The organism is Megasphaera vaginalis (ex Srinivasan et al. 2021) (assembly GCF_000478965.1).
Classification (GTDB): Bacteria; Bacillota; Negativicutes; order Veillonellales; family Megasphaeraceae; genus Megasphaera; species Megasphaera vaginalis.
In genome coordinates this window covers 57555-106107 of the sequence record NZ_AWXA01000051.1, presented here as the reverse complement: position 1 = coordinate 106107, position 48553 = coordinate 57555, and the positions used below count along the sequence as shown (strand labels likewise).

At 52.0% G+C, this 48553-nt stretch carries 50 protein-coding genes and 1 tRNA gene; 47 read left to right on the top strand and 4 right to left on the bottom strand.

Going from position 1 to position 48553, the window contains the following annotated elements:
* Positions 1-9: 9 nt before the first annotated feature.
* Positions 10-1347, bottom strand: a complete 1338-nt coding sequence (gene potE, locus HMPREF1250_RS09150) for a putrescine-ornithine antiporter (RefSeq protein ID WP_023054342.1) — start codon at positions 1345-1347, stop codon at positions 10-12.
* Between the two features lie 745 nt (positions 1348-2092).
* Between potE and HMPREF1250_RS09145 the strand changes: the two genes are divergently transcribed.
* From HMPREF1250_RS09145 to HMPREF1250_RS09005, 29 genes are all read left to right on the top strand, one after another.
* Positions 2093-2965, top strand: a complete 873-nt coding sequence (locus HMPREF1250_RS09145; protein WP_023054325.1) for a DMT family transporter — start codon at positions 2093-2095, stop codon at positions 2963-2965.
* A 39-nt stretch (positions 2966-3004) separates the two neighbouring features.
* Positions 3005-3280 (top strand): glutaredoxin family protein, encoded by a 276-nt coding sequence (locus HMPREF1250_RS09140; RefSeq protein ID WP_023054303.1) that lies wholly within the window; start codon positions 3005-3007, stop codon positions 3278-3280.
* 37 nt (positions 3281-3317) lie between these two features.
* Positions 3318-4316 carry a hypothetical protein gene (locus HMPREF1250_RS09135; RefSeq protein ID WP_023054322.1) on the top strand — a complete coding sequence of 333 codons (999 nt, stop codon included), beginning with the start codon at positions 3318-3320 and terminating at the stop codon, positions 4314-4316.
* A 99-nt stretch (positions 4317-4415) separates the two neighbouring features.
* Entirely contained in the window at positions 4416-5027 is a 612-nt protein-coding gene (locus HMPREF1250_RS09130; RefSeq protein WP_023054370.1) for a hypothetical protein, read from the top strand.
* 13 nt (positions 5028-5040) lie between these two features.
* Positions 5041-5799, top strand: a complete 759-nt coding sequence (locus HMPREF1250_RS09125; protein ID WP_023054356.1) for a YdcF family protein — start codon at positions 5041-5043, stop codon at positions 5797-5799.
* Between the two features lie 144 nt (positions 5800-5943).
* On the top strand, positions 5944-6972 hold the full coding sequence (gene gap / locus HMPREF1250_RS09120) for a type I glyceraldehyde-3-phosphate dehydrogenase (RefSeq protein WP_036243155.1): 1029 nt from the start codon (positions 5944-5946) through the stop codon (positions 6970-6972).
* Between the two features lie 125 nt (positions 6973-7097).
* Entirely contained in the window at positions 7098-8621 is a 1524-nt protein-coding gene (gpmI, locus tag HMPREF1250_RS09115; RefSeq protein ID WP_023054362.1) for a 2,3-bisphosphoglycerate-independent phosphoglycerate mutase, read from the top strand.
* Between the two features lie 215 nt (positions 8622-8836).
* Positions 8837-9850, top strand: a complete 1014-nt coding sequence (gap, locus tag HMPREF1250_RS09110; RefSeq protein WP_023054312.1) for a type I glyceraldehyde-3-phosphate dehydrogenase — start codon at positions 8837-8839, stop codon at positions 9848-9850.
* Between the two features lie 46 nt (positions 9851-9896).
* Entirely contained in the window at positions 9897-10919 is a 1023-nt protein-coding gene (locus HMPREF1250_RS09105) for a sugar-binding transcriptional regulator (protein ID WP_023054282.1), read from the top strand.
* A gap of 21 nt (positions 10920-10940) precedes the next feature.
* Positions 10941-11963: a type I glyceraldehyde-3-phosphate dehydrogenase gene (gene gap / locus HMPREF1250_RS09100; RefSeq protein ID WP_036243152.1), complete on the top strand. Its 1023-nt coding sequence runs from the start codon at positions 10941-10943 to the stop codon at positions 11961-11963.
* A gap of 60 nt (positions 11964-12023) precedes the next feature.
* Positions 12024-13205, top strand: a complete 1182-nt coding sequence (locus HMPREF1250_RS09095; protein WP_023054377.1) for a phosphoglycerate kinase — start codon at positions 12024-12026, stop codon at positions 13203-13205.
* Positions 13206-13237: 32 nt separating this feature from the next.
* Positions 13238-13999 (top strand): triose-phosphate isomerase, encoded by a 762-nt coding sequence (gene tpiA, locus HMPREF1250_RS09090; RefSeq protein ID WP_023054295.1) that lies wholly within the window; start codon positions 13238-13240, stop codon positions 13997-13999.
* Between the two features lie 247 nt (positions 14000-14246).
* Positions 14247-14876 carry a DUF47 domain-containing protein gene (locus tag HMPREF1250_RS09085; protein WP_023054331.1) on the top strand — a complete coding sequence of 210 codons (630 nt, stop codon included), beginning with the start codon at positions 14247-14249 and terminating at the stop codon, positions 14874-14876.
* Positions 14869-15864: an inorganic phosphate transporter gene (locus tag HMPREF1250_RS09080; protein ID WP_023054373.1), complete on the top strand. Its 996-nt coding sequence runs from the start codon at positions 14869-14871 to the stop codon at positions 15862-15864. Before HMPREF1250_RS09085 ends, HMPREF1250_RS09080 begins: the two co-directional genes overlap by 8 nt.
* Before the next feature lie 103 nt (positions 15865-15967).
* Positions 15968-16426: an RrF2 family transcriptional regulator gene (locus HMPREF1250_RS09075; protein ID WP_023054354.1), complete on the top strand. Its 459-nt coding sequence runs from the start codon at positions 15968-15970 to the stop codon at positions 16424-16426.
* Between the two features lie 144 nt (positions 16427-16570).
* On the top strand, positions 16571-17389 hold the full coding sequence (gene cdaA / locus HMPREF1250_RS09070; RefSeq protein WP_036243175.1) for a diadenylate cyclase CdaA: 819 nt from the start codon (positions 16571-16573) through the stop codon (positions 17387-17389).
* Positions 17386-18309, top strand: coding sequence for a YbbR-like domain-containing protein (locus tag HMPREF1250_RS09065; RefSeq protein ID WP_023054318.1), 924 nt, complete (start codon positions 17386-17388; stop codon positions 18307-18309). Before cdaA ends, HMPREF1250_RS09065 begins: the two co-directional genes overlap by 4 nt.
* Before the next feature lie 13 nt (positions 18310-18322).
* Positions 18323-19927, top strand: a complete 1605-nt coding sequence (locus HMPREF1250_RS09060) for an NAD(P)/FAD-dependent oxidoreductase (RefSeq protein WP_023054319.1) — start codon at positions 18323-18325, stop codon at positions 19925-19927.
* Complete coding sequence (glmM, locus tag HMPREF1250_RS09055) at positions 19928-21286, top strand: phosphoglucosamine mutase (protein WP_023054351.1); 1359 nt, start codon at positions 19928-19930, stop codon at positions 21284-21286. It begins immediately after the preceding gene.
* 89 nt (positions 21287-21375) lie between these two features.
* On the top strand, positions 21376-22548 hold the full coding sequence (locus HMPREF1250_RS09050) for an MFS transporter (protein WP_023054337.1): 1173 nt from the start codon (positions 21376-21378) through the stop codon (positions 22546-22548).
* Between the two features lie 101 nt (positions 22549-22649).
* Positions 22650-22726: transfer RNA gene (locus HMPREF1250_RS09045), tRNA-Ile, on the top strand.
* Positions 22727-22831: 105 nt separating this feature from the next.
* Entirely contained in the window at positions 22832-23485 is a 654-nt protein-coding gene (gene deoC / locus HMPREF1250_RS09040; RefSeq protein WP_023054310.1) for a deoxyribose-phosphate aldolase, read from the top strand.
* Complete coding sequence (locus HMPREF1250_RS09035; protein WP_023054320.1) at positions 23478-24413, top strand: MBL fold metallo-hydrolase; 936 nt, start codon at positions 23478-23480, stop codon at positions 24411-24413. Before deoC ends, HMPREF1250_RS09035 begins: the two co-directional genes overlap by 8 nt.
* Positions 24400-25515 carry a S1C family serine protease gene (locus HMPREF1250_RS09030; RefSeq protein ID WP_036243149.1) on the top strand — a complete coding sequence of 372 codons (1116 nt, stop codon included), beginning with the start codon at positions 24400-24402 and terminating at the stop codon, positions 25513-25515. Before HMPREF1250_RS09035 ends, HMPREF1250_RS09030 begins: the two co-directional genes overlap by 14 nt.
* A complete protein-coding gene (rlmH, locus tag HMPREF1250_RS09025; RefSeq protein WP_023054321.1) occupies positions 25515-25994 on the top strand; it encodes a 23S rRNA (pseudouridine(1915)-N(3))-methyltransferase RlmH in 480 nt (159 codons plus the stop codon). The genes HMPREF1250_RS09030 and rlmH overlap by 1 nt, the downstream gene beginning before the upstream one ends.
* A gap of 98 nt (positions 25995-26092) precedes the next feature.
* A complete protein-coding gene (locus HMPREF1250_RS09020) occupies positions 26093-26572 on the top strand; it encodes a CBS domain-containing protein (RefSeq protein WP_023054278.1) in 480 nt (159 codons plus the stop codon).
* 70 nt (positions 26573-26642) lie between these two features.
* Complete coding sequence (locus HMPREF1250_RS09015) at positions 26643-27629, top strand: asparaginase (protein ID WP_023054311.1); 987 nt, start codon at positions 26643-26645, stop codon at positions 27627-27629.
* 93 nt (positions 27630-27722) lie between these two features.
* The gene (locus HMPREF1250_RS09010; protein ID WP_036243146.1) at positions 27723-28754 is read left to right on the top strand and encodes an S-layer homology domain-containing protein; all 1032 of its coding nucleotides are present in this window, start codon (positions 27723-27725) and stop codon (positions 28752-28754) included.
* Positions 28755-28768: 14 nt separating this feature from the next.
* On the top strand, positions 28769-29941 hold the full coding sequence (locus HMPREF1250_RS09005; RefSeq protein ID WP_023054293.1) for an S-layer homology domain-containing protein: 1173 nt from the start codon (positions 28769-28771) through the stop codon (positions 29939-29941).
* 42 nt (positions 29942-29983) lie between these two features.
* Here HMPREF1250_RS09005 and HMPREF1250_RS09000 read toward each other — a convergent pair whose 3' ends face one another.
* Entirely contained in the window at positions 29984-30646 is a 663-nt protein-coding gene (locus tag HMPREF1250_RS09000; protein WP_023054336.1) for an HAD family hydrolase, read from the bottom strand.
* A 265-nt stretch (positions 30647-30911) separates the two neighbouring features.
* Between HMPREF1250_RS09000 and HMPREF1250_RS08995 the strand changes: the two genes are divergently transcribed.
* The 8 genes from HMPREF1250_RS08995 to HMPREF1250_RS08960 all read left to right on the top strand — a co-directional run bounded on the left by HMPREF1250_RS08995 (position 30912) and on the right by HMPREF1250_RS08960 (position 38151).
* Positions 30912-32648 (top strand): LPO_1073/Vpar_1526 family protein, encoded by a 1737-nt coding sequence (locus HMPREF1250_RS08995; RefSeq protein WP_023054363.1) that lies wholly within the window; start codon positions 30912-30914, stop codon positions 32646-32648.
* 25 nt (positions 32649-32673) lie between these two features.
* Entirely contained in the window at positions 32674-33543 is an 870-nt protein-coding gene (galU, locus tag HMPREF1250_RS08990; RefSeq protein WP_023054333.1) for a UTP--glucose-1-phosphate uridylyltransferase GalU, read from the top strand.
* A gap of 205 nt (positions 33544-33748) precedes the next feature.
* Entirely contained in the window at positions 33749-33964 is a 216-nt protein-coding gene (locus tag HMPREF1250_RS08985) for a hypothetical protein (protein ID WP_036243144.1), read from the top strand.
* A gap of 83 nt (positions 33965-34047) precedes the next feature.
* A complete protein-coding gene (locus HMPREF1250_RS08980) occupies positions 34048-34329 on the top strand; it encodes an HMA2 domain-containing protein (protein ID WP_023054307.1) in 282 nt (93 codons plus the stop codon).
* Positions 34330-34331: 2 nt separating this feature from the next.
* Entirely contained in the window at positions 34332-34946 is a 615-nt protein-coding gene (locus tag HMPREF1250_RS08975; RefSeq protein ID WP_023054328.1) for an HMA2 domain-containing protein, read from the top strand.
* 4 nt (positions 34947-34950) lie between these two features.
* Positions 34951-37035, top strand: coding sequence for a heavy metal translocating P-type ATPase (locus tag HMPREF1250_RS08970; protein WP_023054292.1), 2085 nt, complete (start codon positions 34951-34953; stop codon positions 37033-37035).
* 132 nt (positions 37036-37167) lie between these two features.
* Positions 37168-37626, top strand: a complete 459-nt coding sequence (locus HMPREF1250_RS08965; protein ID WP_023054290.1) for a SoxR reducing system RseC family protein — start codon at positions 37168-37170, stop codon at positions 37624-37626.
* 105 nt (positions 37627-37731) lie between these two features.
* The gene (locus HMPREF1250_RS08960) at positions 37732-38151 is read left to right on the top strand and encodes a SoxR reducing system RseC family protein (protein WP_023054364.1); all 420 of its coding nucleotides are present in this window, start codon (positions 37732-37734) and stop codon (positions 38149-38151) included.
* A gap of 192 nt (positions 38152-38343) precedes the next feature.
* On the opposite strand, the gene HMPREF1250_RS08955 is transcribed toward HMPREF1250_RS08960, so the two are convergent.
* Together HMPREF1250_RS08955 and HMPREF1250_RS08950 are read right to left on the bottom strand one after the other, a co-directional pair.
* The gene (locus HMPREF1250_RS08955; RefSeq protein WP_023054323.1) at positions 38344-38907 is read right to left on the bottom strand and encodes a TMEM165/GDT1 family protein; all 564 of its coding nucleotides are present in this window, start codon (positions 38905-38907) and stop codon (positions 38344-38346) included.
* A 28-nt stretch (positions 38908-38935) separates the two neighbouring features.
* Positions 38936-39985 carry a hypothetical protein gene (locus tag HMPREF1250_RS08950; protein ID WP_023054316.1) on the bottom strand — a complete coding sequence of 350 codons (1050 nt, stop codon included), beginning with the start codon at positions 39983-39985 and terminating at the stop codon, positions 38936-38938.
* Positions 39986-40131: 146 nt separating this feature from the next.
* On the opposite strand from HMPREF1250_RS08950, the gene HMPREF1250_RS08945 reads away from it, so the two are divergent.
* The 10 genes from HMPREF1250_RS08945 to tgt all read left to right on the top strand — a co-directional run bounded on the left by HMPREF1250_RS08945 (position 40132) and on the right by tgt (position 48549).
* A complete protein-coding gene (locus HMPREF1250_RS08945) occupies positions 40132-41772 on the top strand; it encodes a nucleoside kinase (RefSeq protein ID WP_023054380.1) in 1641 nt (546 codons plus the stop codon).
* A gap of 161 nt (positions 41773-41933) precedes the next feature.
* The gene (locus tag HMPREF1250_RS08940) at positions 41934-42434 is read left to right on the top strand and encodes a YceD family protein (RefSeq protein WP_023054381.1); all 501 of its coding nucleotides are present in this window, start codon (positions 41934-41936) and stop codon (positions 42432-42434) included.
* 36 nt (positions 42435-42470) lie between these two features.
* A complete protein-coding gene (rpmF, locus tag HMPREF1250_RS08935) occupies positions 42471-42656 on the top strand; it encodes a 50S ribosomal protein L32 (protein WP_036243141.1) in 186 nt (61 codons plus the stop codon).
* Positions 42657-42783: 127 nt separating this feature from the next.
* A complete protein-coding gene (gene ruvC / locus HMPREF1250_RS08930) occupies positions 42784-43284 on the top strand; it encodes a crossover junction endodeoxyribonuclease RuvC (RefSeq protein WP_023054379.1) in 501 nt (166 codons plus the stop codon).
* Positions 43281-43883: a Holliday junction branch migration protein RuvA gene (ruvA, locus tag HMPREF1250_RS08925; protein WP_023054347.1), complete on the top strand. Its 603-nt coding sequence runs from the start codon at positions 43281-43283 to the stop codon at positions 43881-43883. The genes ruvC and ruvA overlap by 4 nt, the downstream gene beginning before the upstream one ends.
* Before the next feature lie 2 nt (positions 43884-43885).
* Entirely contained in the window at positions 43886-44908 is a 1023-nt protein-coding gene (gene ruvB / locus HMPREF1250_RS08920; RefSeq protein WP_023054299.1) for a Holliday junction branch migration DNA helicase RuvB, read from the top strand.
* Between the two features lie 10 nt (positions 44909-44918).
* The gene (locus HMPREF1250_RS08915) at positions 44919-45134 is read left to right on the top strand and encodes a DUF2905 domain-containing protein (RefSeq protein ID WP_023054287.1); all 216 of its coding nucleotides are present in this window, start codon (positions 44919-44921) and stop codon (positions 45132-45134) included.
* A 19-nt stretch (positions 45135-45153) separates the two neighbouring features.
* Entirely contained in the window at positions 45154-46395 is a 1242-nt protein-coding gene (locus HMPREF1250_RS08910) for a SpoIID/LytB domain-containing protein (RefSeq protein WP_023054344.1), read from the top strand.
* A gap of 15 nt (positions 46396-46410) precedes the next feature.
* Complete coding sequence (gene queA, locus HMPREF1250_RS08905) at positions 46411-47430, top strand: tRNA preQ1(34) S-adenosylmethionine ribosyltransferase-isomerase QueA (RefSeq protein WP_023054285.1); 1020 nt, start codon at positions 46411-46413, stop codon at positions 47428-47430.
* Positions 47431-47442: 12 nt separating this feature from the next.
* On the top strand, positions 47443-48549 hold the full coding sequence (tgt, locus tag HMPREF1250_RS08900; RefSeq protein ID WP_023054284.1) for a tRNA guanosine(34) transglycosylase Tgt: 1107 nt from the start codon (positions 47443-47445) through the stop codon (positions 48547-48549).
* The last annotated feature ends 4 nt before the right edge of the window (positions 48550-48553 follow it).

Genomic DNA, 48553 nt, shown 5'->3' with positions numbered 1-48553 from the left:
TTTTTTTCGTTATTTGATTATCTGCTGCTCGACAATGATTGTTTGTTTCAGGAGATTGAACCGGACCATGTAGATAATCCAGCCGATAAATGTCGCGAAACAACCGCTGAAAAAGGTGATGCCGTCTGTTGTCGTCAGCGCATAAAAACAGTAAATAATGGAAGCGCCGGCGAGAAAATACGAAGTATTCCGATTACATACGGCGTTATCAATATGTTCTTTTTCCAAAATCGTCTTCAGCGCGGCAGCACAGAAGATATACGGGATGACATTGGTAACGACGGCAAGATTGGCGAGTAATTCGAACTGCTGCGCCAATGTCGGACTGATCGTCATAAAGGCCAGACAGGTCTGCATGCAGAGAATGAGGAACATGCCTTTTAGCGGCACATCGGCGTTGGTAACCTTGGCGAATATTTTCGGGAAAAGCCCTCGTTGAGCGCTGGTTTTGAATACGCGGGCCAAGGTAAACTGCCAGGAAAGGAGCGAGCCGGCACAGGAGAAAACCATCAATCCCATGACGACTTTACCTGCCGTGGAGCCCAGCATGGCGGAAAAAGCCAAGCCGAAAGGAGCGCTGGAAGCCAGGATGTCCCCGTTGGGAAGGATGCCGGCAATGGCATTGGTCGAAGCGACGTAGATCACAGCGACACCGAGGGTGCTGACAAAGGTCGCAATCGGTACGGAACGCTGCGGGTTTTCAACGGCGTCCATGTTGACGGCAGCCGATTCGAGACCGAGGAAAGACCACAATGTCAGGGCAATGGAATTGCCGACGGCGTCGCTCAGGCCGAAGCCGTTCGGATTCCACGAACTGAGCCAGGTCGCCGGATCAAACCAGAACCAGCCGATGATGGAGATGCCCAGAACGGGAATGATGGCGCCCCAGATCGTTACGGTACTCAATTTACCGGAATAACGGGAACCGCTGAAGTTCAGCGCGGCAGCCGTCCAAAGCAAGGCAATTGTATAAAGACACGTCTGTACAGGCGAGAATTCGGTTTCGAGGAAACCGGCGCCGTAACCGACGGCGGAAATGGCAATAGCTACATTTGCAATGACGATTGAAACTGCATAGGCGTAGTTTGCCATAAAATGTCCTATTCGTCCGAACGCGTATTCGGTGTAACCGCCCATACCGCCGGGCTTGGTTGAAAACATGCCGCATCTGGCAAAAGTCATGGCCAGCGCAAGCGAACCGAAGGCTGTAATAAGCCAGGAGATGATCGAAATAGTCCCTACTTCGGCAAGTTTTGTCGGCAACATGATAATACCTGCTCCCAACATATTGGCGGCAGTGATGAACGTCAGCTGCACCAAAGACATTTTACGGCGTGAATTTTTCATTATCAGTCCTTCTTTCATAAGCAGCCATACAATCTGCTTCAAATTTAAAAATCAACTTATTCTATCATTTATCTTCTCAAATGCAAATACTTTTTTTGTAAAAAAAATTCGGGGAAACCTTGTGTTTCTGCGGATTTAGACGGCGTTTTCGTAGGAGGTTGAAGCAGATGGCTGAAAAATGGCTTTATACCGCATAGTTTGAAAATTTTCTGCCGGCGGGACCGAACGGGAAGCGTATTACCGTTGGTGTTTTGATATGATACAAGTAGCCGATATTACATATAGGAATATATAAACGGAAGGTAAATAGAGCGTGTTGGCATAATATGTTATTATAGGTATCCTGATTGCCGGCCTTTCGCGAAGGAGCCGGTACTTCTGCAGGCGACAGCGGCAGACCGATGCTTGACGGCGCGCGGTTGCGACCGGTAAATAGCCGAACGCCATCGGCATGGCGGGCACTTTTGCGGCAATTCGGGCCGTGGCGGCAGGAAAAAGAGAGGGCAGTTTGTCGGGGTCAATTGCGTTCAGCCCGAAGATGGAGTACAATTGCTCCAACAGAGGTAATTAACGACGCGCTTCTGTCGGCGATCTGTCCCGAACAGCGATGAAGCGGCAGTGCGGCGGTGCGGCACCAGGAGGGAAGCGCCCGGCTTATCCGTTACGGCCGTCGCCGCCGGTTGCTGCGGAGTTGACAGGTGTTTCTGTCAGCGGTGGAGCGTCGTTTAGGGGGAGAGGGCAATAGATGGGGGAAGAAAATAAGGTATCCAAATATTTGTTTTTGGTGAGTATGGTCATTTTCGGCACAATCGGTATCTTTCGCCGCCTGCTGCCTATCGATTCAGTTATGCTGGTCTTCCTGCGCGGCGCCGGAGGTGCTTTGGTTCTGACGTTATTTCTGTTGATTTGCAGGCGCCATCCCGATTTCGACGGTATTCGGAGAAATTTGGCAAAGCTGACCGTTTCCGGTATCTTTCTGGGACTTAACTGGATTTTTCTTTTTGAATCGTATACGTATACGACAGTTGCTACGGCGACCCTTTGTTACTACATGTCTCCTGTTTTTCTTATTATCGCTTCGGTATTTTTCTTGCATGAGACCATGAGTTTGCCGAAGGGGTTCTGTGTTTTGCTTGCGATTATCGGCATGGTGTTTGTTTCCGGCGTTCCTGAAAGCGGTATTCCCCAAGCCGCCGAACTGCGCGGCGTCGTTTGCGGGCTGGCTGCCGCCGTCTTTTACACGGCGATGATCATGACCAACAAAATGATTCACCACATCGGCGCCTATGACAAGACGATCGTTCAGTTGGCGGTGGCCGCAGTTGCGCTGATACCGTATTTGACGGTTACGCAAGGCTGGTCATCTTTCCAACTGACGGGACTGACGTTGGTTTTGCTGGCCGTCGTTATCATTGTCCATACAGGCATTGCCTGCGCCATCTACTTCAGCACGATGGAATCGTTGAAGGCGCAAACGATCGCCGTGTTCAGTTACGTCGATCCGATTACGGCGATCTTGCTGTCGGCGCTGCTTCTGCATGAACCGATGAGTCTTCTTAACGGGATCGGCGCCGTCATGGTCTTGGGAGCGGCTGTTCTTTGTGACAAGTGCTCATGACATATAGTTTCTGTTTGTGTTGCGAAAGGAGTCTGGCCTATGAAAACGATTATGGCATTTTACTTAAACGGTTGTCCTTATTGTGCCAATGCAAAGAAAGCGGTTGAAGAATTGACGCGGGAAAATGCGGCATATCAATCGATTGATCTGACCTGGTATGAAGAAACGGAACATGCCGACCTGTTGCCGGCGCACCCCTATACATATGTACCCAATATGTTCGTTGACGATGAAAAACGGTATGAAGCGCATCCCGGGGAAATGTACGACGAAACGAAGGCAAAGATCAAGGCTGTTTTTGACAGTGTACTTTAAAAGAGCGCTATTGCGTGCAGAGAGGTGGTGCGGCTGTATGGTCAAGGGCAAGACGTATCTCCTGGCAGGCTTTGCCGGATTGCTTTTGCTTCAAGGAACGACGGCTGCCGATGTTGCCGGCTGGGAACAACGTGCCGTCACTTCCGGCCTTGCCGGTATGTCGGCCATGCCGGCGGAAACCCGAGCCGTAGGCGGCAGCGAAGCGTTGCGGGACGCCTTGGGATTTGCGCCGTTGGCGCTGCCGGCGGAGGATCAATTTGCGGCAATTGATTATCGGGTCATTTCCGGGGTACTGGCGCAGATCAGCTATACGAATCGGACCGGTGTGCAGGAGATCATTGTCCGCAAGGAGGCGCTGCGCAACGTAGGACCGTTGCCGAACATCAGCGGTCTTACCGCGGCTGACTGGCAGTATCAGATTTACGGCGGCAGTGTCGTATCCGTCGCTGCAGACGCTTTGACGGAAAGCTATGCCGCTGCTTGGCATGACCGCACTTTCGCTTACGCAGTCATGACGAGAGGGGTGACGGAGGCAACGTTTAAGGCTGTTGTCTCCGCTTTGATCGGCAAGACGCAGGGCGATGTCCCGGCGGTGCCGAATCCTGTCGTCGTTTACGGCAATCTGGAAGAGGTCGCGTCCGCCGTCGGCTTTCGGCCGCTGACACTGCCTGCCGGCAGTCATTACCGACTTGTCGGCTGCAGCGTCATTTCCGGCGTGACGGCACAGGCGGCATATAAGGATTATACGATTAAGAATAATGACGAATTTTTTGTCCGCAAAGCGCGGTATCGTGATGTTCGAATGAAGGATATCAGCGGACTGGCGGCCGATTGCTGGCAGAAGAGGAAAATCGGCCGCCAGCAGGTCGTCGTCGGTTCATACCGTGTAGGGCCAAACGGTACGGGTACCTATGCCGCTTATTGGCGGGACGGCGATTACGTTTACGCCGCTTTTTCCCGGGAAACGACGGCAGAGCAGTTCGTTGCCGACGTGGCGGACTTGGTGGAAGCGGAAAGCGCTGCTGCAGGCAGGTGAGCACGCAGGTAATGCCGGAAACGGCGTGTTCAGGTGCAGGAGAACGCCGTCTTCCGCGGCTGCAGAACGGTTGCGGTCAGGCATTAAGGGGGTTATGCCATGATGAAAGAATTGGAATTGTTTAAAGTGGAAAACTATTACGGTTTCGACCAGTCGCTGTTTTCTGACAGATGGATGAATATCGGCGGTTGCGGTGCCGTTGTCGCCTGTGACATCAGCATTTATCTGGCCCGGCGTTTCGGGTTGGATCACGTATATCCTTTTTCCAAGGATACGATTACGGCGTCGGAGTATATTCGGTTCTCCCAGATCATGAAGCCGTATTTGCGGCCGCGTATGACGGGAATTAATACGCTTGAGGTCTGGATGTACGGATACCGTAATTATTTGAAGAGCGTCGGGGAAACGCGTATTTCCATGAAAGGACTGAACAGCGACTGTTCCTTCGAAACGATGCGCGAAGCGTTGAAAAGGCAGATTGACAGTTCCATGGCAGTGCCGTATCTTAATTTGCAGCACCATAATCCGAACTTTACCAATTATGTCTGGCACTGGTTTTGGCTGGCAGGGTATGAAGAATTTGAAGATTCTTTTATGGTTAAGGCCGTGACATACGGCACGTATCACTGGTTCTCTTTTCCCGATTTGTGGAACAGCGGTTATACGAAAAAGGGCGGTATGATTTTGATCAATCTGCCGTGGGACAGATAACGGAGGCGTACGGATGCTGTATCTTATTAAATGGCTTTACGCCTGGTTCATGCCTTTAGGATTCGTTGTCGCGGCGTTCGTCGTCGCGTCTGCGCGTTTAATCAAAAATCAAGAAAAAGGTCACAGCGCCATTGCGCTCCTGACCTTTTTTTTATATCTGTCTTCGTTGGAGCCTATCGGAAATATGCTTATTTCCTCTTTGGAGGATCGATATATTCAGCCGGCTGTGCCTCTTCAGGCTGAGGCCATCGTCGTACTCGGCGGCGGTTCGTATGGCGGCGTTGCCGACCTGAACGGTTCCGGTCAGGTCGGCGATATAGCGGCCAATCGGCTTTTGACGGCATTGCGTCTGCAACGACAGATGCAGATGCCGATCGTCTTATCCGGCGGCGTCGTTTTTGCTGAAGACGGGAACGAAAGCGCTATCGAGAAGCGGGTGCTGATAGAGGCCGGCGTGCCGGAAACGATGATTTATACCGAAGACAACAGCAGAAATACGGCGGAAAATGCGGCGTATACGATGCAGCTGTGCAGAGAGCACGGCTGGAAAAGCATTATTCTGCTTACGAGTGCCTTCCATATGCCGCGGGCAATGGGATTTTTTTCTCAGAAAGAAACGGTCGTCCGCCCGTATCCTTGCGATTACCAGGCAAGCCGGCCGCTGACGATTACCCCTTTTTCCCTGATTCCCAATGTGCAGGGGTTGTATAATACGACATTGGCTGTAAAAGAATATGCCGGTATGGGGGCGCATTACCTGGGATTTCAGTAAAAAGAAAGTAAGAAACGTAAAAAAATGGGACGTATTTCGTCCATACAGTTGCAAAAATGATCCCGATATGTCATAATAAACACAACAAATAGTTTTGATGACAGTTGAGTGTATGTTTGGTCATAAATGAAGGAGTGTTTCATGATGATTAAAGTCGGGATTAACGGGTTCGGTCGTATCGGTCGTTTTGTTTTCCGTGCGGCACAGACTCGGAATGATATGGAGATTGTCGGGATCAATGATTTGTGCCCTGTCGACTATATGGCGTATATGCTTAAATACGACACGATGCACGGCCGGTTTGACGGCACTGTCGAAGCCGATATGGAACGCAGTGAATTGATTGTTAACGGCAAACGCATTCGGGTTACTGCTGAAATGGATCCTGCCGATTTGAAGTGGGATGCCGTCGGGGCGGAATATGTCGTCGAATCGACCGGACGTTTTCTGACGCTGGACCTGGCTGAAAAACATTTGCAAGCCGGCGCGAAATACGTTGTGCTTTCCGCTCCTTCTAAGGAAGGAAAAGACGGCCGACAAGCGGATATGTTCGTTTGCGGTGTCAACACGGATACGTATCAGGGGCAGAAGATCGTTTCCAATGCTTCCTGCACGACGAATTGTCTGGCGCCGATTGCCAAAGTGCTCAACGATGCCTTTGGCATTAAGGACGGCCTGATGACGACTGTCCATTCGACGACGGCGACGCAGAAGACTGTCGACGGTCCGTCTCTGAAAGATTGGCGCGGCGGCCGTGCGGCATCGGACAACATCATCCCTTCTTCGACCGGGGCGGCTAAAGCCGTCGGCAAGGTTATTCCCGCATTGGACGGAAAGCTGACGGGGATGGCCATGCGCGTGCCGACTCTGGATGTATCGGTCGTCGATTTGACGGCGAATCTGATTAAGCCGGCGACGTATGAAGATATCTGCCGGGCCATGCGGCAGGCGTCGGCAGGCGAATTGAAAGGCGTTCTGGGATATACGGAAGATGACGTTGTTTCTTCCGACTTCCTCGGTACGACACTGACTTCCGTTTTTGATGCTAAGGCCGGGATTTCTTTAACCGATACCTTTGTTAAAGTTATTTCTTGGTATGATAATGAAATCGGTTATTCCAATAAAGTTTGCGATTTGATCGCCAAAATGAACGATTATAACAGCCGTCGCTGATGTTGCCGGCACGTTGGCAGCGGTGAGGCGGACGAAAAGACAGGCAGGAGAGACGGGTCTCCTGCCTGTTCACGTATACGGCGATTTGTCTTATAATAGAACACGTATAAAGGAGGAGGCTGACGATGAAAACCAAAAATACCGTTATGCTCGTCATCATGGATGGTTTCGGCTGTAGTGACGATGTTCATGACAATGCAGTGGCGGCGGCCGATTTGAAGGTCTTGCCGAAATTATGGAAAGAATATCCCCATTCTTATTTGGAAGCGTCGGCAGAAGCCGTCGGCTTGCCGCATGGACAGATAGGAAATTCCGAAGTCGGCCATTTAAATATCGGTGCCGGCCGTATCGTATACCAATCGCTGACCAAGATTACAAATGATATTGGCAGCGGCGCGTTTTTTGAAAAAGAAGCGCTTGTAGACGCAATGGAACAGGCGAAAGCCCATAACGGTGCGTTGCATCTGATGGGATTGGTTTCCCCGGGCGGTGTGCACAGCAGCGAACGGCATCTGTACGGATTGTTGGAAATGGCCAAGCGCAGCGGTGTGAAAAACGTGTACATTCATGCCTTTCTGGACGGCCGTGACGTGTTGCCGCGCAGTGCCGAACTGTACATCCGGGAATTGGAGGACAGGTGCGCCGCTCTCGGCGTAGGGGAGATCGCCACCGTCAGCGGCCGGTATTATGCCATGGATCGCGATCGGCGGTGGGAGCGTACCGAGAAGGCTTATAACGCCGTCGTTTACGGCAGCGGCGAGACGGCGGCAACGGCGCAGGCTTGTCTGGCGGCTTCTTATGAAAAAGGCCTTTCCGATGAATTCGTGCTGCCTACGGTGATTCATAAACATTGCTTGGAAGACGGGGACAGCGTTATTTTCTTCAACTTCCGGCCCGATAGAGCCAGACAGTTGACGACGGCTTTGGCAGCCGACGACTTCGACGGCTTTGTCAGGCCGGAAAAACTGCGGCTTTATGTGGCGACGATGACCCGTTATGAAGATACGCTGCCCGTTCATGTCGTGTACGATAAGGAACATTTGGACAACACCTTAGGAGAAGTTCTGGCCAAGGCCGGGAAGAAACAGCTGCGAATAGCGGAAACGGAAAAGTATGCTCATGTGACGTATTTCTTCAATGGCGGCGAAGAGGCGCCGAATGAAGGCGAAGACCGTATTCTCGTGCCGTCGCCGAAAGTCGCTACCTATGATCTGCAGCCTGAAATGAATGCGCCGGCGGTGACGGAAAAAGCGGTTGCCGCCATACACGAAGGGACGTATGACATGATCATACTGAACTTCGCCAATCCCGATATGGTGGGACACACCGGTGTATTGCCAGCTGCCGTTAAGGCGGTGGAAACTGTCGATACCTGTATCGGCAAGATCGCAGAAGCCCTGCGCTCCCGAGGCGGGCACTTATTGATCATTGCCGATCACGGCAATGCTGAACGCATGACGGATACGAAGACGGGATCGCCGTATACGGCACATACGACAAATCATGTTCCGTGCATTTTATTCAGCGACGCCTGGCGGGGCGGTCATCTTCATGACGGCATTTTAGCCGATGTGGCGCCGACGTTGCTGTACCTTGCCGGTATGAAGCAGCCGCAAGAAATGACGGGGCATAATCTGCTTGACGAATAACAAGAAATAGCTTGCATGACAAATAGAGTACAACAATTTTTATATAGACAGCATAAATAAAGAAAAATACGGAAATGAAGAAAGCCGACTTACGGAAAAACTCGCTATATGTAATTTACAATAGTTTCATTCTAGTATATATTTATAGCATAGGAATGAAATAATTTCCCCTTTTCAGGGAAACTAGCTGTTTAATTCAGTAAGGAGGATATGTGATGGCAGTAAAAATCGGTATTAGTGGATTTGGCAGGATTGGGAGATGTACGTTTCGTACGGCTTTATTACATCCCGAAGTCGAAATTGCGGCGCTGAATAATCGATCTGTCGGACCTATCATGGCGGATTTGTTGAAGTTCGATACGGTACACGGTACCTGGGATCATGACGTTTCGTTTGACAGTGAACGGCAGTGTTTGCTTGTTGACGGCCGCAGCATTCCTGTGACGAATGAAACGGATCCGGCCAATATTCCGTGGAAAACGCTGGGCGTAGATATTGTCGTCGAATCGACGGGTAAATTTAAGGACCATGCTTCGGCTTCGAAACATTTGGCCGGCGGCGCCAAGAAGGTCATCATTACAGCGCCCGGAAAAGAGCCGGATGCAACGATTGTTATGGGGGTCAATGAAGAAACATATGATCCGGCAACGCATCACATCATTTCCAACGGTTCCTGCACGACGAACTGTCTGGCTCCCATTGCCAAAGTGCTTTCCAGTGAGTTCGGCATCGTTCGCGGCATGATGACGACTGTCCATTCATATACGAACGATCAGCATCTTGTTGACAGCGTTCACAAGGATCTGCGTCGTGCCCGCTGCGCTACGCAGGCCATTATTCCGACTTCGACCGGAGCCGCACAGGCGGTTGCGCTCGTGCTCCCCGAGCTGAAAGGGAAATTTACGGGCATGGCGCTGCGCGTGCCGACGCCGAATGTATCCATGACGGATCTGGTTGCCGTTTTGGGTAAAAAAGTAACCAAGGAAGCTGTCAATCAGGCTTTGAAAAAGTGGGCCGACGGCCCGTTGAAAGGAATTCTTGCGTATTCGGAAGACGCTACGGTGTCATCCGATTATATCAGTGATACACACAGTTCTATTGTCGATGCCTTGGATACACGTGTCGTAGGCGATGATATGGTCAAGGTCGTCGCTTGGTACGACAATGAATGGGGATATTCGTTGCGAGTGAATGACCTGGCGGGATATATTGCTTCTAAAGGCGTTTAGCATGTAAATGCAGCAGATAAGGCGGACAATCAGAGGAGGAAAAGGAATGGAAAATAATCTTCTCGATATGTTTCAGAAGATCGCGCCCGACGTCATGAGCACGATCAAAGAAAGATATCTCTTGTTGCGCCACATTTCTGATGCTGAACCGGTAGGGCGCCGGACGCTGGCGACTTTATCCGGACTTTCCGAACGGGTAGTACGGGCACATGTGGACGTACTGCGGCGCAGCGGCATTGTTCGTTTCACGTCGATGGGAATCGAAATGGAACCGGAAGGTAAACGGCTGATGCCGGAACTGCTGGAATGCTTTCTGCGTCTGAATAATTTGGATGACATGCAAGAACGGCTTTGCCAGGCCTTACAATTGGATTCCGTGTATATTGTTCCCGGAAATTGCGATGACGACCAGACGGCGAAAGAAGAATTGGGGCGTCGCGGCGCCGACTGCCTGACGGCTCTGTTCGGTACGGTTCGTGCCGTTGCCGTCAGCGGCGGTTCAACGATGGCTGCCGTCGCGGCACAGCTGCCGCAGCAAAATGCGTCTCTTACCGTCGTGCCCGCTCGGGGCGGATTGGGTAATCGCGTGAAATTGCAGGCGAATTATATTGCCGAAATGATTGCCGCCAAAACGGGCGGTAAGTCGCACATGCTGCACGTATCCGATGAATTGAGCGCGGCGGCATTAAAGGTAATGATGGAATCCGACGAACAGACGAAGGCGAGCGTGACGTTGGCCCAACGCGCCGACGTGTTGCTGTACGGTATCGGTCGTGCCGATGTCATGGCTGCGCGGCGAGGATTTTCCGAAGCCAAAAGGCGGGAGCTTCAGGCAGCCGGCGCGGCGGGAGAGGCCTTGGGCTGTTATTGTAATCTGGAAGGTAAGATCGTATATGTCACCAATAATGTCGGAATCACGCTTGAGGATATCCGGCAGCACTCACATGTCATAGCCGTCTCCGGCGGCGCGGCGAAGGCGGAAGCCATTGTTTCCGTTATGCGCGCCTGTAAGCGCGGTGTTTTGGTCACCGATGAAGGAGCGGCTGAAAAAATCATGACCTTGATCTAATCAGCAGAAAGGGTGTATACCATGGTGAAAATAGGGATTAACGGCTTCGGCCGCATTGGCAGACAGGTTTTTAAAATTGCGCAGCGTTTTAGAGAGGAAATCGAAGTTGTCGGTATTAATGATGTCGGCTCACCGAAACAGATGGCCCATTTGTTAAAATATGACAGCATTTTCGGAACGATGCCCAATGAAGTCACGTACGATGAGCGTCATATCATTGTCGACGGCACGCCGTATCCGCTGTTTGCCGAAAAGAATATCAAAAATATTGACTGGAATGCATTGGGCGCTGAAATTATCGTTGAATCGTCCGGCGTTTACGCCGGCAGGATCAGTCCGTCTTCTCAAGATCGCCTGCCCTTGGGCGGTACAGTCAAGAAAGTCATTATTACGGCGCCGTCGACAATCGACGACATTACCATCGTTCTCGGCGTTAACGAAGATAAGTACGAGCCGCAGAAACACCATGTCATTTCCGGCGCATCCTGCACGACCGGCGGCTTGGCGGCGATTTATAAGCTGATGAATGACACGTACGGCATTAAACGCGGCATGACGACGTCGGTTCATTCCTATACAAATGACCAGAAAATTTTGGACGTCTCTCACCGCGATTTGCGGCGGGCCCGCGCTGCCGGCATGTCGATCATTCCGACAACAACCGGTGCGGCCGAGGCGATTGCCAAGGTGTTGCCGGAATGCAAAAATAAATTGGTTTGCCACGCTGTGCGCGTGCCGACGCCGGATGTTTCCGTCATTGATATCGTCTTGGAACTGGCGACGGGCGGCGTGACGGCCGAAGCTGTTAATGAAACGTTTAAAGCCGCGGCGGCAGGCGCCTATAAAGGAATTCTTGCCGTCAGTGAAGAGGAACTGGTTTCTGTCGATTACAGAGGCAATGAAAATACGGCTACCATTGATCTGCCGTTGACGCTTACGATGGAGGGCGGCATGGTCAAGATTGTTGCCTGGTATGATAATGAATGGGGATATTCCCGCCGCATCATTGACCTGATCCGTCTGCTTGTGTCCAGAGGCTTATAAAAAAGCCGGTACTGCAAAACTCGACAGGCAGCGTATAAGAGGATATGGAGGATATTGTTTATGAAAAAAATGATTACTGATATCGATGTAACAGGTAAAAAAGTATTTGTTCGCGCCGACTTCAATGTGCCCTTAGATGAAAACGGCGTTATTACGGATGATACCCGTATTCAGAAAACGCTGCCGACAATCCGGTACTTGCTGGATCATCGGGCTGCCGTCATTTTAGCCAGTCATCTCGGCAGACCGAAGGGAGAGGCCAAGCCGGAGTTTTCTCTTCGCCCCGTGGCCGGCCGGCTGTCCGAGCTCTTGGGATTTACCGTGAAAATGGCGCCCGATTGCATCGGCGGCGAAACAGAAACGTTGGCGGCGGCGCTGCAGCCCGGTGAGGTGCTGTTGTTGGAAAATTTGCGTTATCATCGGGAAGAGGAAAAGAATGACGCCGGCTTTGCGCAGGCTTTGGCCGGGCTAGCCGATATCGGCATCAACGACGCTTTCGGCTGTTGCCACAGGGCGCATGCTTCCGTTGCCGGGATCGCTGATTTTCTGCCAATGGCGGCAGGTTTCTTATTGGCTAAAGAAATACGCTTTATCGGCGGCGCCGTAGATGATCCGCAGCATCCTTTTGCGGCTGTTATCGGCGGTGCCAAGGTTTCCGATAAGATTGAAGTCATCTCTAATTTGCTGCCGAAAGTTGACGTCATGATCATCGGCGGCGGCATGGCCAATACTTTTTTAGCGGCGCAGGGCTATAGCGTCGGCAAATCGCTGGTTGAAACGGACAAGATCGAATTGGCAAAATCGCTGCTCGCTGAAGCGGCAAAGACAAATACGACGCTGCTGCTGCCTTCCGATGTAACGGTGGCATCCGCCTTTTCCGCCGCTGCCGATTACCGTGTCGTGGCGCGCGACGCCGTTCCGGAAGATTGGATGATTCTCGATATCGGGCCCGAAAGCTGTGCCGCTTTTGCCGAGGCACTGGCGGCAATGAAGCTTATCGTCTGGAACGGGCCGATGGGCGTTTTTGAAATGGAGCCGTTTGCCAAGGGGACTGTTGCCGTAGCCCAAGCTGTGGCGTCTTCAGCGGCCGTATCGATCGTCGGCGGCGGCGATTCCGTTTCTGCTGTCAATAAAACGGGGCTTGCCGATCAGATTACGCATATCTCGACAGGCGGCGGCGCTTCTCTCGAATACCTCGAAGGGAAGGATCTGCCCGGTATTGCCGTGCTGTCTGATAAATAAAAAAAGCAACAACGTCAATGGAGGTTTGATCAGTGAGAAAAACGATTATTGCAGGAAATTGGAAAATGAATCATCTCGGCAGCGATGTTGATTCGACGTTAAAAGCGTTGACGAAGGCTGTAGGTACAAGCAGCAAAGCGGAGATCGTTATCGCTCCTGTTTTTCCTTATCTGGCGTCGGCAGTTGCCTTGACCAAGGGGACGCCTGTTCGAATTGCGGCGCAGAATATGCATTGGAAAGACAAGGGAGCCTATACGGGCGAAGTTTCGCCGGCCATGCTCGTTGACCTCGGCGTATCCCATGTCATTATCGGTCATTCTGAACGCCGCATGGATTGCAATGAACGTGATGCGACTGTCAACTTGAAAGTGAAAGCCGCTTTGGCTCACGGACTGACGCCGATCATGTGCTGCGGCGAAACGCTGGAGCAACGTGAAAAAGGAGATATGCAGTCGTGGATTGAAGGGCAGATTGAAAAGGGCCTGGCAGCCATCACACCGGAACAGATGCGGTCTGTCGTCATCGCTTACGAACCGATCTGGGCTATCGGGACGGGGAAGACGGCCAGTGCTGCGCAGGCAGAAGAGGTCTGTGCCATCATTCGCAGGAAGATAGCGGCGCTTTATGACCGCGCTTTGGCTGACGACGTGTCCATCTTATACGGCGGCAGTGTCAAAGGCGGCAACATTGCCGAATTGACCGGCTCCGCCGACATTGACGGCGCTCTCGTCGGCGGCGCCAGTTTGCAAGCTGAGGATTTTATGGCAATCATCGACAATGCCGTCATTAAATAATTGTTCAACCGAGATCAAGCATGCCGAAATGTTTTTCGGCATGCTTTTTCTGTAACGACGGCGGCCATTAACATATGGAATATTAAAACGGCATATGGTATAATGCAGATTGAAATGTAAAATTTACGGAAAGTGTGTAAAGAATATGATACAGAACGTAAATTTTATAGAGAATTAGTAAAGTTTACTTGACGGAATATTCGCTAAACGGATTCTTCCGTATGATTACGAAGGAGATCGAGTGACTGTGGCATTTAACCTGAAGCCGAAAGAAGAAAAGTTTTTTATCTTATTGAGTCAGCATGCAGCGCTCAGTGATGAAGCGGCAGTGATTTTGCGAAAGGCGATTTGCGAGGAAATTCCGAAGCAGGAAGCAATGGAGCAGATCGGAGAGATCGAAGGGAAAGCGGATGCCTTGGTCACGGAGACGATGAAGCGCCTGCAAAAGAGTTTTATTACGCCGATGGATCGTGAAGATATTCAGCAGCTCATTGACCAGCTTGACGCGGCTGTCGACAATATCAGTGAAATCATTGATAAAATGTGCATGTATCATGTCGGAGAAGCGACAGACGGCGCCAAGCGGATGGCCGTCGTCATGTCAAAGGCCATGGGCGAGATCCGCAAGTCCATCGGCTATATGCGAAATGTCAAAAACGACTATTTGAAGATCGAAGCGCGCAGCAAAAAGGTCCTGAAGTATGAAGGGCAATGCGACGATTTGTATCATGAAGAAATGGCCAAGTTATTTGAAGAATGCACGGATCCGGTTGAGATTATAAAATGGAAGGAAATATTTCAATCGATCGAAGACGTTACCGATGATTGTGAACGATTGGTCATTACCTTCAGAAGGGTCGTTCTGAAATATGCCTGATAATTGGTTAATATGGGCAGTCGTTTTATTTGCTGTTCTCTTTGATTATATCAACGGTTTTCACGATACGGCCAATGCCATTGCGACCAGTGTGTCGACGCGGGCTATCTCGCCCCGTCATGCAGTCGTGATGGCTGCTGTTCTTAATTTTTGCGGGGCCATGGTCAGTACCGGTGTCGCTAAGACAATTGGCGGCGATCTTGTCCTGAATCCGGCGCAGATCAGTCTGGAAGTCATTATTGCGGCTCTCATCGGCTCCATTATCTGGAATATACTGACTTGGTATTATCGGCTGCCCAGCAGCTCGTCCCACTCCCTTGTCGGCGGTGTTATCGGCGCCGTCTGCATCAGTGTCGGGCCTGCGGCGCTTGATACCGGCGGCATTGGAAAAATCGTGTTATCGCTGATTTTGTCTCCTGTCGTCGCCTTGGTGTCCGGCTATTTTGTCATGATCGCCATTCTCTGGATATTCCGGCGCTTTTCGCCGATTGCCTTGAATCGACGGTTCAGAAAGATGCAATTGATATCAGCCAGTTTGATGGCCTTTTCTCACGGCTCCAATGACGCGCAAAAAGCGATGGGGATCATTGCTCTGGCCTTGCTCAGCGGCGGGTATATCGATACGATGGAAATTCCCGTTTGGGTAAAATTCGCTTGCGCCACTTCCATGGCCCTCGGTACGTCTGCCGGCGGTTGGCGTATTATTTCGACGATGGGGACGAAAATATTCAAGCTGGCTTCCGTTAACGGTTTTGCGGCCGATTTGAATTCGTCGCTTGTTATTTTTATGGCAACTTTTTTACATCTGCCGGTCAGCACGACGCACGTCGTTTCCGGCTCGATTATGGGGATCGGTTCGGCGGAACGAGTTCGTGCCGTTCACTGGGGAGTTGCCAGAAGCATGCTCATTGCCTGGGTCGTGACGATTCCGATTAGCGGTTGTTTGGCGGCATTCATTTTTGTGGTTATTCACTTTCTTTTTCATTAGAATGAACGTGCAGTATTGCATCGTCAATACTGCATAAATTTTTGAAAAAAACTATACTTTTTTGGTAATTTATTATATAATCCTTATAAGGAGGTATGTCCAAATGCGATTAAACCAAGCTACGGACTATGCGTTTCGTATGGTCCTTTACCTGGCTTCCAAGCCGGAAGGTACAAAAATCACAGGTGCGGCATTAGCGGAGAAACAGAATATACCGGAACGGTTTTTGCTGAAAATCATGCGCAGTCTGACTGCCGCCAATATTATGAAGTCATATCGCGGTGTTGATGGCGGGTTCGCCTTGCAGCGAGTGCCGCGGGAAATCACGCTGTTCGATGTTATCGAGGCCGTAGAAGGGCAGACGGAACTGCAGCGGTGTTTAAATGATTCCGGCGCCTGTTCGCGCGGTTGCGGCGGTATGTGTTCGATTTATGCGGCTTTTGAAGGGATACAGCGAAATTTGGCGGAACGTCTGAAAGCGATCAATTTCGAAGCATTAGCCTTACAGGAGAAGGCGATGGCCGAAGAAAGGGATGCGGATTCCGGAAAAGAGGAGCTATAGGGCTCCTCTTTTTTAGTTTGCCGCCTGTTTTGTTCCGATGGCAAAGGGGATATTTCTTCACTGACAGCGGGCTTTATTTTATCGTTCAAATGGTGTAAAATAAAACATACTATTGTCGTTTTTCAGATGGAGAAATGTCTTATGATGTATATACCGATTCAAGGATTTATCAGCAGTTTCAGGTTGTTGGATTTGTTGGATATTGCACTGGTTGCTTTTTTCTTATATAAGCTTTTCATGCTCATACGCAATACGCGGGCCGTTGCCTTGATTAAAGGTCTCCTGATCTTGGGTGCCGTTACGATTGTCAGCAAGATCCTTGACCTGCACGTCGTCAATTGGCTTTTGCAGCAAGGGATGACGGTCATCTTGGTTGCCTTGCCCGTCGTTTTTCAACCCGAGCTGCGGCGGGCGTTGGAACAGATCGGCCGCGGCCGGCTTTTTCGTTCAGGCCAGGTCATCAGTCGTGAAGAACTGGAACGGCTCCTTGATGAAATCGTAGCGATTTCGGAGTCATTGGCAAAGACGCGTACAGGGGCTCTGCTCGTTTTTGAACGAGAAGTCGGACTAAATGACTATATCGATACGGGGATTGCCATTAACGGTATTGTATCCCGTGAATTGCTCGGTAATATCTTTATTCCCAATACGCCGCTGCACGACGGCGCCGTTATTATCCGCGACAATAAGATCATGGCTGCCGGCTGTCTGTTGCCGCTGACGTCGGATCGTTCTCTTTCGACGGAACTGGGAACGCGTCATCGTGCGGCTATCGGCATCAGCGAACTGGCCGATGCCGTTGTAATCGTTGTCAGTGAGGAGACGGGGGCTATTTCTTATGCTTACGGCGGCCACATATACCGCCACATTGACGGCGCCGCACTGCGCAATATTCTGATGGGATTTCTTGATAAACCGCAGCCGGGACTGGCCAATCTCCTCAAATGGGGGGGAACAAAATGATCAAAACCTTACGCGGAAAATGGGAATTGCAAATCGTCTGCCTGCTTTTGGCCGTGATTCTCTGGTTTGTCATTATCAATGAGCAGAATCCCACCAGTGAAGGCAGTTATACCGTTCCTGTTACGGTTGAAAATCTGGCGCCGCAGTATATTACGGCCAATGTCCCGAAGACGATTTACGTACGGCTTTTAGGGCCGCGCAATACGATTATCAATGTAGGTGCCGATGACATTAAGGCGTATGTTGATCTGACCGATGCGACGGAAGGTGAAAAGACGGTTCCGATCCATGTGCAACTGCCGGACGGGACGGAATTAAAAAAGCAGAGTATTACGACTGCCGATATTATTGTCGACCTTTATGCGGTCAAAGAATTTCGGCTTGTACCGCATATGATGGGGGTTCTTTCCGAAGGGATGACCGCTTCCGGCGTGCAGATCGTGCCGGATAAGGTTGTCGTCAGCGGAGCGCAGCGTCTCTTAAAAGACGTTGATCGCGCCGTTATCGATATTCCTCTGGGGGATAAGGACAGCGATTTTTCCGTTATGGCGCCGATTCACCTCGTTCGTGCCGACGGCGTTCCCGTAGAAGGACTGAATTTGACACCGCACCACAGCAATGTCAAGGTGACGATGAGCGGCAATGCCGTAACAAAGAAGGTAACGCTGAATGTTCCCGTTTACGGCAATACCGATCCCGCCGTTCGGCTTGGCAAGGTTACTGTTGAGCCTAAGACCGTTACATTGCACGGCAGCGCCGATCTGTTGAGCGGCATCAATGTCCTGAATTTGACGCCAATCAATATTGAAGGTCTTGCGGCGGATAAAGAATGGAAAGTGTCGGTGCCCGTCTCGGCGGCGGGAATAACGGCGGAACCGGACCTGATTTCGGTGAAAGTCGAAGTCGTGCCGGCGGAGTAGAGGAGATATACGTGTGCTGAGAATTATGAATATCCGAACGGCGGCGCCGCTGACCAGGTCACTGGCGTCTTTGGCGGCGAAGAAATTGCGTTGTCAGGAAGCCGCCGTGCAGGCCATAACGGTCGTACGTCGGTCTGTCGACGCCAGGCGCAAACCCCGGGTCGTCCTGGTGTTTACCCTTGATGTGGAAGTCGTGAAGGAAGGGGATGTTCTGCGCCGCTGTAAAAATGATAAAGATATCCGGCAGCTCAAGGCGCTGCCGGCCCTTTCGATTGTCCACGGTTCCGGCAAACTGCGTTGCCGGCCGATCGTTGTCGGTACCGGTCCGGCAGGATTGGCGGCGGCGCTGGTTCTGGCGGAAGAAGGCTATGCGCCTCTCGTTTTGGAACGGGGCTACGATGTGGACAGTCGCAGTTTGCACGTGAAAGAATTCTGGGAAAAAGGCCTTTTTCGCAGCGATTCCAATGTGCAGTTCGGCGAAGGTGGCGCCGGCACGTTTTCTGACGGAAAACTGACGACTCGCGTTAATCACCTGCTGTTGCCCCGTGTTCTGGACGCGTTCGTCGAAGCCGGTGCGCCGTCGGAAATACGGTACGCCTATAATCCTCACATCGGGACGGATATATTGCGCGGCGTCGTCAGGAATATGCGGAAAAAGATCGAACGCCTTGGCGGTTCCGTTCGTTTTTGTGCTTGCGTAACGGGAATGGAACGAAAAAAGGACGGCGCCGTGCAGGCCGTTATCGTTAACGGCACGGAACGGATTGAGACGGACGTGCTTCTGTTGGGAATCGGGCACAGTGCCAGAGACACGTTTTACATGCTCAGGGACAATGACGTCCGTTTGACGCCGAAGGACTTTGCCATAGGTGTGCGGATTGAGCATGGACAAGACTGGTTGGATCGGACTCAGTATGGCAGCAGCGCTGCCGATTTGGGGCTGGAGCCGTCTGACTATGCCTTGGTTTATCATGGCGCCGATAGACGGTCGTGTTACTCGTTTTGCATGTGCCCCGGCGGCACGGTCGTGGCGGCCGCTTCGGAAAAAGGGATGGTCGTTACCAACGGGATGAGCGTTTATCGCCGTGACAGCGGAATTGCCAACAGCGCTCTTGTCGTCAATGTGACGGCTGCCGATCTTGGCAGCGCGTCGCCCTTGGCGGGAATCGAGTTCCAGCGGCATTACGAACGGCTGGCCTATGAAGCCGGCGGCGGTAATTATTTTGCGCCGGCGCAGACTGTCGGTGACTTTCTCAACCGCAATACTGCCGGTCTGACGAAGGGCCCCGTTTCCTATAAACCCGGCGTAGTCTGGGCCGACCTGCATGACGTGTTGCCCCGTTTCGTGACGACGGCCTTGGCAGAAGCCTTACCTTATTTTGGCCGTAAGATTCGCGGTTTTGATGACAATCATGTCGTTATGACCGGTGTTGAGACGCGGACGAGTTCTCCTGTTCGCATCAGCCGCGGTGAAGACCGGCAGGCCCTGGAAACGCCCGGACTGTATCCGATCGGCGAAGGAGCCGGATATGCCGGCGGCATTATGAGTGCTTTTTTGGACGGCATGGAAAGTGCTTTACAGATCATAGAACTATATCAACCTTTGGAGGTATTGTAAATGGCTAGATTATTTGGTACAGATGGCGTACGCGGTGTTGCGAACCAATCCTTGACACCGGAACTCGCATATCATTTGGGACGGGCTGCGGCATATGTGCTGGGACGCGATAAAGAGCATCCGACCTTTCTGATCGGGCGCGATACGCGGCAATCGGGTACGATGTTGGCAAGTGTGCTGGCGGCCGGGATCGCTTCCGCCGGCGGCAATTGTTTTATGGCCGGCGTTATTCCGACACCGGCTATTGCCTATCTGACCCGAAGCCATCACCTGGATGCAGGTGTGATGATCTCGGCTTCTCATAATCCGTTTGAATATAACGGGATTAAGTTCTTTGATCGGTACGGGTATAAGCTCCCTGATGAAACGGAAGACGAGATTGAAGAATATTTACTGAAGGATGAACGGACAGGACTGGAAATGCAGCGACCTGTCGGTGAAGCCGTCGGTACGATTACGTCATGGACTGATTTGCAATCAGAATATGTCGACTTTATTTGCCGCTCCACCGACGTTGATTTGACCGGTATCAAAGTAGTCCACGACGGCGCTAACGGTTCGGCTTATGAATTGGGAGCCGAAATATTCCGGCGTCTAGGCGCCGAGGTCATACAGATCCATTGCAAGCCGTCAGGCGTTAATATTAATGACCGCTGCGGCTCGACGCATTTGCAGAGCTTGCAGGAAGCGGTATTAGCCAACGGTGCCGATCTGGGTATTGCCAATGACGGTGACGCCGATCGCTGTCTTGCTGTCGACGAAAAGGGACAGGAAATGGACGGTGATCAGATGATGCTCCTCTGTGCCCTCCATTTAAAGGAAGAGGGGCGTTTGAAGAAAGATACCGTCGTCGGAACCGTAATGAGCAATATCGGCTTCCATAAGGCGGCGAAAGAACGGGGCTGTAATGTGGAGATCACGGCAGTCGGCGACCGCTATGTTTTGGAATGCATGCGGCAGAAGGGGTATTCTCTCGGCGGTGAACAATCGGGCCATATTATCTTTCTCGATTATAATACGACAGGTGACGGATTGCTGACGGCGGTGCAGCTGATGACGGTCATGCAGAAGCAAGGGAAACCGCTGTCACAGCTGGCCGGTCTGATGACGCGGTATCCGCAGATCCTAAAAAATGTCCGCGTCCAGACAAAATCGGGCTGGGATGAAAACACGTTGATCATGGCGGCCATTGCGGCAGGCGAAGAGGAACTGGGCGATGAAGGCCGGATTCTCGTACGGCCTTCCGGAACGGAACCGCTTATTCGCGTTATGGCGGAAGGGCCGGATCTGGAACAGCTGGATCGAATCGTCGATGATATTGTCGGCGTAGTGGAACACGAGATGGGACCGGCAACATAACGGTATACCCCGTCGGAGAGCAGTGCAGTTGCTGTTCTCCTTTTCATTTACTGATAGGGACATTATTTGCGGAAGAAGGAACGGTGTGTATGAAAGGGTTGGACCGGCATGTCTATTTGTTTTCTCTCGGTCATTTTTCCGTCGACTGGGTGCAAGGCGCCATACCGGCGCTGCTGCCTTATTTTATAACTGTCTGCCAACTGAATTATCGGGAAGCGACGACGCTGATTTTTGCCAATATGCTCTTGTCGTCCGTTTCGCAGCCTCTTTTCGGCTACTATTCGGATAAGATATCGAAGCCGTGGTTCGTTCCTCTGGGACCGGTCATTTGCGGCCTTTGCCTTACGGTCATCGCATTTACGACGGACTACTGGATTATTTTTATCTGTTCTATGTTCAGCGGTCTCGGATCTTCTATTTTTCATCCGGAAGCGGCGCGCCTCGTCAATCGCATTGCCGGCTCTCTGAAAGGGCAAGCCTTGGGCAGCTTCTCCGTAGGCGGTAATGCGGGTTTTGCCGTCGGGCCTGTTGCGGCCGGCCTCTGCGCATACAGCCTCGGTATTCACGGTCTCGTTGTGTTCGGTATCATCAACGGGCTTTTGGCTTTTTTTCTCTACCGTCGGATGCCCAGCGTCTTAGCGTTGGCGCAGGCTGCTGATGTTGCGGAAAATAAGGCGCATCCGCATGAAGGGAAGGAAAACGACTGGCGCAGTTTCGGCAAATTGACTGTTGTCATCTTTGCCCGCTCTATCGGCTTTGCCCTTTGCAATGCCTTTATTCCGTTATATTGGATCAATGTACTGCATACGTCGGCGGCACAGGGCAGCGCCGCCTTGTCCCTGCTATTTATCCTGGGCGTGGTCATTACGTTTGCCGGCGGCCTGCTTGCGGACCGCCTGGGGTTTATACGAGTTATGCGCTTATCTTTTTTGATTATGGTGCCGGCTATGTTCTTTTTCGTTAACAGTACGAATGTCTGGATTTCCACGCTGCTGCTGATTCCCGTCGGTCTTTCTCTTTTTGCGCCGTACAGTTCTATCGTCGTTTTGGGACAGACGTTTCTCGGCAAAAATGTCGGCTTTGCTTCGGGTATTACGTTGGGGTTGAGTACAACTGTCGGCGGCATCTTATCCCCTCTCGTCGGGTGGGGAGCTGACCAATGGGGGATTCCGACGGCATTGCAAGTGCTTTGGATCTGTGCGGCCGTCGGCGCTATCTTTTCCTTCCTCGTCAACGCGCCGCAGGAACGGCATTTCCGTTAAACCGCGATCACCTGGACGCTTTTTGCGCCATGCAGTCGGAAGTACTGGGCGCGCTTGACATAGGCGGTACTTGTGCTATACTAGACGAGTATCACGAGTATGGGCCTATAGCTCAGCCGGTCAGAGCGCACGCCTGATAAGCGTGAGGTCGGTGGTTCGAGTCCACCTAGGCCCACCATAAAAGTCATCGTAGGCAGGGAATACCCTTACGATGGCTTTTTTTTACATATATGGTATAATGACACCATAAAAAATACCGCTTAGCCGATAAAGGAGATATGACATGACCATCGCATCGTACATTGAGCACACGAATTTAAAACCTGACGCCGTTCCGGCAGATATCTTGCAATTATGTGATGAAGCCAAGACGAATCGTTTCGCAGCTGTCTGCGTCAATTCCGGTTATGTTTCCTTAGCCAAGAAAGAGTTGCAAGGAAGCGGCGTCCTTATTTCGGCTGTCGTCGCCTTTCCCTTGGGCGCGGCGATGACGGCGGCGAAGGCTGCGGAAACGGACTTCGCCGTCAGTGCCGGTGCCGATGAAATCGACATGGTCATGGCTATCGGCCGAGCCAAAGCCGGCGATTGGGACTATGTGCGCCGTGATGTGGAAGCCGTTGTAGCCGCTGCCGGGTCACATCCCGTAAAGGTCATTCTGGAGACGGGTCTTTTGACGGATGAGGAAAAGAAGGAGGCATGCCGTGTTGCAGTAACGGCAGGCGCGGCTTATGTCAAAACGTCGACCGGCTTCGGTCACGGCGGCGCGACGGCGGCGGATATTCGCCTCTTGCGGACCGTTGTCGGTACTGCGGCAAAAATCAAAGCAGCCGGCGGCATCCGCGACTACGCCGCAGCCAAAGCCATGCTCGACAGCGGCGCCGATCGTATCGGGACCAGTGCCGGCATTGCCATTGCAGGCGGCGAAAGGGATGAATGAAACGGACATGGCATTGCAGCAATTGGCAGTTTCTATTCAGGGACTCCGCAGGCAAAGGAGCTGCACGCCCGGGAAGGAGAATGTGGCCTCCGCTGCGGAGGTGTTGGCCGAAACGGATCCGGCAGGCGACTGCACCGTCGGGCTCCTGGCCAGCGGCAGTAGCGGTAATTGCGCGTTTATCCGCTTTGGCGAGACAAAAATACTGATTGATGCCGGTATCAGTTATCGCCGTATTACGCAAGGACTGCACCGTTTTCGGTGCACCCTCGATGATATCAGCGCCGTTTTCATTACACACGAGCACAGCGACCACATCCACGGACTGCCGATGGTGCTCAAGCACTCCAGGCTGCCTGTTTATACGACGTTGCCGACATGGCAGGCTATGGGCGACAAGACGGGCGCTTATAGCGATCGGTTTGTTCGCTTGACGAAACGGGTCACTGTCGGATCCATGCAGATCGTGCCTTTTTCCATTCCTCATGATGCGGCGCATCCCGTCGGTTATGCCGTTTACAGCGGCGGCCATAAAGTAACGGTGGCAACGGATTTGGGATATGTCACGCCTGATGTGGAAAGAGCGGCGGCGTTGGCGGATATTTTGATCCTTGAAGCCAATCATGACGAAGAAATGGTGCGGACCGGTCCGTATCCCCGCGCCTTGCAGGCGCGGATCCTCGGCCGCAGCGGTCATCTTTCCAACTATGCGGCAGCCGAGCTTTTGGCCAAGGTGCCGCAAAAGGACATGTTGAAGGTTTTGCTGGCGCACCGGAGCGAGAAGAATAATACTCCTGCCGCTACAATTCAGACGATGCGGACCGTTTTGGAGAAAAGCGAAAAAACGATCGGCAAGAATATTTTATTGCGACTGGCATCGCAGCAGAGCGGTGTCCGCTTTCAAATGGGAGTGACGAATGATGAAACATAAATCTACGCTTGCAGTCATTCTGGCGATTTTACTGATCGCCGCCGGAATTGCCGGAGGCTATTACCTGCACGGGCAGCTGTTCAAGACGACGCAGACCTTTAACGGGACGGCCAGTCAATTGACGGCCCCCGAAAAGGGCGGAACTATTTCCGACGCCCGCAATACGGCTGTCGTTCAGGCCGTCAAAAAGGTCGGTCCCGCCGTTGTCGGCATTACGACAAAGGTTTATAATCGCGACATTCTTAACCGCAAGATATTAGTCGGAGAAGGCGTCGGCTCAGGGATCATTTTTGATAAGTCCGGATACATTGTAACGAACAATCATGTCGTCGGTACGGAAAAAACGGTTATCGTATCGTTGGCAGACGGGCAGAGCACGGAAGGAAAGGTTATCGGTACGGATGCCAAGACGGATTTGGCTGTCGTCAAGATTGAGGTGGCGAATTTGCCTGTTGCCGAATTCGGCGACAGCGACTCGCTGCAAGTCGGTGAAACGGCCATCGCCATCGGCAACCCGCTGGGACTGGAATTTCAAGGCACTGTGACGACCGGGGTTATCAGCTCGCTGAACCGCACGTTGGGTGCGGAGAACCAGGGGTTAAAGCTGCTGCAAACCGATGCGGCCATTAATCCTGGCAATTCCGGCGGCGCTTTAGTCGACGCCGACGGCAAGGTCGTCGGCATCAACAGCGCGAAGATCTCGCAAGAAGGCGTTGAAGGGCTGGGATTCGCCATCCCCATCAATACGGCGCGGCCCATTCTTGAATCGCTGATCAAGAACGGCAAAGTCGTGCGACCCTATTTGGGACTTTACGGACTCGATAAAAAAATGGCTGCCCGTTTCGGGATGAATCTTGACGGCAACGGCATTTTTGTCTATAAGATTATTTCCGGCGGGCCTCTTGACGGCAGTGACATTCGTCGCGGTGATCTGATTACGAAGATCGGCGACAAAGCTGTTGAAGATTACACGACACTGCAGGATGTCATCGGTTCCTATCAGGTCGGCGATACCGTGACGATTACGTATGAACGGAACGGCTCCGAACACCAGGCGACAGTCAGATTGCAGGAAGCGCCACAGCAGGATGATCAGGAATAATGCGCTATCACCTGATTGTTGCGGGCAAGATAAAAGAAAAGTACCTGACTGCAGGCATTCATGAGTTCTTGAAGCGGCTCAGACCGTACGGGCAAGTAGCGATTACGGAGCTGAGCGAAGAAAAGATGCCCGAAAAGCCTTCGCTCAGGCAAAGGGAACAGGTCCTGGAAAAAGAGGGCGCCCGACTGTTACAGCATGTGCGGCAAGGTTCGCGCCTCGTTGTTCTCGACGTTGCCGGCGATCTCGTTTCTTCGGAGGGGTTGGCCGTCGATTTTGCCGAAGCGGCGCTGCGCGGTTGCAGTGAAATCACCTTTATTATCGGCGGTCCCTTCGGCCTTGCCGACAGTGTCAGACAGCGGGCTGATCGGCGTATTTCCTTCGGGCGCATTACGTTGACCCATCAGATGATTCGCCTTGTGCTGTTGGAACAGATATACAGGGCCGTCAAGATTCAACGTCATGAGCCCTATCATTTATGACGAGAAGAAAGCAGGAATTTCCGCGGTCGGCGTATAATACCTATACGTAGAGAATGTTAGTGGGACAATGGGCGTACATGGGATAAGGGGTTGAGCGTATGAAAGAACGGCTAGCATCTGATATTATGGAAAAGGTTTTTGTTTCGGCCAGTCCGGAAACGTCTGTCTTTGATCTGGTGCATATGTTTGTGAAGCATAAAATATCGGTCATTCCTATTGTCGATGACGAAGAGAAGCTGATCGGTATCATTACGGACGCCGACTTGTTGTATAAAAAGATAAAACCGCATGTACCGCATTACGTTAATCTTCTGGGGGCCAGCATTTATTACAACGGTATCAGTGAGTACGATAAGGGCTTTAAGAAGCTGATGGCCTGTACGGCGCGGGAAATGATGACGAAAAATGTTATCATTGCAGCTCCCGATGCCGATGTGGAACAGATTGCCGGAGTCATGGTTGCGGAGCATTTGAAGGTCATCCCCATTGTTAAGGATAAACGCGTTCTCGGTATCGTCACGCGGTATAATATTCTTGACGAATTATACAACGAATACGGCAATGATCCGGAAAAATAATAGTATAGTGCCACCGCGGTTCCGAGAGGGGCCGCGGTTTTTGCGGAAGCGGAAGGAGTAAAGCGTCACGATGATAATCAAGAAACATGTCCATATTATTGCCTGCGGCGGTACGATCGCCGGCAGGGCCGATACGGCGGCGGAGCTGATCGGGTATACGGCCGGCGCCATATCGATCGAGGACTTGCTGTCGTCCGTGCCTCAGGTGCAGGAGGCGGCACGGACGACAGGGGAACAATTCAGCAATATCGACAGTTCGAACATGACCGAAGCGCTTTGGTTGAAGTTGGCTGCGAGGACGGAAGCCTTATCCCGGTGCGACGATGTCGACGGCATCGTGATTACACACGGGACGGATACATTGGAAGAAACGGCGTATTTTCTCAACCTCATGGTTCATACCGATAAACCTGTCATCTTGACTGGTGCCATGAGGCCGGCGACGGCGATCAGTCCCGACGGCCCTTTAAATCTCCTGGAAGCCGTGCGTCTCGCGGCGTGTGCAGAAGCCGGCCGATATGGCGTTCTCGTTGCCATGAACGGAACCATTTGCGCGGCTCGTTTCGTGGAAAAGACGGATACGACACACGTACAGGCTTTTACCAGCAGACAGCATGGGATCGTCGGCCTGATTCAAGACGGCGTGCCCGTTTTCTACCAGGCGCCGCAGCGGCTTCATACGTATCAATCCGTGTTTTCCTGCACACCGGCGTCAGTGCTGCCGCCGGTGTGGATCCTGTACGGTCATGTCGGCATGGCGGCCGCCCTTGTCGACTGCGCCGTTGCTGCCGGTGTGCAGGGGCTGGTCTTGGCGGGACTCGGCTGCGGCAAAAATCCGGACTATGTCGGGCCGGCGCTGGAGCGGGCCGTGAAGAGGGGCGTCATTATCGTCAGAGCCTCGCGGGTTTTAGGCGGCATGGTTTCAACGGCAACAGCTGAAGAAGGGATCATCTGTGCTGATACGCTGACGCCGCAGAAGGCGAAGATCCTGCTTCAGGCGGCGTTGATGCAGACGCGGGATCAGGCGGCGATCGAGGCGTTTTTCCGCGCTTATTGAACGGCCCCGTTCTTGTACTGGCTTATGGCCTGTGATACAATGAATCAAGAAATTACTGTGCAGCAGTTTGTTTTTCGGATAGGAGCGATAAAGATGAAAAAATATACGACAGCAGTTGCGACGGCGCTTATGGCCGCCGTTTTGGGATCGACCGCCTTTGCCGTCAATACGGCGCCGGCGTTAAAGGATATCGATAACTATTGGGGCAAAACGGCGATTCAATATTTTTATGATAAGCACTATGTCAGCGGTTTTAACGGCGAATTTCGGCCGAATGACGAAGTGACTCGCGAAGGCGTCGCGGCTATCTTAAATAATGTTATCGGCGATTCCCAGGCTGCCGGTCAGCATTTATTCACCGATGTGCGGGGACGTTGGTCGGAACATGCCGTCAACGCTATGGTCGACAAACAGATTATGCGCGGTTACAGCGACAACACGTTCCGGCCTGAACAGAAGATTACGCGTGAAGAATTTGCCGTTTTGGCCTATAACTACATGAACTATAAAGGATTGGGCGCCCAGGAATCGGCCGTTCCCTATAAAGACGAAGCGCAGATTTCCTCTTGGGCCAAAAAAGCGGTGGATACCTTGGCGGCTGCAGGATACATGAAAGGCACCGACAATCTGTTTCAGCCGAAGGCGTATGTTACGCGCGGCGAAGCTGTCAATGTGCTCTATCGTATCCTGACGGGCGGCCAGCAGACCGTCACCGATCAGCGTGCTGTGGAAACGTTGGTGTTTGCCGATGTAACGAAGGCGTACGGATCTGTCAAGCGGTTTTCCCAAGACGGCATCATGTACTGGCAGGGCAATAAGTTGTATCTAGGAGCCAAAACGAAGGCAGACAGAGATAAATTGGCGGAAATCATCCGGACCGATACGGCTTTGCCGGTTGATACGGTGTATGTACGGCAGTCAACGTACAGCTATACGGAGTATAAAAATCTGACGGCAGAAGCCGAAAAAGTGTACAAGCAGAGTGAAGGGGCTGACGGCTTTGTAAAGACCGATGTCGATTATCTCAATGAAAAGGTGGTCCTGACCGTTCATTCCGTTTCGCCGGAAACGCAGCAGCACTTAAATGAGGCTCTCGGCAATGCCTTGCGCATTATCATTCAGTAAAGGAGCGGCCATGTATGAACGTTAAGATCCTCGCAGGGATTTTTACTGCTTTTTTGTCCGCCTTTTCAGCGGCTGCACAGGTGCCGTATACGGATCTGTCGGCACCGGCGCTGCGAACGGCTGTGGCGTATTTGTATGACGGCCAGTATCTGCCCTTTGTTCAAGGGACGTTATTTCATCCGGAAGAGCCGCTGACACGCGGCGATTTGGCGCAGTTGCTATGTCAGGTCGCCAACTTGCCCGTAACGGAAGGGGGGAGTGGCGAGCAGGCGATGGCACAAGTCGCGCAGGCAGGTATTATGCAGGATGGCGGGAACGGTTTTCGTCCTGATGAATCCGTTACGCGCGAAGAATTGGCAGGCATCCTTGCCCGATATCTTGCCTATGAGCGATTGGCGGAGGCGGATGGACAGGCGCCCCCTTATGCTGATGAAAAGGAAATCGGACCTTCCTTTTTGCCTGCCGTGCAACTTTTGCACAACAAGGGCATCATGGTCCCGGCAGACGGCTTTTTTAATCCGAACAAGACGGTGACGCGCGGTGAAGGCGCCGAAATTTTTTTCCGTCTGCTGAAAAACGACGGCACGTACATTTCGCATGTGCAAACGGAAAAAGAAGCCATTCAGGCTATTTGCGCCGTATACGGTTCGTTGCCGAACTATTATCGATACGGTACGTTGTATTGGGATGATGACACCTTGGTTTTGGGGCTTGCAGGGAAGCAGCAGGGGCGTTATGTTAAAGCGTATCTGCAGGCCGCCGTATCTCATCCCGGCGCAACCGTCGTTCGCAGCGCCACTCTTTCGCACGATGATTACCTTCAACTCATGACGCGCGCCGAAAAGCTGGCCGCCAGTCAAATCGCCGCAGGGGATTATGTCGGCGTTATGCCGGATTATCGGGCCGAGCAGATCGTCGTGATGACGCGGCAGCCGATGGAACAGTCTTTTGTAGAGGCGCTGCAGAAAGAGATCGGTACGACTGCGGTTCGCGTCGAAGATCTGCGGCATCCGACGTCGCTTCACCGGCAAGTTGCTGCACAGCCGTTACTGCAGAAAGGGAATATCAACGCTGTTTCCGCCGTAGAGACGGCAGGCAGAAAAGATGACGTTCCCCTATATTCGCCGCTTTTGGATCGAGCCGCATCCAAGGCTATTTATATCTATGAAAAGAAGCTGATTGAATAAGGAAATCCCTCAGGTTAACCTGAGGGATTTTTTTCGGCCGTCTTACGAAGGCGGCAATAAATAGGTGAGAAGTTCATCGGGCGCGTCGGCGAGTGCCGCAGGCCGCAGCCGTTGCAGGAAGGATCTGTCCCGGAATCCCCAAGTAACGAGAACGACAGGCAGGCCGGCATTGTCCGCCGTTAGTTTATCCACCTCCGAGTCGCCGATATAGACGGCTTCATCGGGACGGCAGTCAAGGCGGCGCAGGGCTTCCCGGATCATATCCGGCGCCGGTTTTTTGGCCAGATTCGGCGTTTCACCGAGGGCAAAGGCGACGGTGTTGCTGAAGAACTCTTCGTGCAATGCCGTTACGGCACGTTGTCCCTTGTTGGAAACGATGGCGTTCAGAGAACCGGCGGCTTTCAGTTGCTCCAGCATTTCCGCGATGCCCGCGTACGGATAGGTGTGGCCCTGACAGTGGCTGGTGTAATATTCCTTGAAAGCGTGAATTAAGGCTTCTTTTTCAGCGGCGCCGGTATCGGAGGCCGTGCGCTCAATTAAGCCTGCGTAGCCGTAGCCGAGGCATTGGCGTACGTCCTCTTTCGATACGGCCATTCTGCCGCGGACAGCAAAAATATGATTTAAACTGATCGTCAATTCATCCAATGTGTCCAATACGGTACCGTCCATATCGAAAATTGCCGCTTTGTAACGTAATTTATTCATGATATAGCCTCCTCGTTTCCCATTATAAACAGGTTTTTCTGTTTTGTCGAAAATGCGGTGACGATATATGCCGTCGTTCGATCCGGTTACTTACATGGCGAAATTCGGAACAGCCGTGTAAACCGATGCTTTTTGCTTCATGCCGGTACCGGCGGACGCCTTATTAAAAGAATGCGTAAATATAAACGAATAAAGATACACAATAGATGGTTAGTATGATACAATAAAACGTAAACGTGAAGGAAGCGATGAAGGAGTGGGTTTGATGGCAAAATTTTTACCCTATGCTATTTTGGCGGGCATAGTCGTTATCTTTTTTATCGTATGTTATATTCTTTATGCAGGCGGTAAGAGCGGTGATAAGAAGGGCGGACGGCAAAAGAAAAATAATCAGTCTTTTGCGGAGCAGCGTGAACTTGAGCAGAAACGATCCCTTTCCGTGCGGGAATTGGACAGAGGAAATACGGCTCCGGTAACGAAACTCACCAGAGACAACCGCAGGGAACGGCAGGAAGATCCGAAGGAAACGGCTTTCGTTACGACGAAAGGCGAAGCCGTACGAAAAGGCGGTAAGATCGTCTATCAGGAAGTACCGGCTGCGTCGCACCCTGCCGGAACCGAAGCGGATGCGACGAAGATCTTGTCGCGGTCGGAGATTTTGGCGGCAATGGAGAAGAAAGATAAAGAAGAAGCGGCAATTCAGAAGGCGGAACTCGGTGAGCTCCGCAGAGAAAAACGGAGTCATGGCGAGTCTGACGAATTGGCAGGCATGGCCTCTGTCGTTGCTGCCGATTTGGCTGAAAAAGAGGCGGAAAAACTTCCGTTCACCCAACCGATGGAACCGTTGTCGGCCGTGCACATTACGGATTCCGGCGCTAAAAAGCGTGACTTGGACAAGACGCGGAGCATGAAACCCGTTCATGTCGATGCGGCCGGAACGGAACGGCGTATAGCGGCAGACGCGGCAGTCATACAGCGAGTTGCCGCGCACAGCAGTGACGACAGCGACAAGGCGGCGTGGAGAAAAGAGCCGCTCCGGGATTCACCGGTCATTGCGCTTTGCGTCAAGACTTTTTTAAATCAATACGGGTTTGTTACCGAAGATCTGACGAAACAGGTGCAGTATATTACTGCAGCCGCATTTGAACGGATCGGTTGCCGGTCGGAGACGGATCGTACCGAGGCGATGCGTTCTTTTGACGCCCAAGAGGCGCTGCGCAACATTCAAAAAGCTTACGCCGCTCACCCGGAAGATTATGTAGCGCCGGTCCTGCTGCGCGCATTTTATGATATCGTTTGTCGGCCGCAGACGGAAACGCGGCACCTGGTAGCGATGGATGCGTTGAAAGTTATGCCGTATCTGTCGCGGAGCCATTATCAGATTTTGTCGATGCTGTTGCTTTTCCTGTACTCCCGCAATTCTCATAATGTCGATAAAGAAACGTTCGTTCAATATATAGACAAATATGTCATGCCTGTTATCAATCGGTTCCCGACGGAACGACCTTATTTTCAACAGCTTGATTACCTGAATTGTACGGCAGTGGAAGAAAAAGAAACGCATTTTGCTGAAATTTTAGCCGATTCCTACCCGTTGCTTTTTCGCTATCACGGTTTTACGGAAGAAGAACTGCGGAAAGCGTTGCACGGTAAACAAATTCCGAAAGAGTTTGTCGTCCAGTCCTTTAATTCGCCGCTGATCAAGTTGGCACTGGTCGACGATGTGATGTCGGCACGATTCTTCCGGCTTACCGGTATTACGGATCGGTCGGTTCAGGAACGTTTGCTCCGCTTGGCTCATAAACGGCCGGCGTCCTTCCGCGGCGAAGAAGCGCTGGATATTATGGAAGATATTTCTCCCGTACTGGCAGATCTCAGCGACATTTGGGACAGCACAATGCTGCGTGTTTCGACGTTGTCACTCTTGGGACTTTATTTGGCGCAAGGCTATGTAAAACAGGTCGTCGGTGAAGAGTTCGATTTGTCGCGATGGTTCGAGTAAGCGGAACAAGGAGGAGCCAAGACTAATGAAGAAAATACGCAAAGCCGTTATTCCCGCGGCCGGTTTCGGGACCCGATTTTTACCGGCTACGAAAGCGACGCCTAAGGAAATGCTTCCGATTGTCGATAAACCGACGATTCAATACATTGTAGAAGAAGCGCTGCAAAGCGGCATTGAAGAAATTTTGATCATCAGCGGTCACGCGAAGCGGGCGATTGAGGATCATTTCGACACCAATCCGGCGTTGGAGATGCATTTGGAGGAAAAGGGCAAAAGGGATCTGCTGAGACTTATCCGCAATATTTCGGAGATCAATATCCATTATGTTCGGCAAAAACATATGCGCGGCCTTGGCGACGCAATCCTTTGCGCGCGATCTTTTATCGACGATGAACCCTTTGCTGTTCTTCTCGGCGATGACATCGTTTATAACGAAACGAATCCGGCTTTGGGGCAAATGCTTGATCTGTATAATGAGTTGGACGCCACGATTTTAGGCTGTCAGGAAGTGCCGCTTGAAAAAGTGTCTTCCTATGGCATTGTTGAAGGGGTACCGACCGGGAATCCGGCCGTCACAAAAGTGACGAATATGGTGGAAAAACCGGCCGTAGAAGAAGCGCCCAGCCGCATGGCCGTTTTGGGAAGATACATCATCACGCCTGATGTTTTTGAAACGCTGCGGTGTATCGGGCCCGGCAAGGGCGGTGAAGTGCAGCTTACTGATGCGCTGCAGATCATGGCTGCCCGTGAGGCGGTTTATGCGTATTGCTTTGAAGGAGAGCGCTATGATGTCGGAGACAAGTTGGGCTTTTTAAAAGCAACTGTCGAGTATGCTCTGCGCAGGCCGGATTTAGGAGAGCGTTTTCGCGCGTATTTAAGAACTGTTATTAAATGAACATAGTAATAACTTGATAGATAACGTGCGGAAGCGCTGTTTATCTGTCCGTGTAATGGTAAAAACTTAATATAAGGAAGGCATAGACAAAAAAAGGTTGTCTATGCCTTTTTTTATATGCAAGAGGAGTTGACAAATAAAATGAAAATAGTTATAATTTTCACTATAAGATATGAAAATTATTTTCAAAAAAGAGGTGGCCAGAATGTTTCAGAACAGTGATTTTTGGATCGGATTAGGTGTCGGGATTGTGGCAGGTGCTTTCGGGTATAAATTGATCACCGAAAGAGAACAGCAGTTGTTGGCATTGCAGCAGCCGGCTGCCGGCAACGTTGCCGCAACGATTCCGCTGGCTGAGTTGCAACGTCAGAAAGAGGAATTGGAAGATCTGATCGCTGCCCAAGAAGCAGCTCAGGCATAAGATCACATCGGAAGAAAGACTGCCTCGTTCGGGGTAGTCTTTTTTTGGAAATACGTGTTGAGGAAAAGAGGGGATGTGCATTTATGTTTTCCGTTTTTCAATGGCAGTTTTTTCTGCGATCTCTTATCGTTTCTTCTTATCTTCCGGGGCGTATTCGACTGCACAGTCGGTTTCTGATTGGCAATTCAATTTTATGCAAGGCTGTATATACGCGCATAGCGTCGTATAAGGAGATTGATCTTGTCGAAGTAAATAAGGCGACAGGTTCCGTTCTGATCAGCTATAATCCTGCCGTTCTGCGGAAAAATGCCGACCTCGTGTATATGGAAAATTATTTTAAAAACCGCGTGGAAAGGAGTCGGTAATTATGTCTTACACTTCCGGATTTATGCTTGGCGTCTCATTAGGGAAAGCGTTTCATTCGTGTTTTCGAGGCAAGACACGGGGGACTGAGCGTAAAGGCTGCCTGGTACCGGAGAAATACCCGATACCATTGCCCCGCTTTTTTTGTGAAAGCGCCCTTTCGGGACGTCGCCGTTATCGGGCGGCGGCCTTGGTCGGGAACGAGGCCTTGAAGAATTTGCTGGAGGCGTATTTACAGCGTCTTTCGGGGGTGCAAAAGGTTGAAGCTTCGGCCCGTACGGGCAGCATTCTTTTACATGCCGGCAACGAAGCCGTATTGGATCGCATTGAACGGGTATTGGCGGAAAAAATCTTTGCCGCCACGAAAAACGGATTGATTGGAAATGTTCCGGAAAATGAAAGCATCGTGCAAGGATCCTTGTATGCGGACACGGCTCATCAGATGGCATCTTCCGTCAGCCGTTCCATCGTTCGCCGCACGGATCGCGCTTTTGACCTGAGCTCTCTTCTGTCGCTGTTTTTTTTGCTCAGGGGGCTGCGTAAGATGATTTTTGAAAGACAGATGCCTTCCGGTCCGCAGATGATTTGGTGGGCCATGTCCCTGTTGCGGAGGTGGTGAACGAATGTATCGATTGTGCCATCAGCCGCTGAAACGTGAAATACCGCTTCGCCTTCGCCCTGTTTTGGCGGCGCAGCTGCGGCGTGTGCAGGCCGTTGCCGCCGTTTCGGTAACGGATAAGGGAGTCGGAATCTATTACCGGAGTGGTCTCCGATTGCAGGCTGTCAGTGGGGTTATTCGCCAATTCGAAAAATCTTTCGGAACGAAACCGGTCGGGAAGCAGGAGCCGGATGCGGCTGCTTACCGGCGTGAGGCGATCCTTTCCGTCGGCGGTTTTGTGATCATGAATATGCTTCACAAGCTTGATCCTGCCTCGTATGACAAACTGTTGCTTTTGCGGCGTTTATTTACGCTGTTGATTGCTCGCCGCTATATTAAGAACGGAGTTGCCGGTCTTTGGCAGGAAGGCAGAGCCAATGCCGATACGTTGACGGCGACGGCCGTTGCCGCATCTGTATTGGCCGGAAGACCGGAGTCTAGTCTGACGCTGCTGGCGCTATCAAACGGTGCGGAAATGCTGACAGAGTATGCCGCCGAACGGGCGCGGAAACAAATCTCGGGACTGCTGCATTTGGATCAGCGCGAAGTGTGGCTGATCGAAGACGGTCGGGAACGGCAGGTGCCGGTGGAATCGTTGCAGGCAGGCGACCGTATTGCCGTTCATTTAGGTGAAAAAATTTGTGTTGACGGACGCGTTATCAGTGGCGACGCCGCCGTGAATCAGGCTTCCATTACAGGCGAGTCCAATCCGGCGATCAAACAAAGGGGATCTTTTGTCTACGCCGGCAGCGTTATTGAAGCCGGTGACTTGGTCGTTCACGTAGAGAAAGTCGGTAAGGATACGTCTTTAGCGCAAGTTGTTCATTTAGTTGAAGAGGCGCAGACACGGCGCGCTCCCGTACAGAATTTTGCGGATCGGATGGCGAACATGCTTGTTCCGGTATCTTTTATCGGCGCCGCTATCGTATATGGCGCTACAAGAGATTGGCAACGCGTTCTCAATCTTCTGTTCATCGACTTTTCCTGCGGTCTGAAATTGTCGACGGCGACGGCGATTTCCGCCGCCATCGGCGTCGCTGCGCGGCAGGGGATCTTGATCAAAGGCGGCAACTACATTGAAAACCTGGCTGATATTGATACCGTTGTCCTGGATAAGACCGGGACGATTACCGTAGGCGTTCCGCAGATCGCGCATATTAATTTGGCTGAAGGTGTTGCGGAAGAAGAGCTGATTCGCCTTGCGGCATCGGCGGAGCTGCATTCGGTCCATCCTTTGGCAGTAGCAATTCAACGGTACGTAAAAGAGCGCCAATGGGACGTGCCGCCTCACGTGGCGACGGAAACCGTCGTTGCCCGGGGCATGCGCGCCGTTATTGCCGACGTTGCCGATTTTTCGGGCGGCACGGTGCTTGTCGGCAGCCGTCGCTTTATGGAAGAAGAACGCGTAAGCGGTCTGCCGGAGATCCGTCATAAGAATTGGGGTAAAAATCGTCTTTACGTAGCCAGTAACGGCAGCTATATCGGCAGCATGATCATTCAGGATCCGATACGGCCGGCCATGAAGAAAACGCTTAATCAAATGCGTCGTCTCGGTGTTGATGAAATTATCATGTTAACCGGTGATTCTAAAGAAGCTGCGGCAGAAGTAGCGCTGCAAATGGATATTGATTCCTATCATGCCGAAATATTGCCGGAAGATAAGGCTGATTATGTCATGAAGCTGCAGAAGAGAGGCAATGTAATGATGGTCGGTGACGGGATCAACGATGCACCGGCGCTGGCCTTTGCCGATATCGGCGTCAGCCTCGGCGGCAGCAAGACGGACATCGCTGCTGAATCGTCGGCTATTACCATCCGTTCGGAAGACCCCGGAAAATTGTATGAAGCGTTGCGCATTGGCAGAAGGACGATGCAGATCATTAATCAAAACTTTACGGCGACTATTGCCGTAAACTCGGCAGCGATGATGCTGGGCGCACTGGGAAAGATAAGCCCTCTTTGGGCGGCCGTCATTCATAATACGGCAACCTTGGCTGTCGTTCTCAACAGCGTGCGGATCTTGAACTATTCCCGTCGCCGGAACCGTTAAGATAAGGGAGAGCGTGTAGGCTCTCCCCTTCTTTTTATCATAAAGTATACTTCATAGGTATTGATTTAGCAGAGACCTTGTGCTATACTATAAATGAAAAAAAGTTTTTTTCTGTGAAGGGGGATCGATAGTATGAAAATTGAAAAAGGAACCATCGTATCCGTCTTGAACGGCGGCCTGGCCGAAGTGAAAGTCGGACAGCATACGGAGTACTCCTTTTATGAAGGGACTCAGTTCGCGCCGGAAATCACGATTAAAGCGTTGAACCCGATCGGTGCCGCCGCCGGTCAGCATGTTCGCTTTCTTGTTGACGATCGCAATATTGTTATGAGCTCATTTATTTGCTTTATCATGCCGCTGTTGCTGGCGGCGGCCGGCGCTTTTTTCGGTGATCTGGCCGTCGGAGACATGTTGGCTCTCGGGGTGAGCCGGGGTGCTGCAGTCGGCGCTCTGATCGGGTTGGTTGCCGGTGTTTTTGGTATCAAGCTCTTCGAACGTTCCCTGTCCGGGAAGGATGAATATAAAGCTAGAATCGTAGAGATCCTACCGGAAGGATACGAGTCGCCGGAGCCGCAACGGCCGGAATTGTAAAATCACTGCAGTCGCCGGCGCTTCCGTTGAAGGTAATGGTGAGGTATGCTATAATGCAAAGCAGCCCTCGGAGAGGTGCTTCTTTGACGAAGGGAGAAGATTATTATGAAAGTAGAAGAAGGAACGATTATTTCTCTTCTTGATAATGGGTTGGCAGAAATAAAAGTAGGCCGCCATTCCGACTGCATCGCTTGCGGCGCTTGCGACGGCGCCAATGATATTGTTGTCAAAGCGTTGAATCCCGTCGGCGCTAAAGTGGGGCAGCATGTATCTTTTGAATTGCGGGAAACGAATATTGTTGTCGGTGCCTTTGTCTGTTTCATCATGCCGCTTCTGGTTGCGGTGATCGGCGCGTTTCTCGGGTATTTGGCCGGGCAAAACGGCAGCGTTGATACGGTGCAGGCCGAGATCGTCGGCGGTATCGCCGGTTTCTGTGTCGGATTGATCGGGGTGAAGTTGTTTGACCGGTCCCTGTCGAACGATGATAAAGTCAAACCGAAGGTCATCCAGATACACGGTCATTAAGGCTGACGATTTGCAGGAAGAATTGATAACAGAGAGATAAGCGCGCTTCTTTTGCACTGAACGACGGGGTTGTTCAGCACAGAGGAGGCGCTTTTTGCGTGAACGCACGAATTGATGCGTACTCGGTAAGGGCGAGATGAAACGCAAAGGCGTAAAAAAGGCTGTCTGCACGACGGCAGACAGCCTTTTGTTTCAAACCAGTCCGAACGACACTGTGAGTCCGGCAACGCCGCACAGGATGAAAATGGCGGCGGCAACGTAGCGAATTTGCTTGGCCGGGAGATGTTTGTTAAGGACGATGCCGGCAATAATGCCGAAACCGTCGGCAATGACCATACCCAACGTCGTACCGCAGAGAATCGGTACGAGCTGACCGAATTGTGCGGCGATGGTGATCGTTGCCAGTTGCGTTTTGTCGCCCATTTCTGCGGCGAAAAAAGCAATGGCGACGGTCCAGAAAGGATTGAACCGGTCTTTCGTATCTTCTCCGTCGAGCGTGTCGCCGCGGATCGTCCACAAACCGAAAAAGATAAAGGCCAGAGAAGCGATGATTTTTATCGTCTCCATGTGGATGAGGCTGTTCAGGTAGACACCTATGAGGATGGCAAAGAGATGGTTGACGATCGTCGCGACGGTAATAGCGGCCATTACGGTTTTCCAATTGAATCGTGTTGCGAAAGCCATGGCTAAAAGTTGTGTTTTATCGCCCAATTCGGCGAGGACAACCATGAGTAAAGCAGTTATGAAAGCAGTCATAAGATGGAAGCTCCTGACATCATGAGAATTATAATTCAACTGGCAAGCACGTTTCTTTCGCCAGAACCGTACCGTCTTTCAAACGGACGGAGATGACCGATATGGTGCTTGTCGTATCGCTTATGACCATTTGTCCGAGGGGATAAAACTGCGCCGTCGCAAGGGGGGATAACAAAAATTGGCTTGTATGAGGCTGTTCCGGATCAGCGGCGGACAGATGCATTTCCGTACGGTAAAGAATGGTGTCATCGTTGCTGCGCCGCAGCGTATAAACGGCACGAACATTGCTGAGGGCAGCCGTTCCTGACGGAAAATGGGCCACATACTGAATGCGCAGGAAAGTCGGTGCGTTTTTGTCGTCTTGTCGGATCAAGGCGGCTGCCGTGACCTCTGCTCCGGCTAATTTATCGATTTGCCGCTGCTGGTCTTCGTTATATGTCGCCAGCGCCGTTCGGTAGGCCCGGCGAAGATCGCGGACAAGGAGCGGGGCGTCCGAAAATTCCTGCAGTTGCCAGCGATGGAGATCGTTCCGTTTCCAAATCGTCGGGCAGAGAATGTCCTGATCAAGGGCATCATTATGCAGCGTAAAGGTTATTTCCGCCGTTGTTTCCGTTAACGGGCGGCTGAAGGACATAGCCGTACAGTGCCAGTTTGTCAGCGGCACGGGCAAGTTCAGCTCCCGCATCTGTCCGGCCATTTTTTGTGAAACGGCGAGGGCGTTTTGGTCGTCTGTTCGGCCCGCCGTTTCATTCTTTATCCATTGTCGGCCTGTGGCAATGAAATCGGTGCGCAGCGGCAGCCAGATCAGCCGGGCCGCAGCCGACGGTTCCGCCGTGCCCTGGTATTCGCTTGTCAAGGCATCAAAAAACTGTGCCGTCAGCGACTCGCCGTTCATATACGCTGCCGCCCGGTCCGGATCGTTTTCCCGTATTGCCGCGACCAGCCGGCTTGCCGCGTAATCAGGCGTATCCCTGTACAAACGGTCGTAAGACAGAAAGAGGCCGGCGCAGCAAAGGAAGAACAGACATAAGGCGGCAAGCAGCTTTATATCCCAGAAGCGATTTTTCGGTTTTGCCATAGGCGTACCTCGATTTATAAAAGAAAACTAAAGACACGGCAAATTATACCATATTTTAATAAACTGGAGCAATAAAAAGGAAATGGCTGACAGAATATCGAATACTACCTATTAAGTATGTCTTGTGTTCAGGAAGGATTCATGATATGGTAACTTTATACGATAAGGGCAATCAAAAGGAATATCAAGTTGAAGCGGGAATGACTTTGGCGGAAATCGAACGCCTCTGTTGTAAGCCGCAACGGTGGAGGACGGCGGCGGCTTTATATAACAATGACTTTGTCGGACTGCAGACCCCGGTCAGGGAGAGCGGTACTGTCGAATGGTTTTCCATGGCCTCCCTTGAGGGCAACCAGTGTATTGCGCGAACCGTGATATTTCTTCTTTCCCGCGCCGTTTCCGATCTGTATCCCCGCGGCATTGTCTGTGTCAAGCACGCCCTGCGGAAGGCACTGTACTGTGAATTGCAGATCGGACATACCGTGACGGCGGCAGATGTCGATGCCATCAAGACGCGGATGCGCGAAATCACGGCGCAAGATGAACCGATTACACAAGTTGTCGTCAGCGCCGAAACGGCAAGAACCATGTGTCTGAACCGACAGATGAAACGGGAAGCGGAGCTTTTGGAACATGTGGAGATGGATTATGTCATGGCCTATCAATGCGGGCAGGCTTTTGACTATTTCATGGGGCCGCTGTTGCCGAGCATGGGATATGTGACATGTTTCAATTTGCGTTCCTATGCGCCGGGCGTTATTCTCGAGTATCCCCACGTCGGCGATCCCGATACGCTGCCGCCGTATAAGGAGATTCCTAAAATGGCGCGTCTGTTTTTGGAGGCGGAAGAGTGGGGACGTATTGTGCGTTGCGAATACGTATCCGACTTGAACCGATACATTGAAGACGGCACGATCAAGGCTATCGTCGATATGGCGGAAGCACTGCAGGAAAAAAAATTAGGCCATCTTGCCGATTATATCGTTGAACAGCGTCCGAAGATCAAAGTCGTCCTTATCGCCGGCCCCTCTTCGGCAGGGAAGACGACGTTCTGTAAACGGCTGGTAACGCAGCTTCGCGTTGTCGGTTTGCGGCCGGTATCCGTTTCGTTAGACGATTACTTTTACAATCGGGAAGATACGCCGAAAAATCCGGACGGGTCATATGACTTTGAATCGTTGCGGGCTATTAACATACCGCTTTTCAATAAGCAGATTGATGACTTGCAGCAAGGCCGGCCCGTTCGTCTGGCGCGGTTTGATTTCGTCACGGGACAGCGCTTCTTTGATGACGAGGAAACCTGTTTGGAACCGGATCAGCCTATTGTCGTCGAAGGCTTGCACGCTTTAAATGATTCGCTGACATACATGCTGCCGCGTTACGAGAAGGTGAAAATTTCTCTCGGCGTGCTGACGCAGATACGGATTAATGACCACAACCGCATCTCAACTTCCGATACGCGCATTTTGCGCCGTATCGTACGGGATCATCAATTTCGCAATCGCGGTCCGCAGGCGACAATGGAAATTTGGAGCGATGTGCGTCGCGGTGAAGAAGCGAATATTTACCCTTATCAGGAAGATGCCGATTCGATCTTCAATACGGCGCTACCGTATGAAATATCCGTTCTCAAGACCTATGCGGAGCCTCTGTTGCAGATGATCGGTCAGGACAGCGAACATTATGCCGAAGCGCAGCGGCTGCTGAAGTTCCTCCGGCCTTTCCGTCCTCTTGATGCCGCTTTGGTGCCGGAAAATTCATGGCTTCGTGAGTTTATCGGCAGATAACGGGCAAACAGATGTTTTGGCGGCGAATCGGATCGCTGCCGGCTAGTTGTGTGTCAGCAGTGTCTCGTGGTTTGCATTTCAGCTTCAGCCATGAGAATCGACAGTCATTTGTTGACAAAGAGTAATGTCATATATATAATAGTATAGTCGAGGTAGAAACAATGAAACTACAAGTCGAAGATGCACGTCAAGAAAGGGACCGCAAATTCCCTTTTTCTTTCAAAAAACCGGCTGCCGCATTAGGTGAAGTAGAGGCGTTTCCCTGGAAGGATAATGAAGTGACCGTTGTCGGGAAGTTTTGGTATGACGGATCTCATATTATCGTTCGAGGAACGGTTCATACTTCAGGTGTCTACCCGTGCGGACGCTGCCTGACACCGGTATCGGTGGATCGGAAGGAAAGGCTGTCTGAAGTCTACGGAACGGAAGCGGAGCTTCCGCCTGATGTACTTCCTTATAACGGGGAATATATCGATTTGACAGAGACGATTCGAGAAATCTTGATCCTCAGTGAACCAATGAATGTATTGTGTCGCCCAGATTGTGCAGGCTTTTGCCCGCAGTGCGGCGCAAATCTGAATGACGGGCCATGTAGTTGTCCTACCGAGAGGATCGACCCTAGATTGGCTGTTTTAAATGATTTATTGCATGATAAACAATAAAACGGCTTGCTACCATGCGTTAAGGAGGTGCAGATTATGGCAGTACCGAAGAACCGATTATCTCAGACGCGTCAGAATAGACGCCGTGCGAACTGGAAGCTGACAGCACCGGGTTACGTAGAATGCCCGCAGTGTCACGAAGCGATGATGCCCCATCACGTATGCCCTACTTGCGGCTTTTATAAGGGCAAACAGGTTGTCAATAACACAGCAGCTGAATAAGAAACAAGAGGGTGTGCCTGATAAGGCACACTTTTTTTGTCAGTGCGGGAGTTTTTTTCTTTGTTGGTTTGGACCCCCGGCTTATGTTATAATATAAAATACGATTTACGAAAGGAGTGGCTTGCTGATGCGGGCAATGGGAATTGATCCGGGAACGGCCATCTGCGGTTTCGGCGTTGTCGATGCTGACGGCAGCCGGCTGCGTCCGGTTACGTACGGTACGATCGAAACGACGCCGGAGCATACCGATGCGGAGCGGCTGGTCATGATCCACGATGGACTGCAGGAACTCTATGCCAAGTATCATCCCGATGTGATCGGCGTGGAGCAGCTCTTTTTTAACCGCAATGTGACGACGGCCATTGCCGTCGGGCAGGCCAGAGGCATCGTGTTGCTTACGGCACAGCAGGCGGCGATTCCCTTGCTGGAATTTTCGCCGCTTCAGGTCAAGCAAGGTGTGACCGGTTACGGCAGGGCGACGAAAAATCAGGTAATCGATATGACGATGCGGCTTCTCGGAATCCGTGAAAAGATCAAGCCTGACGATGCGGCCGACGGTTTGGCCATGGCCATTTACGCCGTTTATTGCAGCCGTTCGCAGCGCTTAAGGAGGACAGTGCAGTTATGATCGGATATCTTGAAGGAACGGTGACACATACGTTTCGCGATTCCTGTTTCGTCAATGTTCGCGGTGTCGGTTACCGGACTTATGCGCCGCTGTCGACATTGGAACAGCTGACGCCGGGTCGGGAAGTCCTCCTGTACACGTATATGAATGTCAGGGAAGACGCCATTTTACTTTACGGGTTCCTGACGCAAGATGAGTATGATCTTTTCATGCTTCTCATCGGGGTCAACGGCGTCGGGCCGAAAGTGGCTTTAGGGATTCTGAGTGCCGTGCAGCCCGACGGATTTCGTGTGGCTGTACAGAAAAAAGATATGAGCACGTTGACGAAGATGCCGGGTATCGGCAAAAAAACGGCGGAGCGCATCGTCCTGGAATTGCAGGATAAGATCGGCGGGATTGCTGCAGGTGCAGAAGCGGAACCGATTGCCGCGCCGGCAGGAGCGTCGTCCGGTATCGGCGAGGAAGCATTGGCGGCGCTGTGCAGCCTCGGATACACGACTCAGGAAGCGGAACCGTTGATTGCCGTACATCAGGAACGGGCGAAAACGGTAGAAGAGTTGATCAGAGCTGTGCTCCGTGCTCTCGGCACGAGGAGGTAAGGATGGAAAAGCGGATCGTAGAAACGAACGACATACCGGGAGATTCTTGGCAGTACAGTTTGCGTCCCCATTATTTGCAGGAATATATTGGGCAGGCTAAAGCCAAAGAAAATTTGCAGGTCTTTATTACGGCGGCCAAGAAACGGCAGGAAGCGCTGGATCATGTTCTCTTGTACGGGCCGCCGGGGCTCGGGAAAACGACGATGGCCGGTATCGTCGCCAATGAACTGGGCGTCAATCTGCGCATCACGTCCGGCCCCGCTATTGAGCGGGCAGGAGATCTGGCGGCGCTGTTGACGAATTTGCAGGAACGGGACGTCCTCTTCATCGACGAAATCCATCGCCTTTCACACAGTGTTGAAGAAGTTCTTTACGCGGCGATGGAAGACTACGCGCTAGATATTGTCATCGGCAAGGGGCCCAGCGCCCGCTCGGTGCGTATCGATTTGCCGCCGTTTACCCTGATCGGCGCGACGACGCAAGTCGGCCGTTTGGCGCCGCCTTTGCGTGATCGGTTCGGCGTTATCTGTCGTCTCGAATTTTACCGTCCAGAAGAACTGGTGCTGATTATTGAGCGGACTGCCGCCATTTTGCAGATTGCAATTGAGCCACAGGGAGCCATGGAAATCGCGACCCGTTCTCGCGGCACACCGCGTATTGCCAACAGGCTCTTGAAGCGTGTGCGCGATTTTGCCGAGGTGGCTGAGGAACCGCAGATTACGGCGGCGCTGGCTGCCAAAGCACTGGATCGGCTGGAAGTGGACCGGTGCGGTCTTGATCGGACGGACCGGCGCGTATTGCAAGTTATTATTGAAAAGTTTGCCGGCGGTCCCGTCGGTTTGGATACGATCGCCGCTGCTATCAGCGAGTCTGTTGACGCCGTTGAAGATGTGTATGAACCCTTTTTGATGCAGCAGGGGATGCTTAACCGAACTCCGCGGGGGCGTGTTGTTACGGCAGCTGCGTACCGCCATTTGGGACTGCCCGTGCCGACCGATACCGAACGGAGCCCGTCGCTCTTCTGAGGAGGTACATATGGCGAAACTCTTGATTATCATCGGTCTTGTCTGTATTCTCGCCGGCGTCGTCTGGCTGCTTGTGGATCAGGCCGGGATCAGTCGTTTTCTCGGCAATCTGCCGGGCGACTTCCATTGGACAAAGGGGAACATGTCGTTCCATTTTCCATTGGCAACATCGCTGCTTATCAGCGTCGTATTGACGATCGTACTGAACCTTTTTCTGCATCGCTGACACAGGAGGAAGATAGTCAATGAAGAGCTTGAAAAAAATGGGAGCGGCTGCGGCAGCCGTCGTTTTTTGTTGTCTGACGGCCGCTGCTTTTGCTGCCGGAGCAGGACCGAATGTCCGGATCGGGATTCGCGAGGGACAAGGAGCCGTTTCCGTTATGAGTCCCCAAGGTGTCGGCGTCTACCGGAACGGCTCGTTATGGAAAAAATACGGAGCCAACGTACCGGTGCGCATTTCTCTCGACGGTACGGCTGTCGCCGTCAACGGGACGCCGGGCGCCGGGCCGATCACCGTGCGGCCGCTGACAACGAACGGTTCCGTAAAAATTACCGACGGATATGCGTATCGCGGCGCCATGGAATTCATCAAATCGCCGACGCAATGGGGCATAACGGCGATCAATGTTGTACCGACGGAACAGTACTTGTATGGTGTCGTCGGCAAGGAAATGTCGCCGTCATGGAGCCTGGAGGCGCTGAAGGCGCAGGCTGTTGCCGCCAGAACATATGCTGTTTCTCATAAAAATTATTATCAGAAGCGCGGTTTTGACATGCTTGACGATACGCACAGCCAGACCTATGCCGGCATTAACGGTGAAGCACCGTCGGTACGGCAGGCTGTCGATGTGACGAACGGCGAAATTCTGACATACGGCGGCAAACCGATTGACGCTTTTTTCAGCGCTACTGCCGGCGGTTGGACGGAGAACAGTGAAAACGTTTGGGGCAATAAGATTCCCTATTTGCGCGGCGTAGCCGATCCCAGCGATCAGATGCCGGCGTACCGTTGGGCCGTAACGGTTTCGCCGGAACGGTTGGCAAGTAATCTTGCCGCTGCCGGAAAGGGTGTCGGCACGGTGCATTCCATCACCTTGTCGCCATTGGCAAAGCGGCCCATGCGTGTTGCCGACCGCGGCGTTTCGGGCCGGGTCTTGTCTCTGACCGTCAACGGTTCTGGCGGCAGTGTGAAGATTACGGGGAATTCCTTCCAGGACATTTTTGACTTGCGCAGCACTCTTTTTGATTTTTATCAAGGCGGCGGCACGCCGCCCGACCCGGATCGGGGGGCAGTCTCGCGCGGGGCTACATTTGCCGTCAAAGCGGGGATGCCGATTACGATCTACGGCTTCGGCTGGGGACACGGTCTGGGCATGAGCCAGTACGGCGCGTATCAAATGGCCAAGACCCACGGCACGGACGCGGCGTATTACCGGACAATCTTAAGTCACTATTACAGTAACACGAAGCTTGAACAGTTATATTAAGGAGTACGATTACCATTGAAATTAAGCGATTTCACGTACGATTTGCCGAAAGAGCTGATCGCACAACATCCGGCCGAACCGCGCGACGCGGCGCGGCTGATGATTTATGATAAAAAAACGGGCCGTACGGAACATCGGTTTTTCTATGATCTTGTCGATTATTTGACAGCCGGCGACGTTCTGGTCTTTAATGATTCCAAGGTTATTCCCGCCCGGCTCCACGGGCAGCGCGTCCCGACAGGAGGCAAGGTAGAGCTTTTGCTCCTGACGCCGGTAGGCGGCGATATGTGGGAAGTTTTGGTAAAGCCGGGTAAAAAGGCTTTGCCCGGAACGGTCTTGGCGTTTGCAGAAGGGCTGACGGCCGAAGTCGTCGACCGTACTGATTTCGGCGGTCGTCTCGTCAAGTTTTCATACGACGGCATTTTTGATAACATTATCGATAAAATTGGCGAAATGCCTTTACCGCCGTATATTCATGAAAAGATGAAGGATCCGAATGATTATCAAACCGTCTATGCCCGTGAAAAAGGATCGGCAGCGGCTCCGACGGCAGGTCTTCACTTTACGGATGCGCTGTTGGACAAGATCAGGGCAAAAGGAGTGGAAACGGTTTTCGTTACGCTTCACGTCGGTCTCGGTACCTTTCGTCCCGTTGAAGAGGAAACGATCGAGGATCATGAAATGCATAGCGAGTTCTATCATATTACCGCTGCTGCGGCGGCAAAGATCAATCGGGCCAAAGACGAAGGGCGGCGCGTCATTTCCGTCGGCACGACGTCTGTCCGCACCTTAGAGAGCGCCGGCAGCGGCGGCCGTATTGAAGCTGGTTCGGGTTGGACGAATATCTTCATTTATCCCGGCTTCACCTTCCGTATTGTCGATGCGTTGGTGACCAATTTTCATTTGCCCGAATCAACGCTGCTGATGCTGATCAGCGCCTTATCGGAACGGGAAAAAATACTGCAGGCTTATGAGCTGGCAGTCAAAGAAAAATACCGTTTCTTCAGTTTCGGCGACGCCATGTTTATACAGTAAGGAGGATGTTTCGTGGTCATTACGTACGAACAGCAGGCTGAATGCGACGGCGCCAGAGCGGGTCTGCTGCGGACGCCGCACGGTACCTTCAAGACGCCGATGTTCATGCCTGTCGGTACGCAGGCAACGGTGAAGACGCTGACCCCGGAAGAGTTGTACAGTATGGGCGCTCAAGTTATTTTGAGCAATACGTATCATCTCTTTCTGCGGCCCGGCGAGGAACTGATCCGTGAAGCCGGCGGCCTGCATCGCTTTATGAATTGGAAACAGGCGATCTTGACAGACAGCGGCGGTTTCCAGGTGTTCAGTCTGGGGCAAATGCGCAAGATCGGAGAAGAAGGCGTCACGTTTCGCTCGCATCTGGACGGCTCAAAAAAATTTTTGTCTCCTGAAGTATCGATGGATATTCAAATGGCATTGCATTCCGATATTGCCATGGCTTTTGACGAATGTATTCCCTATCCTGCCGATTACGAGTATGCGCAGGCTTCGACGGAGCGGACGAGTCGTTGGGCGAGCCGCTGCCTGACTCATCACCACTGTGTTACGCAGGGCCTGTTCGGGATCGTTCAGGGCGGCATGTATCCTGAGCTGCGGCGGCGAAGTTGTGCCGATTTGGTTGACATGAATTTTGACGGTTACGGCATCGGCGGCTTGAGTGTTGGCGAATCAAAGGATATAATGTATGATGTATTGGAGAATACGACGATTTATCTGCCGCGGGATAAGGCACGTTATCTCATGGGCGTCGGCACGCCCGATTGTCTGATTGAAGGCGTGGCGCGCGGCGTTGATATGTTTGACTGCGTCTATCCGACACGGGTAGCGCGTAACGGGATGGCCATGATCCGTACAGGTCGTCTTACTGTACGCAACGCGGCTTATGCCCGCGACTTCAGGCCGATCGAAGAAGGTTGTCAGTGCTACACGTGCCGCAACTACTCGCGGGCCTATATCCGTCATTTATTTAAGGCGGAAGAACTGCTTGCGTACCGTTTGGTAAGCATTCATAATCTCTATTTCCTTCTGAACTTCATGCGGCAAATGCGGCAGTCCATTATTGACGGCACGTTTCGCGAGTTCAGAAAAGCATTCTGGCAGGAGTATCAAGATGCCTGATACA

Bases quoted from the DNA above. Each gene is read 5' to 3' on its own strand.
- HMPREF1250_RS09020 (WP_023054278.1), top strand. From the start codon at position 26,093: ATGAAAGAACGGCTAGCATCTGATATTATGGAAAAGGTTTTTGTTTCG.
- HMPREF1250_RS09130 (WP_023054370.1), top strand. From the start codon at position 4,416: ATGATGAAAGAATTGGAATTGTTTAAAGTGGAAAACTATTACGGTTTC.
- HMPREF1250_RS09135 (WP_023054322.1), top strand. From the start codon at position 3,318: ATGGTCAAGGGCAAGACGTATCTCCTGGCAGGCTTTGCCGGATTGCTT.
- ruvC (WP_023054379.1), top strand. From the start codon at position 42,784: ATGCGGGCAATGGGAATTGATCCGGGAACGGCCATCTGCGGTTTCGGC.
- HMPREF1250_RS09000 (WP_023054336.1), bottom strand. From the start codon at position 30,646: ATGAATAAATTACGTTACAAAGCGGCAATTTTCGATATGGACGGTACC.
- HMPREF1250_RS08980 (WP_023054307.1), top strand. From the start codon at position 34,048: ATGTTTTCCGTTTTTCAATGGCAGTTTTTTCTGCGATCTCTTATCGTT.
- HMPREF1250_RS09030 (WP_036243149.1), top strand. From the start codon at position 24,400: ATGATGAAACATAAATCTACGCTTGCAGTCATTCTGGCGATTTTACTG.
- deoC (WP_023054310.1), top strand. From the start codon at position 22,832: ATGACCATCGCATCGTACATTGAGCACACGAATTTAAAACCTGACGCC.
- glmM (WP_023054351.1), top strand. From the start codon at position 19,928: ATGGCTAGATTATTTGGTACAGATGGCGTACGCGGTGTTGCGAACCAA.
- HMPREF1250_RS09035 (WP_023054320.1), top strand. From the start codon at position 23,478: ATGAATGAAACGGACATGGCATTGCAGCAATTGGCAGTTTCTATTCAG.
- gap (WP_023054312.1), top strand. From the start codon at position 8,837: ATGGCAGTAAAAATCGGTATTAGTGGATTTGGCAGGATTGGGAGATGT.
- HMPREF1250_RS09005 (WP_023054293.1), top strand. From the start codon at position 28,769: ATGAACGTTAAGATCCTCGCAGGGATTTTTACTGCTTTTTTGTCCGCC.
- HMPREF1250_RS09010 (WP_036243146.1), top strand. From the start codon at position 27,723: ATGAAAAAATATACGACAGCAGTTGCGACGGCGCTTATGGCCGCCGTT.
- HMPREF1250_RS09140 (WP_023054303.1), top strand. From the start codon at position 3,005: ATGAAAACGATTATGGCATTTTACTTAAACGGTTGTCCTTATTGTGCC.
- HMPREF1250_RS09065 (WP_023054318.1), top strand. From the start codon at position 17,386: ATGATCAAAACCTTACGCGGAAAATGGGAATTGCAAATCGTCTGCCTG.
- HMPREF1250_RS09050 (WP_023054337.1), top strand. From the start codon at position 21,376: ATGAAAGGGTTGGACCGGCATGTCTATTTGTTTTCTCTCGGTCATTTT.
- HMPREF1250_RS09075 (WP_023054354.1), top strand. From the start codon at position 15,968: ATGCGATTAAACCAAGCTACGGACTATGCGTTTCGTATGGTCCTTTAC.
- HMPREF1250_RS08985 (WP_036243144.1), top strand. From the start codon at position 33,749: ATGTTTCAGAACAGTGATTTTTGGATCGGATTAGGTGTCGGGATTGTG.
- HMPREF1250_RS08950 (WP_023054316.1), bottom strand. From the start codon at position 39,985: ATGGCAAAACCGAAAAATCGCTTCTGGGATATAAAGCTGCTTGCCGCC.
- gpmI (WP_023054362.1), top strand. From the start codon at position 7,098: ATGAAAACCAAAAATACCGTTATGCTCGTCATCATGGATGGTTTCGGC.
- HMPREF1250_RS09105 (WP_023054282.1), top strand. From the start codon at position 9,897: ATGGAAAATAATCTTCTCGATATGTTTCAGAAGATCGCGCCCGACGTC.
- ruvB (WP_023054299.1), top strand. From the start codon at position 43,886: ATGGAAAAGCGGATCGTAGAAACGAACGACATACCGGGAGATTCTTGG.
- HMPREF1250_RS08970 (WP_023054292.1), top strand. From the start codon at position 34,951: ATGTATCGATTGTGCCATCAGCCGCTGAAACGTGAAATACCGCTTCGC.
- HMPREF1250_RS08955 (WP_023054323.1), bottom strand. From the start codon at position 38,907: ATGACTGCTTTCATAACTGCTTTACTCATGGTTGTCCTCGCCGAATTG.
- HMPREF1250_RS08945 (WP_023054380.1), top strand. From the start codon at position 40,132: ATGGTAACTTTATACGATAAGGGCAATCAAAAGGAATATCAAGTTGAA.
- HMPREF1250_RS09125 (WP_023054356.1), top strand. From the start codon at position 5,041: ATGCTGTATCTTATTAAATGGCTTTACGCCTGGTTCATGCCTTTAGGA.
- rlmH (WP_023054321.1), top strand. From the start codon at position 25,515: ATGCGCTATCACCTGATTGTTGCGGGCAAGATAAAAGAAAAGTACCTG.
- potE (WP_023054342.1), bottom strand. From the start codon at position 1,347: ATGAAAAATTCACGCCGTAAAATGTCTTTGGTGCAGCTGACGTTCATC.
- cdaA (WP_036243175.1), top strand. From the start codon at position 16,571: ATGTATATACCGATTCAAGGATTTATCAGCAGTTTCAGGTTGTTGGAT.
- rpmF (WP_036243141.1), top strand. From the start codon at position 42,471: ATGGCAGTACCGAAGAACCGATTATCTCAGACGCGTCAGAATAGACGC.
- HMPREF1250_RS08975 (WP_023054328.1), top strand. From the start codon at position 34,332: ATGTCTTACACTTCCGGATTTATGCTTGGCGTCTCATTAGGGAAAGCG.
- HMPREF1250_RS09095 (WP_023054377.1), top strand. From the start codon at position 12,024: ATGAAAAAAATGATTACTGATATCGATGTAACAGGTAAAAAAGTATTT.
- galU (WP_023054333.1), top strand. From the start codon at position 32,674: ATGAAGAAAATACGCAAAGCCGTTATTCCCGCGGCCGGTTTCGGGACC.
- gap (WP_036243155.1), top strand. From the start codon at position 5,944: ATGATTAAAGTCGGGATTAACGGGTTCGGTCGTATCGGTCGTTTTGTT.
- HMPREF1250_RS09015 (WP_023054311.1), top strand. From the start codon at position 26,643: ATGATAATCAAGAAACATGTCCATATTATTGCCTGCGGCGGTACGATC.
- HMPREF1250_RS08915 (WP_023054287.1), top strand. From the start codon at position 44,919: ATGGCGAAACTCTTGATTATCATCGGTCTTGTCTGTATTCTCGCCGGC.
- gap (WP_036243152.1), top strand. From the start codon at position 10,941: ATGGTGAAAATAGGGATTAACGGCTTCGGCCGCATTGGCAGACAGGTT.
- HMPREF1250_RS08995 (WP_023054363.1), top strand. From the start codon at position 30,912: ATGGCAAAATTTTTACCCTATGCTATTTTGGCGGGCATAGTCGTTATC.
- HMPREF1250_RS08910 (WP_023054344.1), top strand. From the start codon at position 45,154: ATGAAGAGCTTGAAAAAAATGGGAGCGGCTGCGGCAGCCGTCGTTTTT.
- HMPREF1250_RS09145 (WP_023054325.1), top strand. From the start codon at position 2,093: ATGGGGGAAGAAAATAAGGTATCCAAATATTTGTTTTTGGTGAGTATG.
- HMPREF1250_RS08940 (WP_023054381.1), top strand. From the start codon at position 41,934: ATGAAACTACAAGTCGAAGATGCACGTCAAGAAAGGGACCGCAAATTC.
- HMPREF1250_RS08965 (WP_023054290.1), top strand. From the start codon at position 37,168: ATGAAAATTGAAAAAGGAACCATCGTATCCGTCTTGAACGGCGGCCTG.
- ruvA (WP_023054347.1), top strand. From the start codon at position 43,281: ATGATCGGATATCTTGAAGGAACGGTGACACATACGTTTCGCGATTCC.
- HMPREF1250_RS08960 (WP_023054364.1), top strand. From the start codon at position 37,732: ATGAAAGTAGAAGAAGGAACGATTATTTCTCTTCTTGATAATGGGTTG.
- HMPREF1250_RS09080 (WP_023054373.1), top strand. From the start codon at position 14,869: ATGCCTGATAATTGGTTAATATGGGCAGTCGTTTTATTTGCTGTTCTC.